Annotated in this window: 43 protein-coding genes, 1 pseudogene and 1 riboswitch (2 of these 45 cut by a window edge); of the genes and pseudogenes, 27 read left to right on the plus strand and 17 right to left on the minus strand. The window is 62.6% G+C overall.

From position 1 onward, the window contains the following. Both PY254_RS03845 and PY254_RS03850 read left to right on the plus strand, forming a co-directional pair. A pseudogene (locus PY254_RS03845) lies at positions 1 to 54 on the plus strand (type 1 glutamine amidotransferase domain-containing protein); its annotated part reaches 483 nt to the left of the window's first position; the annotation flags it as partial. Positions 55 to 151: 97 nt separating this feature from the next. Next, positions 152 to 1,210 carry a glycerophosphodiester phosphodiesterase gene (locus tag PY254_RS03850; RefSeq protein WP_281014155.1) on the plus strand — a complete coding sequence of 353 codons (1,059 nt, stop codon included), beginning with the start codon at positions 152 to 154 and terminating at the stop codon, positions 1,208 to 1,210. Positions 1,211 to 1,217: 7 nt separating this feature from the next. Here the strand turns inward: PY254_RS03850 and PY254_RS03855 are convergent, their stop codons facing one another. Both PY254_RS03855 and queF read right to left on the minus strand, forming a co-directional pair. Next, positions 1,218 to 1,784: a hypothetical protein gene (locus PY254_RS03855; protein ID WP_281014156.1), complete on the minus strand. Its 567-nt coding sequence runs from the start codon at positions 1,782 to 1,784 to the stop codon at positions 1,218 to 1,220. 90 nt (positions 1,785 to 1,874) lie between these two features. Beyond that, positions 1,875 to 2,699 carry an NADPH-dependent 7-cyano-7-deazaguanine reductase QueF gene (gene queF, locus PY254_RS03860; protein WP_281014157.1) on the minus strand — a complete coding sequence of 275 codons (825 nt, stop codon included), beginning with the start codon at positions 2,697 to 2,699 and terminating at the stop codon, positions 1,875 to 1,877. Between the two features lie 528 nt (positions 2,700 to 3,227). Between queF and galE the strand changes: the two genes are divergently transcribed. From galE to PY254_RS03940, 16 genes are all read left to right on the plus strand, one after another. Continuing rightward, a complete protein-coding gene (gene galE / locus PY254_RS03865) occupies positions 3,228 to 4,241 on the plus strand; it encodes a UDP-glucose 4-epimerase GalE (protein WP_281014158.1) in 1,014 nt (337 codons plus the stop codon). 227 nt (positions 4,242 to 4,468) lie between these two features. Then, a complete protein-coding gene (locus PY254_RS03870) occupies positions 4,469 to 7,426 on the plus strand; it encodes a bifunctional glycoside hydrolase/polysaccharide deacetylase family protein (protein WP_281014159.1) in 2,958 nt (985 codons plus the stop codon). 263 nt (positions 7,427 to 7,689) lie between these two features. Further along, positions 7,690 to 8,631, plus strand: a complete 942-nt coding sequence (locus PY254_RS03875; RefSeq protein WP_281014160.1) for a tetratricopeptide repeat protein — start codon at positions 7,690 to 7,692, stop codon at positions 8,629 to 8,631. Further along, positions 8,621 to 11,482 carry a tetratricopeptide repeat protein gene (locus PY254_RS03880; RefSeq protein WP_281014161.1) on the plus strand — a complete coding sequence of 954 codons (2,862 nt, stop codon included), beginning with the start codon at positions 8,621 to 8,623 and terminating at the stop codon, positions 11,480 to 11,482. The genes PY254_RS03875 and PY254_RS03880 overlap by 11 nt, the downstream gene beginning before the upstream one ends. Positions 11,483 to 11,525: 43 nt before the next feature. Further along, positions 11,526 to 12,077: a hypothetical protein gene (locus tag PY254_RS03885; RefSeq protein WP_281014162.1), complete on the plus strand. Its 552-nt coding sequence runs from the start codon at positions 11,526 to 11,528 to the stop codon at positions 12,075 to 12,077. Positions 12,078 to 12,186: 109 nt separating this feature from the next. After that, positions 12,187 to 13,476: a PelD GGDEF domain-containing protein gene (locus tag PY254_RS03890; RefSeq protein WP_281014163.1), complete on the plus strand. Its 1,290-nt coding sequence runs from the start codon at positions 12,187 to 12,189 to the stop codon at positions 13,474 to 13,476. Between the two features lies 1 nt (position 13,477). Continuing rightward, entirely contained in the window at positions 13,478 to 14,458 is a 981-nt protein-coding gene (locus tag PY254_RS03895; protein WP_281014164.1) for a hypothetical protein, read from the plus strand. Further along, entirely contained in the window at positions 14,455 to 15,954 is a 1,500-nt protein-coding gene (pelF, locus tag PY254_RS03900; protein ID WP_281014165.1) for a GT4 family glycosyltransferase PelF, read from the plus strand. Before PY254_RS03895 ends, pelF begins: the two co-directional genes overlap by 4 nt. Further along, on the plus strand, positions 15,954 to 17,327 hold the full coding sequence (gene pelG, locus PY254_RS03905; protein ID WP_281014166.1) for an exopolysaccharide Pel transporter PelG: 1,374 nt from the start codon (positions 15,954 to 15,956) through the stop codon (positions 17,325 to 17,327). The genes pelF and pelG overlap by 1 nt, the downstream gene beginning before the upstream one ends. A gap of 691 nt (positions 17,328 to 18,018) precedes the next feature. Next, positions 18,019 to 19,281, plus strand: coding sequence for a sugar phosphate isomerase/epimerase family protein (locus PY254_RS03910; protein WP_281014167.1), 1,263 nt, complete (start codon positions 18,019 to 18,021; stop codon positions 19,279 to 19,281). Next, entirely contained in the window at positions 19,278 to 19,787 is a 510-nt protein-coding gene (locus PY254_RS03915) for an S-ribosylhomocysteine lyase (RefSeq protein WP_281014168.1), read from the plus strand. The genes PY254_RS03910 and PY254_RS03915 overlap by 4 nt, the downstream gene beginning before the upstream one ends. Then, positions 19,784 to 20,929, plus strand: coding sequence for a sedoheptulose 7-phosphate cyclase (locus PY254_RS03920; RefSeq protein WP_281014169.1), 1,146 nt, complete (start codon positions 19,784 to 19,786; stop codon positions 20,927 to 20,929). Before PY254_RS03915 ends, PY254_RS03920 begins: the two co-directional genes overlap by 4 nt. Continuing rightward, complete coding sequence (ubiG, locus tag PY254_RS03925; RefSeq protein ID WP_281014170.1) at positions 20,907 to 21,623, plus strand: bifunctional 2-polyprenyl-6-hydroxyphenol methylase/3-demethylubiquinol 3-O-methyltransferase UbiG; 717 nt, start codon at positions 20,907 to 20,909, stop codon at positions 21,621 to 21,623. The genes PY254_RS03920 and ubiG overlap by 23 nt, the downstream gene beginning before the upstream one ends. Further along, positions 21,623 to 22,528: a UbiA prenyltransferase family protein gene (locus tag PY254_RS03930; RefSeq protein ID WP_281014171.1), complete on the plus strand. Its 906-nt coding sequence runs from the start codon at positions 21,623 to 21,625 to the stop codon at positions 22,526 to 22,528. The genes ubiG and PY254_RS03930 overlap by 1 nt, the downstream gene beginning before the upstream one ends. A gap of 105 nt (positions 22,529 to 22,633) precedes the next feature. Continuing rightward, entirely contained in the window at positions 22,634 to 24,058 is a 1,425-nt protein-coding gene (locus PY254_RS03935; protein WP_281014172.1) for an FAD-binding oxidoreductase, read from the plus strand. A gap of 210 nt (positions 24,059 to 24,268) precedes the next feature. Continuing rightward, a complete protein-coding gene (locus PY254_RS03940; protein WP_281014173.1) occupies positions 24,269 to 26,605 on the plus strand; it encodes a S9 family peptidase in 2,337 nt (778 codons plus the stop codon). Positions 26,606 to 26,669: 64 nt separating this feature from the next. Here the strand turns inward: PY254_RS03940 and PY254_RS03945 are convergent, their stop codons facing one another. From PY254_RS03945 to glnK, 6 genes are all read right to left on the minus strand, one after another. Next, a complete protein-coding gene (locus PY254_RS03945; protein ID WP_281014174.1) occupies positions 26,670 to 28,550 on the minus strand; it encodes a M56 family metallopeptidase in 1,881 nt (626 codons plus the stop codon). Between the two features lies 1 nt (position 28,551). Next, positions 28,552 to 28,938, minus strand: a complete 387-nt coding sequence (locus PY254_RS03950) for a BlaI/MecI/CopY family transcriptional regulator (protein ID WP_281014175.1) — start codon at positions 28,936 to 28,938, stop codon at positions 28,552 to 28,554. A 157-nt stretch (positions 28,939 to 29,095) separates the two neighbouring features. Continuing rightward, positions 29,096 to 32,338, minus strand: coding sequence for a TonB-dependent receptor (locus tag PY254_RS03955; RefSeq protein ID WP_281014176.1), 3,243 nt, complete (start codon positions 32,336 to 32,338; stop codon positions 29,096 to 29,098). Between the two features lie 260 nt (positions 32,339 to 32,598). Continuing rightward, a complete protein-coding gene (locus PY254_RS03960) occupies positions 32,599 to 33,642 on the minus strand; it encodes a ribonucleotide-diphosphate reductase subunit beta (protein ID WP_281014177.1) in 1,044 nt (347 codons plus the stop codon). 447 nt (positions 33,643 to 34,089) lie between these two features. Next, on the minus strand, positions 34,090 to 36,486 hold the full coding sequence (locus PY254_RS03965; protein ID WP_281015149.1) for a ribonucleoside-diphosphate reductase subunit alpha: 2,397 nt from the start codon (positions 36,484 to 36,486) through the stop codon (positions 34,090 to 34,092). 226 nt (positions 36,487 to 36,712) lie between these two features. After that, a riboswitch (cobalamin riboswitch) is annotated at positions 36,713 to 36,927 on the minus strand. A gap of 78 nt (positions 36,928 to 37,005) precedes the next feature. Further along, entirely contained in the window at positions 37,006 to 37,344 is a 339-nt protein-coding gene (gene glnK / locus PY254_RS03970; RefSeq protein ID WP_281014178.1) for a P-II family nitrogen regulator, read from the minus strand. A 181-nt stretch (positions 37,345 to 37,525) separates the two neighbouring features. Between glnK and PY254_RS03975 the strand changes: the two genes are divergently transcribed. From PY254_RS03975 to PY254_RS04000, 6 genes are all read left to right on the plus strand, one after another. Next, a complete protein-coding gene (locus PY254_RS03975) occupies positions 37,526 to 37,786 on the plus strand; it encodes an accessory factor UbiK family protein (RefSeq protein WP_281015150.1) in 261 nt (86 codons plus the stop codon). A gap of 162 nt (positions 37,787 to 37,948) precedes the next feature. After that, the gene (locus PY254_RS03980) at positions 37,949 to 39,442 is read left to right on the plus strand and encodes a YifB family Mg chelatase-like AAA ATPase (protein WP_281014179.1); all 1,494 of its coding nucleotides are present in this window, start codon (positions 37,949 to 37,951) and stop codon (positions 39,440 to 39,442) included. Positions 39,443 to 39,520: 78 nt separating this feature from the next. Beyond that, positions 39,521 to 41,308 (plus strand): cation:proton antiporter, encoded by a 1,788-nt coding sequence (locus PY254_RS03985; protein ID WP_281014180.1) that lies wholly within the window; start codon positions 39,521 to 39,523, stop codon positions 41,306 to 41,308. Positions 41,309 to 41,442: 134 nt separating this feature from the next. Next, entirely contained in the window at positions 41,443 to 42,279 is an 837-nt protein-coding gene (locus PY254_RS03990; RefSeq protein ID WP_281014181.1) for an SAM-dependent methyltransferase, read from the plus strand. A 170-nt stretch (positions 42,280 to 42,449) separates the two neighbouring features. Beyond that, the gene (locus tag PY254_RS03995; protein WP_281014182.1) at positions 42,450 to 42,749 is read left to right on the plus strand and encodes a hypothetical protein; all 300 of its coding nucleotides are present in this window, start codon (positions 42,450 to 42,452) and stop codon (positions 42,747 to 42,749) included. An 87-nt stretch (positions 42,750 to 42,836) separates the two neighbouring features. Next, positions 42,837 to 44,576 (plus strand): GGDEF domain-containing protein, encoded by a 1,740-nt coding sequence (locus tag PY254_RS04000; protein ID WP_281014183.1) that lies wholly within the window; start codon positions 42,837 to 42,839, stop codon positions 44,574 to 44,576. A gap of 198 nt (positions 44,577 to 44,774) precedes the next feature. Here PY254_RS04000 and aceA read toward each other — a convergent pair whose 3' ends face one another. Then, on the minus strand, positions 44,775 to 46,073 hold the full coding sequence (gene aceA / locus PY254_RS04005; protein WP_281014184.1) for an isocitrate lyase: 1,299 nt from the start codon (positions 46,071 to 46,073) through the stop codon (positions 44,775 to 44,777). Positions 46,074 to 46,124: 51 nt separating this feature from the next. Then, a complete protein-coding gene (aceB, locus tag PY254_RS04010; protein ID WP_281014185.1) occupies positions 46,125 to 47,720 on the minus strand; it encodes a malate synthase A in 1,596 nt (531 codons plus the stop codon). 122 nt (positions 47,721 to 47,842) lie between these two features. On the opposite strand from aceB, the gene PY254_RS04015 reads away from it, so the two are divergent. Next, positions 47,843 to 48,880 (plus strand): LysR family transcriptional regulator, encoded by a 1,038-nt coding sequence (locus PY254_RS04015; RefSeq protein WP_281014186.1) that lies wholly within the window; start codon positions 47,843 to 47,845, stop codon positions 48,878 to 48,880. A 21-nt stretch (positions 48,881 to 48,901) separates the two neighbouring features. On the opposite strand, the gene PY254_RS04020 is transcribed toward PY254_RS04015, so the two are convergent. From PY254_RS04020 to PY254_RS04050, 7 genes are all read right to left on the minus strand, one after another. After that, complete coding sequence (locus PY254_RS04020; RefSeq protein ID WP_281014187.1) at positions 48,902 to 49,498, minus strand: 1-acyl-sn-glycerol-3-phosphate acyltransferase; 597 nt, start codon at positions 49,496 to 49,498, stop codon at positions 48,902 to 48,904. Beyond that, positions 49,495 to 49,917 carry an alternative ribosome rescue aminoacyl-tRNA hydrolase ArfB gene (gene arfB, locus PY254_RS04025; RefSeq protein ID WP_281014188.1) on the minus strand — a complete coding sequence of 141 codons (423 nt, stop codon included), beginning with the start codon at positions 49,915 to 49,917 and terminating at the stop codon, positions 49,495 to 49,497. The genes PY254_RS04020 and arfB overlap by 4 nt, the downstream gene beginning before the upstream one ends. A 114-nt stretch (positions 49,918 to 50,031) precedes the next feature. Then, positions 50,032 to 50,736, minus strand: coding sequence for a pseudouridine synthase (locus PY254_RS04030; RefSeq protein WP_281014189.1), 705 nt, complete (start codon positions 50,734 to 50,736; stop codon positions 50,032 to 50,034). A 121-nt stretch (positions 50,737 to 50,857) separates the two neighbouring features. Further along, positions 50,858 to 52,498 (minus strand): ubiquinone biosynthesis regulatory protein kinase UbiB, encoded by a 1,641-nt coding sequence (gene ubiB / locus PY254_RS04035; protein ID WP_281015151.1) that lies wholly within the window; start codon positions 52,496 to 52,498, stop codon positions 50,858 to 50,860. A gap of 5 nt (positions 52,499 to 52,503) precedes the next feature. After that, positions 52,504 to 53,154 carry a ubiquinone biosynthesis accessory factor UbiJ gene (locus PY254_RS04040; protein WP_281014190.1) on the minus strand — a complete coding sequence of 217 codons (651 nt, stop codon included), beginning with the start codon at positions 53,152 to 53,154 and terminating at the stop codon, positions 52,504 to 52,506. A 95-nt stretch (positions 53,155 to 53,249) separates the two neighbouring features. After that, positions 53,250 to 53,723: a tRNA (uridine(34)/cytosine(34)/5-carboxymethylaminomethyluridine(34)-2'-O)-methyltransferase TrmL gene (trmL, locus tag PY254_RS04045; RefSeq protein WP_281014191.1), complete on the minus strand. Its 474-nt coding sequence runs from the start codon at positions 53,721 to 53,723 to the stop codon at positions 53,250 to 53,252. A 33-nt stretch (positions 53,724 to 53,756) separates the two neighbouring features. Further along, on the minus strand, positions 53,757 to 53,978 hold the full coding sequence (locus tag PY254_RS04050; RefSeq protein WP_281014192.1) for a hypothetical protein: 222 nt from the start codon (positions 53,976 to 53,978) through the stop codon (positions 53,757 to 53,759). A gap of 273 nt (positions 53,979 to 54,251) precedes the next feature. Here PY254_RS04050 and PY254_RS04055 point away from each other — a divergent pair, with 273 nt between their 5' ends. Both PY254_RS04055 and PY254_RS04060 read left to right on the plus strand, forming a co-directional pair. Further along, a complete protein-coding gene (locus tag PY254_RS04055; RefSeq protein WP_281014193.1) occupies positions 54,252 to 57,149 on the plus strand; it encodes a M16 family metallopeptidase in 2,898 nt (965 codons plus the stop codon). A gap of 156 nt (positions 57,150 to 57,305) precedes the next feature. Beyond that, positions 57,306 to 57,671 carry the 5' portion of a DUF4156 domain-containing protein gene (locus PY254_RS04060; protein ID WP_281014194.1) on the plus strand. 36 nt of this gene lie beyond the right edge of the window, so the window shows 366 of its 402 coding nt (coding positions 1–366); its start codon is at positions 57,306 to 57,308; its stop codon lies off the right edge, out of view.

Consider the following 57,671-nt stretch of genomic DNA (forward strand, 5'->3'; position numbering starts at 1 on the left):
AGTCGCAGGCCGGAAGACATTCCCGCATTCACGGCGGCGCTGATCGACGCGTTGGGGCGACCATCTAGCCCGTCGCACGGCGCGACGAATCGCGCCGTGACAGTTGGCGTCGATTGGTTCTACGCTGCCGACGTCGCCCAGCGGAATCGTCATGGCCAGAAGCGCACCCACTGCCGAGAAGCCGCTTGCGTCCACCGTGCAGGTAATTGCCCACCGTGGCGCCAGCGCACTGCGACCTGAGCACACGTTGGCGGCGTACGCGAAGGCCATTGCCGACGGTGCGGATTTCATCGAGCCGGATCTGGTGATGACCGCCGACGGCATCCTGCTTTCGCGCCATGAAAACGAAATCGGCGGCACCACCGATGTGGCCGAGCATGCCGAGTTCGCTGACAGACGCACCCGCAAAATCATTGACGGACACGCGCAAACCGGCTGGTTCACCGAAGACTTCACGCTGGCCGAACTGGACACGCTGCGCGCGCGCGAACGCTTGCCGCAGCTGCGCAGTACCCAATATGACGGACAGTTTCCGCTGGCCACGCTGGAGCAGATCATCGCGCTGGTGGCGGCCGAAGCGAAGACGCGAGGCCGCCAGATCGGCATCATTCCCGAAATCAAGCACGGCACTTATTTCCGTGGCATTGGCCTGCCGATGGAGGATGACTTGCTCACCTTGCTGGATGCCCACGAGTACACGCGAGCGGCGCCGGTGGAGATCCAGTCCTTCGAAACAGACAACCTGCAGTATCTACGTCAGCGTCTGATCGCGAAGAATTGCCACAACATCCGCCTGCTGCAATTGCTGGATGAGCCCGCTGAGCAGCCGTACGACGTGAGGGCGATGGGCGGGACGCTGACCTACGAAGCCATGATGACGGTGACGGGCCTGCGCGATATCGCCCTCTACGCCGATGCCATTGGTCCGAACATTCGCGCCATTATCCCGCTGACGGCGGAGCAGGAGCTTGGCGAACCGAGCTGGCTGGTGCATGACGCGCACCGGGCTGGGCTGGAAGTTCACCCTTACACGTTTCGCCCGGAAAACCAGTTCCTGCCGCTGAACCTGCGGCACGACAGCGACCCGCGCGAGATCAATCCGGCCGGTTCGATTGCCGAGATCCGCCGCTATCTGGCCACCGGCATCGATGCGTTCTTCACCGATGATCCGGCGATCGGGCGCAAGGCGCTGGACGAGCTGGAGCGATGAGCGCGGCTCAGCGCTTGTCGATCGTGAACTGCTGCCGGGTCACCGGTGCACCGTCGAGCGAGATCTCGACCTGATACTTGCCGACCGGCCACAAATCCGGGTTCTGCACCATGAACGTGGTGACCGCAGGACCCTCGGTGGCGATCGACTGACTGATGTTGCTCACCAGTTGTCCCGAGCCTTCCAGATAACTCCACGTCGCGTTGAGCGTCGCGCCGCCGGTCACACCAACGGTGGCAACGCTGGCATAAATCGTCTTGTCGGTGACGGCGAAGCTGTCGCTGACGTGGGTGATCTTGTGCCCGACATCCACGGCACTACCCAAGGTGAGGCTGGCCACACTGAACGGCGTCGGCAGCACCGACGCAGGCGCTGCGGTGGTGGCAGCGCGTGCCGGAGGGAGGGTGCTTGCGCTGGCTACCAGCGGCACGTTCGACGCAGCGGGCGCCGATATCCTGGACACGGACGCCTGTTTCGGTGCTGGAGCGGGTGCGTTCTTGCCGCATGCCGCCAGCAGCAGCGCGGCGACCAGGGCGACGCTGCAAGGAGCGCTACAACGCAGCAAAGCAGTCATGCGGGATTTCATCGGAACTCCAGCGCGCAGTATCGGGTAGCCAGGCATGGCCAGTTCGCTGAGCGTAGTGCAGTCGGTCTGAAGCGTCGGTTACTGCCGCACGGTGCGAAGATTGGCCGGTGTTGAGGGTGTGCTGCTGCGGAACGGATTGATATCCAGCCCGCCGCGCCGGGTATAGCGCGCATACACGCTGAGCTGCTGCGGCGCGCAGCGCTGGGTCAGGTCAACAAAGATACGCTCCACGCATTGCTCGTGGAATTCGTTATGGGTGCGGAACGAGATCAGGTAGCGCAGCAGCCCCGCGTGATCGATCGGCGCGCCTTGGTAAGCAATCTGCACACTGCCCCAGTCGGGCTGGCCGGTCACCGGGCAGTTCGAGCGCAGCAGGTGCGAGACCAGGGTTTCCGACACCGCCGTGGCGCTGCTGTCGGCCTGCAGAAAATCGGCATCCGGCGGGCCGTAACTATCGATCTCTATTTCCTGCTGATCCAGCAGATAGCCGTCCAGACTCACCACTGGCAGGCTGCTGCCGTCGGCGGCGTGCAGCTGAACGCTGACCACCGCTCCGGCCGCAGCGGACAGATCGTGCAGCAAGGTATCCGTCAGCGCAGCCGCATCGCTGATGCGTTCCTGCGCAAAGCCGTTCAAGTACAACTTGAACGACTTTGATTCGATGATGTTCGGCGAGGCGGCCGGCACATGAAACTCGGCCAGCGCCACCTGCGGCTTGCCGCGCAGGTCCAGCCAGGACAATTCGTAGGCGTTCCAGATATCCACGCCATGGAACGGCAGTACTTCGGCCACGCCAATCTCGCTACGCTTCTCGGCACGCGGGATCGGAAACAGCAGGCGGGGATCGTAACAGTCGGCGTAGACGGTGTCCTTGCCGAGCGGGGAGTGTTCGGGAGTGCTCATACGCTGATTCTAGTGCAGCGTTGCGTGCGAGTTGAATGCTGGGCGGATGACTTTTCACGTTACAGGCGAGGATCTGGCGAATACAAACCTGTTTTTGCTGGGCATGGTGTTGCTGCCAGGATGGCCGTACTTCTGCCATTGGTGACGTGTTTGGGCACCGGCGAATCTTGTCGGCGCTTGTTCTACCGGCAGTACGCTGTGCGCAAGTTGGCGACGGCATCGGCGCGCGGTGGGTTCGCTTCAACTCGCTGAATCGGTCGCCGCGCAGCAGTTGGGGCGTTTGCACTCGACGAGTCGTAGGCGCGGCCATGAGCTGTCTGATGGCGGTGCTGGACCGATCCGGCGCGTCCGTCAATCAACCGTGCGTGTCTTGCTGGTTCTGTCGGGGACCTATCGACGCCGGCCATAACGCCTGTCGTCGCGGGGGTACCGTGCTGGCTACTGGTACGAATGTTGCTTGTCTCACCCTGCAAGCCGTAAGTCTTGTGCGAACTCTGCGCATGAATGACGGGCTCTAGGAGTTCCCTGATGAAGATTCTGGTAACTGGTGGCGCTGGCTATATTGGTTCACACGTGGTGCGTCAGCTGGATGAGGCGGGCCACGCAGTAGTGGTCTACGACAACCTGTCCACTGGTTTTCGTCAGGCTGTGCTTGGTGGCGCTCAGCTGATCGTGGCGAATTTGAGCGATGGCGCTCGACTGGATGCCGTGTTCGCCGTGCATCAGTTCGACGCCGTGATGCATTTCGCCGCCAGTACCGTGGTGCCCGAATCGGTCGCCGATCCGCTCAAATACTACGCCAACAATACCCGCAACACGTTGACCTTGCTGGAGCGGATCAGTCGCTTTCAGGTGCCGCATGTGGTGTTCTCCTCAACCGCCGCGGTCTACGGCGTGTCGGGCGGAGATTCAGTGATTGGCGAGGATGTCGTGCTGGCGCCGATCAATGCCTATGGCGCTTCGAAGATGATGAGCGAGCGCATGCTGACGGACCTGGCGGAGACTGGTGGACCGAGCTATATCGTGCTGCGTTATTTCAACGTGGCCGGCGCCGATCTGCTCGGACGTATCGGTCAGTCCACGGCCAATGCCACCCACCTGATCAAGGTCGCTTGCCAGGCAGCGCTTGGGCAACGTGACTGCTTGCAGGTCTTCGGCACCGACTATCCGACTGCCGACGGAACTTGCGTGCGCGACTATATTCACGTCGAGGATCTGGCTCGTGCGCATCTCGATGCGCTGGATTACCTTGCCAACGGTGGTGCGTCCGACGTGCTCAACTGCGGTTATGGCTCTGGCTACAGTGTGCGCGAAGTCATCGAGGCGGTACGTCGGATCAGTGGAGTCGACTTTTCGGTGGAAGAATCGCCGCGTCGTCCAGGTGATCCGCCCGCCGTTATCGCCGATAATGCGCGCATCCAGCGTGTACTGCATTGGCAACCTCGTTTCAATGATCTTGATCGTATCGTCACCGATGCATGGGGCTGGGAATCACGCCATGTCCAGAACGCGTCGAAAGAAGTGGGTGTCACGTCTGCCTGAGGCGACGATGATGCCGCGTCCGTGGGCTGTGAGTTCACAACTTCGTGTGGCGATACCTGCTGCACTCCCGTCGTGTTGGCTAATTAAAGAAGTCATCGCCGGCGCCGACCTAGGCTTTACTGACCTGATCGGTCGTGGCGGGATCGCGAGATCAGACATCATCGAGATGGAACGGGCAGTCGTTCGGGATGATCAGGCGTGATTCGGATCGGTCCGGGTGACAATTCATGAGTGTTTCGTATCAGGATGTGGTGATCAGCTTAATGACAAGCGCGTTTCGTAAACCGACCCGCTCATCCGCGCAACAAGCGCACTGGCTGTTTCTGGTCGGCGTGGTCATGGCGTGTCTGATTCCGATAGCGGCGAGTGCGTCGGTTTCCGATGCGCCGACGCGTGAGCCGACTGTCGCCCTGTATTACGGTCCCAACCCGCCAATCAGTGCCTTGCAAGGTTTCGACTGGATTGTGGTTGACGGTAACGCGCAACTTCCCGAGGAAGTGTCAGGTGTGGGTCCGGGACAACACGGCGCAGACTATTTCGCTTATCTCTCCGTCGGTGAGGTGGCCGAGTCGGCCGTCGACGCGCCGCCACCGGACTGTGTGCTGGGCCAGAACAAGGCGTGGAAGGCGCGCATCGTTGACCTCCGTCAGGACAATTGCCGGGATTGGGTCTGGCAGCAGCGGATCGCGCCGCTGATCGATCGCGGTTTCCGGCATTTCTTTCTGGACACGCTGGACAGCTACCAGCTCGCCCTGAGCGCGCCAGATGACCAGCGCGCTTACCGCGCGGGAATGGTGGCCTTGGTGAGCCGGCTCCGTGCGCGTTTGCCGCAGGCCCAGTTCATCCTCAATCGCGGCTTTGAACTGCTCGATGACCTGCATGACCAAGGCGTGGTCGGCGTGGCGGCGGAGTCGCTGTACCGCGGCTGGGATCAGGCAAAACAGCTCTACGTCAGTGTGAAGCCCGCTGATACCGAGTGGCTGAAACAGCAACTGGATGCGGTGAAGTCGCGCGGACTGGTACCCATCGCGATCGACTATGTGCCCGATGGCAGCGTCGCCGAAGCCCGCTCAACCGCCGAGCGGATCATGGCGGACGGCTTCGTGCCGTATGTCAGCAATGCCCAACTCAATAGGGTTGGCGTGGGCCGAATCCAGCCCGACCCGCGGGAAATCCTGATGCTTTACGACGGCGACGATTCGCCGATGAGTACCAACGTCAATTGGTATGGGGCGATGGTGCTCAACCATCTCGGTTACGCCACGCGTACGCTGAACGTGGATGCGGAAGCGCTGCCGCAGCTGTCGATGCGTGGCCGCGTGGCCGGCATAGTGACCTGGTTTTCCGGGAGCGAACTCAAGCAGAGTGAAGCGATTCATCGCTGGCTGCGTCGACAAGTGGCCGCGGGTGTGCCGATCGCGATGCTGGGCGAGTTCGGCTTTGCGGTCGATGCTGCGCACCTCGCGCCGTTCGGCATCGAGCCGGGACCGGCGCCCTCGGCGGATCTGGAAAAAATCAGCATCGTCAGCCACGATCCTGGCCTGACGGGGTTCGAGTCCCCGCCTCGGCCATCGCCGGATGACTTCCAGTCACTGCGTCTGCTGCAGGGGCGAAGCGCGCTGACGCTGCAGCGCGGCGAACAACAGGAAGTCGCGGTTGCGATCATGCCGTGGGGCGGCTACGCGCTGGCACCGCACGTGATTTCGTATTTGCCACAGGGCGGGCTTGAGCAGGCGCGCTCGCGCTCGCGCTGGGTTCTCAATCCGTTTGCTTTCTTCCGGCAGGCATTGAAGTTGGGCGACCTGCCAGCCTTCGACACCACCACGGCGAGCGGCAACCGCCTGCTGTTCGCGCAATTCGACGGCGACGGCTTCGCTTCCGGATCGTACGTCGAAAAGTATCTGGGCCAGCCGGCGGCCAAGGTGATCGTCGACGAGATTCTCACGCGCTACCCAATTCCCACCGCCGCCTCGGTGATCGCTGCGGAATTCGTCGATCATGGCCTGTATGACGCGCAGAAATTGGCCATTTATCGGCCGATTGCGCGTGCCATGTTCGCGCTGCCATGGGTGGAGATCGGTTCTCACACCTACTCCCATCCATTCGACTGGACAGCACTGGAACGCGATCCGAGCCTGTCGGCCGGACTGCACATCGAGTCCCGCGATGGTGGCAAAAACACCGGTGAATACCAGGCCACCGCAAAGCTGCAGTACGGCTACAACCTGCCGGTGCCCGGTTATCGATTCAGCCTGCAGCAGGAAGTGCAGGGTTCGGTGCAGATCATCAACGAACTGCTGGCGCCAGCCGGCAAACATGTGCGCCTTTACCAGTGGTCCGGTGATACTGATCCCGGCGCCAATGTTTTGGCCAAGGTCTACGAGGCGGGGCTGCTCAACATCAATGGCAACAACAGCACGATCACCGATCAGTATTCCTCGCTGACCAGCGTGGTGCCGCTGGGCGTATGGAAGGGGGCACATTTTCAGGTCTTCGCGCCGGATGCCAACGAGGATCAGTTCACCAATGGCTGGACTGCGCCCTATTGCGGCTATCGAAAGGTTCTGCAGACTTTCCGGCTGACCGAATCGCCGCGCCGGCTGGCACCGATCAACGTTTACTATCACCTCTACTCCGGTGCCCGTCCCTGCGCACTCGATGCATTGCATGAGGTTTACGACTGGGCCACCGCGCAAGCCACCACACCGGTGTTTCCCTCGGACTACGCGCGTATCGCGCTGGGCTTCGAATACGCGGGCGTCGCGCGCGATGGCGATGCGTTCGTGCTGGGTGGCTATGGTTCCGACGAGACCGTGCGCATCGCACAGACTCAAGGCTATCCGGATCTTGCACACTCGGACAATATTGCCGGCTTCAACGATGCCAATGACGCGCGCTACATCAGTCTGGGGCCACGCCGTGCGCGCCTGGTACTTACCAGCACCAAGCCCGACGAACCCTACCTGGTGAGTGCCAACGCCGTGGTCACGGACCTGCAACGCCGGCCTGGCTCGCTCGGAATCACCTTGCATGGTGAGGTGTCGCTGAAACTGGTGCTGGCCAACACCCGGGGCTGTCAGGTGCGTTTTGACGACCAACCGGTACAGCTGACGGGGCGCGCCGGGCAACAGCTATACAGCTCGGTGGCGCATGCGGGCCGACTCGATATCGCGTGTCGCCGGTGATGGCGACGCGTACTCCAATCGCTTTTGCCGGGCCGCCGCGGGCATCGCGTTATCGTCGGCGAGCTTCACCGCAAATTTCCCTTCAGTTCCTCGGGGCGCGGCAGGTCGTTGCGCTATGTATCGCGATGGTGGTGCTGGGAGTGCTGCTGTTTCCGAGGGCGTACATTGACCGTCAGTTGCACTCCACCGCGCCCCCAGACGCCACCACGATTGCTTATCTGCAATTGTTGCTGAGGGCTCAGCCCAAGGAGCCGACAACCCGAATGCAACTGGTGCGCCAACGGTTGCGGGCGGGGCAGCTGCGGCTAGCGGAGTCGGATCTGGTGCCGTTGATCAAGCGGCCTGGACCGCCGCCGGAACAGGTCGGCATGATGTGGCTGACTCTGCGCCGCGCCCAGTTCCTTGCCACCCCCGCCGACTCCCCGCAACGCATCCTGGCGCGAGCGCAATACGGTCAGGCTCTGAGCAGTTTCGGCAGTCAACTGTCACCCGCGGAGCAACTCGGCGAAATCGAGCAGGCGATCAAGGCGGGTCTGTACGACGTGGCCGCAGGCTTGGCTAGCCACCTGCTGACCGTCACCGCGCCAGCAGTGCAGGCAGATCCGGCTGGTCGCAAACCGGCAGCTGTCGGCCGCGCCCGCGTTGGTGCGTCGAGCGGGCACATGCGCCGCGAAGTTGAGCCGGGATTGCTGCAGATGGTCGGCTTGGTCTGGTCATCCCGGTTTGAACGGACTGCCGACGCGCCGCAGCGGGCATCGGCCGATCGTGCGTTATTGCACCAACAGGCGTTCACAGCCCTGCTGCAAAGCCATCTGGCCGCCGGTCATCCAGCAGCTGCGCTGGCCGCGGCCGAGGCTGCGCTGCCGACGTTGGATGAAACTCAGATCGATTGGGCGCAACTGGTCCAGGTCGCGATCTGGGCGAATCAGCCGGCTGTGGCGGCCAGATTTGCCGACCACTGGCTGGCCAGTGCCGGCGACGACAGTACGCGTTGGGCCGCTTTTCATGCCCTGACTGGCGCTTACCTGGCGACCGGTAATCCGGCGCAAGCATTGGCAGCGGCGACACACCAGCTTAAGCAGATGCCTCAGACAACCGAGTTATGGCGTCTGATGACGCAGTTGGCGATGCAGGCGGGGGATGGCGAGCAGGCGGCCCGCTATGCACGCCGGCTGGTGGGTTTGGAGGTAGTCAGTGGGCACTGATCACGCTGCCAAGGCCGCGCAGCGATCCGCTCTTTTCGTTGGTGTTCGCAGGCTGTTGCTGGTGGGTCTGGGACTATGGGTACTGCCGGCCACTGCCAGCGTCCGCAGCGCGCCGGAACGCCCGCCTGCTGGCGAACAACCACTCTTCAATCAGGCCGACTATGACCTCGCCTGGCAGGCGTTTCTTGGCGCCGGCAAGCTGACTGATGCGATCGTACTGGCACAAAAAGCGTTGCTGATCGAGCCTGATAGCGTGCTCTGGCATCGGCGCTTGGCCAGCGCCGCCGAACAGGATGGACAGGCCGCGCTGGCCGCCGTCAACTATGCCTGGCTGGCTACTCAGGGACACCAAGACGACCTGCTTGCACATGCGATCGACCTAGCCAGCGCTACCCAGCAGGGCGACTTGGCGATCCAGCTGATGCAGGCGCGTGCTCTGGGTGAGCCATTCAACCTGACGCACTGGGATCAACTGATCGCCAGCATGCTCAATATCGGTCGATTCGATCAGGCGCTGGCCGACCTGAGCCAGGCCGATGGCCGCCAGCCAAGGCGTTACTTCCTGCAGCAGCAGGCCGACATTCTAGCCGTGGCCGGCAGGACCGGCCCACTCCAGGCGGTGTTGCGCCAGCTCGTCACGCGCTACGGCGCCGATCCACAGACCAATCTGCAGCTGGCCTCGTCCGAATACCTGCAAGGTCATTTGCAGCAAGCACTTGCCACCCTTCGCCAAGCGCAGGATCGGGCTACTCCGGCGGACACTGTCTATTGGCAGACGCTGGGCTCCCTGGCGTGGATGCTGCAGGACTTCCCCGTCGCCGGCGCGGCCAGTCGCGTCCTGATGCGTGCGGGAATGGCCGCGACCGTCGACTACATGCGTTTATATCGCATCCACGCCGTCACCGAGCCGGCAGTCGCCTATGCCTACGCGCTCTCCGGCTGGCGCCAGACCCGGGCTGATCCGTTATTTTTTGCCGCTGCTGCGGCAGCCACCCGACTGGACCAGCCGGCTTTGCTGCAGGCGTTGTTTGATAGCGTCCGCCCGGTGGATCGCCTTGCGCTGGAGGCGCAATCGTCCTTCTGGGTGCAGTGGGCACAATTGGCCCGGTCGCACGGCAATGACCGGCTCGCGCGCGCGCGCTATCTGCAGGCGCTGAAGCGCGATCCGGTCGATACGGCGGTGTTTGCCGGCTTCATCTGGCTGCTGATCGACACCCAAGATCAGCAAATGCTCCGCTCTGCCGTCACGCGCGCCGGCCCGGCGACCGCGGCCGACCCGGATCTGCGCGACGCCCTGACGGCGGCGCTGGCCGTGCTGGACCAACCCACGCATGCGCTGGCCTCGATTCGCCCCGACCTGGCGTCTCATGGCAAGGATCCGGACCGGATCATGCAATATGCCGATCTGCTTGATCAGGACGATCAGAACGAACTGGCCCAGGCAATGCGGCGTTCGGCGCTGGCGCCGCTGCGGCGGCTGCAGGCCGCGCGCGCACTCACTCGGCAACAGCAATTGCAGCGATTGGCCCTGCTCACCCGGTTGGCCCCGGGCGATCCGGCTGCGCGGGGAATTGCCGAGTTGTTGCGCCACCCGATCGACCGGGCAGCACGTGAACTGGTGCTGGCATGGACTCTTGAGTTGAACAACGCGGAGGCCACCGCGCTGTGGCTGGCCCACCAATTTGCCAGCACGCCGGCCCCCTTGTGGGCGCGGCTGAGCCAGAGCTTGGGTACCGATGACGACAGCACCACCCGGCAGTTGCTGCTGACCGAAGCGGATCGCATGCCGCGGCGGGACCGAGTGACCGCCGCGGAAAAATTGGGCTGGACCGGAGCCGCCCTGAGTTTTGGCTACCACGGTTTGCAAGATCAGTCGGATGATCGCCGCCTTGCCATGCAATGGCAGGATCTGGCCCTGACACGTTCGGACATGCTCGGGACCTCGCTGGGCGGACTGCACGGCGGCGGGGTGCGCACCTTAGAAAGTGGTGTGAACTGGCGTCACTGGCTGACCCCGCGATGGTCGCTGGAAGGCGAGCTGCACCGCGTGCGCCAGCTCGGTGACGGCACGCAGCAGCTCGATCAGATTCCCGCCCACGGGCAATCCGCATCGGCGATGTTGGTCGCACACTTTCCGCGTGGTGAGGCCGGCATATTGCTCGGTGGTGGTCGCAATCTGGGCAGTTACACCCGCTGGGGGGCCTTCTCGCGCTACCGGCTGACGCGCAACCTTCAGCTTGGTGCTTACGCCGATGTCGGTGCGCGTACCGACGACACCGTGCCGCTTGCGATGGTCGGCCTGACCGACCGGCTCAAGAGCACCGCCGAATACCAGTGGACGGCGCGGGACAGCGTCTCCGCTACCGCTACGCTGGCGCGTCTGCGTGCCCAGGGCGGCGGCCGGCTGGGCGGACGGCAAAGTCTGGATCTCGAGTACAGGCACAAACTGTGGCTGGCGCCGCCGGATTTCACCCTGATCGCCAGCGCGACTCGTGCCGAGTATCAGCGCGCCTCCAGCGTGCCCGCAGCGGTGCGGCGATTGCTGCCGGCAGCTCAGGTTGGCGGCCCCAACGTGTTGGTGCCACTGAGTTATTCCCAGCTGTGTGCGGGGGTGGCGTTCAACGAAAACTATCGCGATGACTGGAGCGGTCACTGGCGCCCGTTCGGCAGCGTCAGCGCTTGTCAGAATTCGGTCAGCGGCGTCGGTGTCGCGCTCAACGCGGGATTTGGAGCGCCGTTGTCCGGGCCGGATCATCTCAGCATCCAGTTCGGCTACTCAACCAATACGGGAGCCACTGGCGGTCGCAATCTGAACATGCTGCTCAACTACCGTTACTATTTCACACCATGAACAATCGTCGCACTGCGGCGTGGTCTTGCCCAAGGGAAATTCGATGAAACACATCAGCGCACTGTTCCGACTCGCGCCGCCGGTGATCGTCAGCCTGCTGCTGAGCTTGCTGACGGCCTGCGCCGGCGCCAGCTTTCATGCCGGCCCTGCTCCGACGATCGAGCGTTCGGCCAACTGGGTAGTGGCACCGCTGCTCAACAACACCGCAACGCCGTACGCCGGCCAGCGCGCGGCGCAACTGGTCAGCGCCTTGCTGGCCCAGCGTGGCGTCGGCGCGGTGCAGGTGGCAACGGCACCGGCGGATGCTGGTGGTTTGCCGATCGACAACGGTGCCGGTGCGGAGGAGGCCGCGAAGGCCTTTGCTCTGCAGCAGCACGCGCGCTATCTGGTACGCGGCAGCGTCGACGAGTGGACTTACAAGATCGGTCTGGACGGCCAGCCAGCGGTCAGCTTCACCGTCAGCGTGGTCGATCTGGAATCCGACAAGGTCATCTGGACCGGCGCCGCCTCGGCCAGTGGCGGCAGCCGCCAGGGTGTCGCGGTACTGGCGCAGGAAACGCTCGATCGCCTGACCGCACGCCTGATGGGCAAGTGATGCTGACACGTCATTCCGCTGCGAGTCAGTCCAGCGGTGGCGGTATACCGCTCACCGTACCCAGCCCGCCATCAGGTCGGGTCATCCCGAACGTTCGCTGAGGTCGGTAATGGACCCGCAGCGCTCGGTCATCCTCAAGAAGTCGATCGAATCGGTGGCTTTGCCGCTGCTGATGTTGGCCTTGCTGTACCTGTGGGGCGACGTGCGCTTCAACTATCCCTGGTGGTGGCTGGCGCCGTTGGCGATCGCGCTGCGCTACGGCCTGGCCTATGGCATCGGCGCCGGCCTGGTCGTCGTGTTCGGCAACTTCGCCGAAATCTGGTTGCTTGGACTGACCCGCGAACAGCCCGGTGGCGAGATCATTGGCGGCTTGATAGCCACCTATCTGGCCGGCCTGTACACCACCCATGCGCAAAGCCGTCTGGTCGAAGCCAATTCGAGTCTGGAATACCTTGAGCAACGACTGGAGTCGCTGACGCGCGTGTTCTACGTGACGCGCCTTTCGCACAGCCGGCTGGAAGAGAATCTGTTGACCAAATCGTACGACCTGCGCAGCGCGCTGGACGCGATTGCGCGCGAGCTGGCGACGTTCGGGCCGATCAAGGAGCGGCTGCCCCAGGCACCGCTGCAACATGTGCTGCAATTGCTGGCGTACTACGGCCGGCTGGGGACCTGCGGCGTGTATCAGGTGATAGACAATCGGGTCAGCCCTGAGCCGTTGGCCTTCCACGGCCTGCGCTTCAGCCTGGAGCTCGCCGACCCGCTGATCACTTGCGTGGTCGAAAACCAGCGCCTTGCCTACTATTCGGTCGATCAGATCCTTGCCGGCGAAACATCGGCCTACCGCGTGGTGCTGCCGATGACAGCGGCCGACGACACCATGCTCGCCGTGGTGGTAGTGCAAGACCTGCCGCTGCTGGCAGTGGAGGAAGAGAATCTGCTGACGCTGGCGGCGATGACTGCCTTCATGGCCGACGCGATGCGTGCTGGCCAACTCAGCCACGCCGTGCGACAGGTGGTACCAACCTGTCCGGTCGAGTTTGCGCTGGAGTGGTTCCGCCTAGGACATTTGCGCCACGTGGCGGGCGTGCACTCGTCGTGGGTGCTTTTGCTGCCCGGCGCGCAAGCAGCGGCCGACGTGGTCGACACCGTGCTCGCTACCCGGCGCGGTCTGGACCAGTACTGGCGCTCGCCACTGGCCTCGGCGCAATCGGGGTTGTTGATTTTGCTGGCGCTCTCTGGTGAAGGCCCGACCCAAGGCTTTCTGCAACGGATCAACACGATGTGTCGGGAGCAACTGGGCGGCGACCTGCAGCAGTTGGGCTGGGTCGTCCAGCTCGGCCAGGTCGAGCGCGGCAGCGGGGCCGAATTGTTGCAGTTGATCGAGCCGGAGGGCTGAGTTGAACCAGACCCACTCCTGGCTCGGCCCCTGGTTGCTCGCCGGCAGCGAACAAAGCGTATCGACGCTGCTGCTGCAGATGTTGCTGGCCAACGCGTTGCTCAGTGTCGTGCTGGCTGCGCTGGCGTTGGTGATGCGCCCAGCGAACCGGCGTGACCGCTGGCAGCGGGACTACCTGACGCTGCTTGGCATCGGTCTGCTGATGCCGGTGCTGGGGCCCGTGCTGGTGGTGCTGGCAATGATTCTGTTCAACCGACTCAGCGGGCGCCACGACCCGACCGAGGCGCAACAACTGACGACCTCGCCGTTCGTGCCCGAGCGCGCCCGAGCGCTGGGCGACTTCGGCGTCGGCGGTGCCATATACGGGCTGAAATCCGGTCTGCTCAGTACCGACAAGTCGATCCGCGCGCTGATGCTGCTGGAACAGCAGCGCAGCGCACACACCTCGCAAGTGCTGTTCGAAACGTTAGGTCACCCCGACGAAAGCGTGCGCCTGACTGCCGCCGGCCTGCTCGACCGGCGCGAGTCCCGTTTGCTGCAGATGATCCGCCGGGTCGAGAAAGCGCTGGAGGCGAGGCATCCCTCGGAGTCCGCGCGCGCCGGCGAGCTGCACCTGGAGGCAGCACAGCTCAACGCAGAAATGCTTTATTTGCGACTGGCACGCGAAGGCATGGCAAAAATATATATGGATCGCTGGGGCCACCACCTTGACGCTGCCAAGGACAGCTGCGGCACCCGACCCGAGTGGCTGATCTCCAAGGCGCGCTGGCTTGAGAAGAGTCATCTCTCCGGCAGCACTGAACTGTATCAGCGGGCGTTTGATGCCGGAGCCGCACCAGCCAGTGTGCTGCCCTACCTGGCCGAGCGCTACTGGGCTATCTATGACTACGAGCGGCTCCGCCGGCTGGCGGATGCGGGCGACCTGTTTTCGGGCCTGCCAATCGCCGGCATCATCCGTCGTCGTTGGGGTGCGTCGACATGACCGATGCCTTCGCGGTCGACATTCTGCTGCTGCTTGAGGGCACCTATCCTTACGTCAAGGGCGGCGTGTCGTCGTGGGTACACGAAATCATCCGCGGCATGCCGCAGTTCCGCTTTGGCATCGTGTTTCTGGGCTCGCGCGAGTCGGACTACGCGGGTTGGCGCTACGAATTGCCGACTAATGTCGCCTTCGTGCAAAGCCATTTCCTGTTCGATGCAGTGAGCACGCCGCCAAAGCTTCCGTGCCGGCGCGATCGAGGCCCAAGCCCGACGATCGAAGCGGCACTACGCGAGTTTCATGAGAAGCTGCAGACCGCTTGCCCAGATATCCCCAGCAGCCGGCAACTGGCCGATCCGGCCAGTCCGGTCGGCCATGGCATGTTTCTGGACAGCGACAGCGCGTGGCAGTACCTGACTGAGCGCTACGAGACCTCCGCGCTGGCCGAATCCTTCGTTGACTATTTCTGGACCGTGCGTAACCTGCACGCGCCGTTGTGGATACTCGGGCAGATCGCCGCCAAGGTGCCGCCGGCACGACTTTTTTTCTCGCCATCGACCGGCTACGCCGGTTTGCTCGGCGCGATGTGTTCCCAACAGGGCAACGCACCCTATGTGTTGATGGAACACGGCATCTACACGCGCGAGCGACGCATTGACATGATGAAGGCGGAATGGATCCGCGATCACCGCAATTTTCTGCAGACCGATCAGGGGGAGATCAGCCACCTGCGCTCGCTGTGGGTGCAGTTTTTCGAGACCGCCAGCCGCCAGTCCTACAGCAAGGCCAATCCGGTGATCAGCCTGTTCGACCGCGCTCGACGCCAACAAATCGCCGATGGTGCGGACGAAGCGCGCACCCGAATCATCCCCAATGGAGTCGAGATCGAGCGTTTCCGCGGACTTCGGCGAGCGTTGGACGCACCGGTGCCGCAAGTGATGGCACTGATTGGCAGGGTCGTGCCGATCAAGGACATCAAGAACTTCATCCGCGCCGCGGCCATTGCCGGGCAGAAGCTGCCGCATTTGCAGGCGTGGATTATCGGTCCGACTGAAGAGGATCCGCCGTATGCCGATGAATGTCGCGAGCTGGTGCAGTCGCTCGGCCTCGAAAACATCGTGCAGTTTCTCGGCTTCCGTCGGGTCGAGGATGTGCTGCCCGGGATTGGCGTGAACGTGCTCAGTTCAGTGAGCGAAGGGCTGCCGCTGTCGGTACTGGAAGGCTTTGCCGCGGGCATCCCCGCGGTCACCACCGATGTCGGTGCGTGTCGCGAGATGCTCGAGGGCAGCGGTCGCGACGACGATGTTTCCGGTGTCGCTGGCGGGGTCGCCGGTCTCGCCGACCCTGATGGGCTGGCCAGCCACATCGTCAGTCTGCTGAGCGATCCGCAACGCTATCGCGAGGCGGTGGAAACCGCGATCGCGCGGGTCGAGAAACGCTATGACCGGCTCACCATGCTGGCGACCTTCGAGCGAATCTTCCGCGAGGCCATGGACTGATGGCCGGCATCGGCTTCGAATTGCGCCGGCTCAGCCAAAGCCAGACTTATTTCGGCCTGCTGCGCGCCTATGCATATGCCGGCATCGTCAGCAGCGGCCCGTGGGTGTTGTCGATCGCGGCGATCCTGATGCTGGGCATGCTCAGTATCGGCCTGGTGATTCCATCGGTTCAGATCACCCGTTTTCAGGTCAGCGTGACCTGGCTGATCGCGCTGAGCCTGATCTATACCGGCGGCTTTCAGCTGATCTATACACGTTACGTGGCCGACCGTCTGTTCGAACGTCGACCCGATTGCGTAGTGCCCAATCTCACCGGAGCGCTGCTGGTTCTGTTGCTGCCGGCCAGCGTGATGGTCAGCATCGCCATGCTGGTGTGGTTTCCCGGCACCTCGGCGGCCTACCGGCTGCTGATGATCACGGGCTTTGTTCTATTGTGCATGGTCTGGGTGCTGACCGTGCTGCTGTCCGGACTCAAGCAGTTCCGCGCGGTGTTGCTGATCTACTTACTGGGCTACGGCAGCGTGCTGTTGGTGGCGCTATGGTGGCGGCCCTACGGAATGGAAGGGCTGCTTGGCGGCTTCGTGGTGGGGCAACTGGTACTGGTGCTGGGCATGGCGCGGCTGGTCTGGCAGGAGTATCCACCAACCCGTCTGGTAGGCATGGACTTTTTCCGCCACCAGCAGAACCGACTTTGGCTGATCCCCGCTGGCATCCTGTTCAATGCCGGCGTGTGGGTCGACAAGTTCATCTTCTGGCTTTCGCCGGGAACCGGCGATCGGATCATCGGCGTGCTGTACAGCTCGGTGATCTACGACACGCCGACCTTCCTGGCCTACCTCACCATCGTGCCCGGCATGGCAGTGTTTCTGTTCCGCATGGAGGTGGACTTCGTGCACGCCTATGACCGCTACTTCAACCTCGTTCGCAGTGGCGGTACGTTGCCAGCCATTGAAGAGCAACGGCGGGAGATGGTGATCGCTGCGCGTCATGGTATCCGCGACATTTTGGGTACTCAGGGGCTGACGTTGCTGGTGCTGATCGCGTTTGCGCGGGTCATCCTGCCAGCGCTGGGTATCTCGGTGCTCTACAGCGGCCAGCTGGCGATCATCTCGCTGGGCGTGATGCTGCAATTGTTGGTGATGGCCGCGCTGAACATCCTGTTCTATCTCGACGACCTGCGCGAAACGGTAGTGATCACGGCGGTGATGCTGGTCGCCAATGCGGTGTGCTCGTGGATCAGCATCGCGCTGGGTCCGTACTTCTATGGCTACGGTTTCGCTTGCGGCATGTTGATAGCCACCGTCGTGGCGCTCCCGCTGGTCAATCGTCGACTCAGTCGGCTGAACTACGAAACCTTCATGCATACGCGATAGGGCGACCGTCTCGCCGTGTCGTTACCATCCCCGTGACGCCAAGCGACTGCGCAAATAAGCCTGTCTGCTTTGGTGATGGCGATGGCGAGCGACCTTCTGCGATGTGCCGGCAGCCGCCGGCGAATTACCAAGGCATGGCGACGCCATCACCCGACCCAACCGCCGCGATGTCGAGCGTATCTGTGGAGGCGCAGGCCACCAGGCTACGTTTGGCAGACTCCTGTTTGAAGGAACTGAGCCGCTTGTCGTTGACGGACGGCGATCGGGAGTGCAGCAGCTAGCTGATGAAACGCAAGCAACGTTGCCCTCGGGCGGTCTCGTGCCGTAGGACAGCTTGCGGCAGAACGTCACAGGCATGACGTGGTTGGGTTCGCGAGATTCAGCACATTGACGTGCTGAAAAGGGCGCTCATGCTGCCTGCCAGCATTTGGAAAAGCTCGAACGGCCGGCCTGATGCATGGCGTTGCACGTCGGAAAACTTCGGCGCCAGCCCATGTTGTGCTGGCGCGATATCTCATCACCAGCACAGGTTTCTGGCGCCGATCCCACGCGCAAATCTGGCGCGTCTTGACCAACGTCATGTACGACCCTGCGTGCTGTTCCTAAGCTTGCCGCAGTGCTGATTCCCTCGCTGCATTGCCTTTCACGGCAATGCAACCGAAAGACACGCAGATGACCGAGTCGGAGCATCATGGGCAACGTTCAACTCAGCTACAGCACGTTTGGTCTGACCCAGCTGGATTTTCTCGCGGCCATCGACGCCGTTGGCGCCGCGGGTTACGAAGGTGTCGAAATCTCGTTCCATCGTGATCAGTTCAATCCGTTCAATATCGATGACGCTTATCTGGCACAAGTGAAGCAGCGCCTGGCGTTGGCGGGCGTGCAGCCGGCCTGCGTGGCCACCGCGTCGCACTTCTTCGATCCGCTGCGACCGCACGAGCCGTCGTTGATGGATATCGATTTGGCGGGACGCAAACGGCGCATCGATCTGGTCAAGCGCGGCATCCATGTGGCGCGTCAGCTGGATGCGCCGCTGGTCACGTTCGGCAGCGGCTTTATTCGTGCGGAACACGTCGCGCATCCGTCAATCGATGCGCATGCGTTGCTGGTGGAGAGCATTCGCGAGTGTCTGGCCGAAATTCGCCCGGGCGAAGACATTACGCTGTTGATCGAACCCGAACCGGGCATGTTGGTCGAGACGATCGAGGATGGCCTGGCCCTGATTGAAGCCGTCGGCTCAAAGCACTTTCGCCTGCATGTCGACCTGTGCCACGCCTATTGTTCCGAGCCTGACTACATCGCCGAACTGGCGCGCGCGGCGCCGATGACGCGTTATCTGCACATCTCCGACACGCGGCAGGGTTACAACCTGAAGATCGTCGCTGATGCCGCGCAGCTGGCATTCGACATGAAGCACGCCAGCACGTTGGTCTACTTTCCTGACAACGCTGATTTTTTGCTGCTGGACCCAGCGCATCCGTCGTACTTCAGCGACATGCCGCCCACGGCGGAACGCGCGCGTCGCATTGACCTGCTGCTGGCCCGTGCCGGCGTGACTGGCCCGGCTAAACGCGTGGACTACGGCAGCCTGTATGCCGGCAGCTCGGCGCTGGATGATGAGATCTTCACCTATCTGATTTCCGTTCCCGGCCTGAGCTTCGATGTGCTGGAGCGTGCCCGCCCGATCATTGGCTATCTGCGCGGCGCGCAGCAACCGCCACTGGTCCACGGGATGGTCGCCAACACGCTGACCGGCGTGGTGCACTTTCACGAAATTCCCGGTGAGGGAACGCTGGACTTCGCGGCCAGCTTCAAGGCGCTCACCACGCATGGCTTCTCCGGTTATGGCTCGGTCGAGCTGTATCACCATGTGGCGGAGTGGAAGCAGGCGTTGGCCGGCAGCTATCTCCATCTGGCCGGCTTGGTGGCGGATAGCGCAAGGGACGCGGCATGAAAAGTGCGACCACGGTGCTGGCGATGGCCGAGATTCAGGCGTTGGGCTGGCAAGCACGTTGGGTCGGTGAGCTTGATCATGGCTTGCTGCGCGCACCCAGCGTCAAACTAAGGTCGGCTCGCTGCGGCCGGAAGGGCGACGTGGTCTATGGCGTGGATCTGCGCGTGTGTCGCCCGAACGCAGATCAGTACCTGAGCACGACGGCACTGCATTCACTGGAACATGTGCTGCTGGAGGGCTTGCAGCGGCATCTTCCCGAGCACTTCATCTCGGTGGGTGTGATGGGCTGCCAGACCGGTTTCTATCTGGTCTTCCTCAATGAGGGCCGCGCCGAGGTGTTGTGCGACGTGCTGGCGGAAATTTTCGCCGAACTGCTCGACGCCACCGAGGTGCCCTACCAGCACAGCGAGCAGTGCGGCAATTATCGCAATCACGATCTGCGCCAGGCGCAAGACGTGGCGCGGCGCATTTTGCAGGCCAGGGCGCGATGGCTGGAGGCGACATGAGCACGCTGGCCCGTTGGCAGGTCAGTCACCAGCGTTCGATCAGCTACGACATCATCGCGACCAGCGCACTGCTGGATCCGGCCAACAGCAGTCTGCTGGCCGCCGGTCGGGTCGATGGCGGGCGTCGTTTCGTGGTCGTTGATGAGCAGGTCGCCGGCTACCACGGTGCCGCACTGGAATCCTACTTCGCGCAGCACGGAATCGACGCGCGGATCGTCCATTTTTCCGGCGGCGAGGCGGCCAAGACCGTCGATGCCTATCTGCAGCTGGTGCGTGAGCTGGACGACTTTCCGATTCACCGCCGTGATGAACCGATCATCGCCATCGGCGGCGGCGTGTTGACCGATGTGGTGGGCTTCGTGGCGGGCAGCTACCGTCGTGGCGTGCCGCATATCAAGGTGCCGACCACGTTGATGGGTTACGTCGATGCGGCGGTGGGGATCAAGACCGGGATCAACTTCAACGGCCGCAAGAATCGTCTGGGCAGCTTCGAGCCGCCGCTGCAGGTACTGCTGGATCGCAGCTTCCTGACCACGCTGCCACTGCGGCACATGCTCAATGGCATGTGCGAGATCCTCAAGCTGGCGGTGATCAAGGACGCCGCGTTGTTCGCGCAACTCGAACACCATGGTGCCGCCAGCATCGCCAACGCGTTTCAGGATGGCGACGGTGGCGTGATGCTGGATCGCTCGATCAGCGGCATGCTGGAAGAGCTGCAGCCCAACCTGTTCGAGGATGTATTGGCGCGCAGCGTCGACTTCGGCCATACCTTCAGCTACGGCCTCGAAGCGCATTACACGGAACATCTGTTGCACGGCGAAGCGGTGCTGCTGGATATCGCCGTTTCCGTACTGATTGCTCGCCAGCGCGGCTTGCTCGACGCGGCTGCCTGCGAGCGCGTGTTCACGCTGATCGGGACGTTGGGCATCGTGCCGCTGGTGGAATTGCTGGATATCGACTTGATGTGGAACGCGCTGCTGGATCGCGTCGAACATCGCAATGGTTCACAGCACGTGCCGCTGCCCGATGGCATCGGTCGCTGCGTTTTCGTCAACGACATTACCGCGGCCGAGCTCAGCTCGGCCATTACCCTGCTGCGCGATCGGACAACCAGGAAAAATGAACCAGTTCTCGAATGCTGACGCCCAGGAAATTGCCAAGTTTGACCGCGTCTCGAAGCTTTGGTGGGACGCACAAGGCAAGATGGGCATGTTGCACACGATCAATCCGTTGCGCCGCAACTTCATCACCGATCAGATCACCACCACGCAACCGCGGATCGTCGACGTCGGCTGCGGCGGCGGCATTCTGGCCGAAGCGTTGTCACTTGCCGGCGCCCAAGTCACGGGTATCGACCTGTCCGATCTTTCGCTGCAGGTGGCGCGCCAACACGCCCACGAGCAGGGCTTGAATATCGACTACCGCTATCAGAACGCCGAGCAACTGGCAAAGGAGCAGCCCGGCAGCTTTGACGTGGTCACCTGCATGGAGATGCTCGAACACGTGCCCGATCCGTCGCAGGTGATTGCGGCGTGTGCGCGACTGCTCAAGCCCGGCGGTCGGGCGGTGTTCTCGACCATCAATCGCACGCCCAAGGCGTTCCTGTTTGCCATTGTCGGTGGTGAATACGTGTTGCGCCTGCTGCCGCGAGGCACGCACAGCTATCGCAAGTTGATTCGCCCGCTCGAACTGCGCGCGTGGGCAGCTGCGGCGGGGTTGGATTTTCTGGAAATTGCCAGCCTGATGTACAACCCGCTGAGCCGTCGCTTCCATGTCGATGCCGGCCGTGAGGATGTCAACTACATGGCTGCCTTCATCAAGCGCGGCGAGCACTGATGCGTCGTTTCCTGGCGCTGTCCCGTTCCGCCCACGGCATGCTCGATGTGGCTTTGCCCGGCTTCGCGGCGCTGCTGTGGCTGGGCAGCTTTCCGGCGTGGCCGGTGCTGTTGCTGTCGCTGGCTACGGCGGCGGCCGGCTATACCGCCATCTACGCGTTGAATGATCTGCTCGGGGTCAAGACCGATCAGGAAAAATTCGCCGGCGCCGGCATCAACTCGGGCTACTCGGTGGAGGCTAGCCAGCTGCGTTATCCGCTGGCGCAGAAACTGCTGAGCATGCGCAGTGCGCTGGCGTGGTTCGGCTGCTGGTATGTGCTGGCATTAGTGGGTGCGTATCTGCTCAATCCGCCACTGGTGATCATCGTGCTGGCCGCGGCCGTGCTGGAAGTGGCTTACTGTCAGCTGCTGAAGGTGACCTATTGGCGCACCCTGGTCAGCGGACTGGTGAAGTCCTGCGGCCCGCTCGCTGCGGTGTTCGTGGTTCAGCACGATCCCTCACTGCCGCTGCTGGGCGTGATGCTGGCGTGGATCGTGTTGTGGGAAATCGGCGGCCAGAATATTCCGGCGGACTGGAACGACATTGAAGAGGATCGTCGGGTCGGCGCACGCACGATTCCGCTGGCCATCGGTACGCGTGCGTCGGGTTACCTGGTGCTCATCACGCTGGGCTTGTCCGTGCTGGCCAGCCTGTGGCTGCCACTGATGTCGCCGCGTCCGTTGGGCCTGGCGTATTTGTTGCCGAGCGCGCTGGCCGGTGGGTTCCTGCTGCTGTGGCCTGCATGGCGTTTGCATTGTTCCAGTGACAGCCGTGACGCCGCCGCATTGTTCGATCGCGCAAGCTACTACCCGCTGGTGCAACTGGCCTTGATCACCGTGTTCGTGATCGTGCAGCGCCCCGGCTAAGCAAGCATCGATGCCGAAGGGCGCGTTGTGTCGGCGTCTTCGCTGCAGCAGTTGCAGTCGATCCGTTATCGTGGGCGCTAAATCGAGACAGGACACAAGCACATCATGATTGACCTGGCCGTCTTGCATGGCATCGTTGGTGAGCAACACGTATTGACCGGTGATGCGGCGGCGCCTTATCTGTCGGACTGGCGCGGCCGCTATATCGGCGCTGCCCTGGCGGTGGTGCGCCCCGGCTCGACCGCCGAGTTCGCCGCGCTGGTGCGTCTGTGTGCCGACGCCGGCGTGCCGGTGGTACCACAAGGCGGCAATACCGGATTGTGTGGCGGCGCCACGCCGGATGCGTCAGGTCGCGCCGTGCTGCTTTCCACGCAACGGCTGAATCGCATTCGCGCTATCGATCGAGACAACGACACCATGGATGTCGAGGCCGGCTGTGTGCTGCAAGAAGTGCAGCAAGCCGCGCATGAGGTTGGCCGGCTGTTTCCGCTGAGCCTGGGCTCGGAAGGCAGCTGCACGGTGGGTGGGAATCTGGCGACCAATGCCGGCGGCACCCAGGTGCTGCGCTACGGCACCATGCGCGAACTCACCCTCGGCCTTGAAGTGGTGACGGCGCAAGGCGACATCTGGCATGGCCTGCGCGGACTGCGCAAGGACAACACCGGCTACGACTTGCGCGATCTGTACATCGGCAGCGAAGGCACGCTGGGCATCATCACTGCCGCCACGCTGAAGCTGTATCCGCTGCCGGTGGCACGCTGCACGGCGCTGCTGGCGCTGTCCTCGATCGAGGATGCGATTCGTACCTTGACGCTAGCCCGCCAGGGTTTCGGTGCGTCGCTGACCGGCTTCGAGTTGATGGCCGGTAACTGCCTGCAAGCGGTGCAGCGCTGCTTTCCCGCACAGCAACTGCCGTTCGACGCGGTGAGTGCCGCGTTGCCCTGGTTTGCGTTGCTGGAGTTGTCCGATAGCGAAAGTGAGGCGCGTGCGCGCGAACGTTTCGAGACCGTGTTGGGCGAGGCGATCGAGGCTGGCTGTGTCCGCGATGCGGTGATTGCCGGCTCGCTCGCACAAAGTCGCGCGTTGTGGCATCTGCGCGAAAGCATTCCGTTGGCCGAGCGCGAACTGGGCAAGTGCATCAAGCACGACATCTCGATTCCGGTGTCGCGCATGGCTGCGTTCGTGCGCGATACCAACCAGGCCTTGCAGCAGGCGTTTCCCGGCGTGCAGCACGTGATCTTCGGTCACCTGGGGGATGGCAACCTGCATTACAACGTGGCCCATGGCGAGCATGGCAGCGAGAGTGATTTGCTGGCCCGGCAGGATGCCGTGTTCGAAGTGGTGCACGACCGCGTCCATGCAGTGGGTGGTTCGATCAGTGCCGAACACGGCGTGGGCCAGCTCAAGCGCGATGCACTGTCGCGCTACAAGGACCCGGTGGAACTTGCGTTGATGCATCGCGTCAAGCGTGCGCTGGACCCGTTGGGCATCATGAATCCGGATCGGGTGTTGCCGCCAGCGGCAATCTGAATAGCGTCGCGGTGGCGGTGTGGGCGGCGTTTGCTGGAGCTTCCGTATGCAGCAACTGGACCGCAAGATCTTGTCGGCGAGCGTGACAAGATGGGGCGACATAGACCTTTGGCAGGGGCAGCCACATCGGCGCTCGCGCTAGGATCAAGTGTTCAAGCCGGAGCGGCCAGCCGGCCGGCGCCATGACGTTCGCATCCACGGGAGAAATGCATGCATTCGAAGATCGGCAAGTCGCGTCTGTTCGGGGCGCTGATGCTGGGGTTGCTGTCTGGCGGGGTTGCGGCGCAGGGGCGCACGTTGAGCGCGAACGATTACGCGCAGGCCGAGCGCTTGATGATGTACAACACCATGCCGCTGGTGGATCACGCGGTGCAGAAGGTCAACTGGCTTGATGACGGCCACTTCTGGTTCGTCGACCACGACGCCAGCGGTGACCATTTCCTCAAGATGGACGCTGCCAGCGGCAAGACCATGCCGTTGTTCGATCAGGCGCGGCTGGCTGCAGCACTGGGCAAGGTCAGCGCCAAAAGCGTCGACGCCAGCAAGCTGCCGGTGCGCAGCTACGAAGTGATGCCTGATGGCCGCGTCGATGTGGGCTTGCGCAGCAAGCACTACGTGTGTGACCTCGCTACGGCGGAGGCAAGCTGCGTTGATCGCACCAAGCTGGTGAAAACCGGTGACGAGCCGGGCGCGCTGTCGCCCGACAAAAAGTCCGAAGCCTTCATCCGCAACTGGAACCTGTGGCTGCGCGACGTGGCCAGCGGCAAGGAAACCCAGCTAACCACCGACGGCGTGGAGAACTTCGGCTACGCCACCGACAATGCTGGCTGGAAGCACACCAACAACGCCATCGTCGAGTGGTCACCCGATTCCAAACAGATCGCCACGTTCCAGCAGGATCAGCGCAAGACCGGCGAGATGTACATGATCACCACCAATGTCGGTCATCCGAAGCTGGAAAAGTGGAAGTACCCGCTAGTCGGCGATAAAGACGTGACGATGATCGAGCGCGTCATCATCGATGTCGCCGCGAAGAAAATGGTGCGCTTGCAGATGCCGCCAGACCAGCATCGCTCCAGCCTGTGCGACGACGTCAGCTGCGGCCCCGACGGTGGTTGGGACGATGTGAAGTGGGCCGCCGACGGCAAGACCTTGGCCTTCGTGTCCACCTCGCGCGATCACAAGCACGAATGGTTCCGCATTGCCGACACCAGCACCGGCAAAGTGCGCACCGTGTTCGAGGAAAAGGTGCCGACGTATTACGAGAGCGGCAACGACGCGGTCAACTGGCGCTACCTGCCAGAAACGCATGAGGCGATCTGGTTCTCCGAGCGCAACAATTGGGGCAACCTGTACCTGTATGACTTGAACACCGGCAAGCTCAAGCACGCGATCACCAAGGGCGATGGCAACGTCACCGAAGTGCTCAAGCTCGATCCGAAAACGCGCACCGTGTGGTTCCGTGGTGTGGGTCGCACGAACGGCGTGAATCCGTATTATCAGCAGTTCTTCAAGGTCAGCCTGGATGGTGGCAAACCGCTGCTGCTGACGCCGGAAGCGGCCGACCACACAGTGACGCTGTCACCGGATGGCGATGCGTTTGTCGATGCGTATTCCACGCCGGTGACACCGCCGGTCACCGTGCTGCGCAGTTCGAAGGATGGCCGCAAGCTGGCAGACGTTGCCACCGCCGATATCACGCGTCTGAAGGCTTCGGGCTGGGTACCGCCGATTCCGTTCACGGTGAAGGGGCGCGACGGCAAGACCGATCTGTACGGCATGATGTTCAAGCCGACGAACTTCGATGCCTCGAAGAAGTATCCGATCATCGACTACGTCTATCCCGGTCCGCAGACCGGCTCGGTGCGCGGGCGCAGCTTCTCGGTGGCACGTGGTGACAACCAGTCGTTGGCCGAGCTGGGCTTCATCGTGGTGGCGATTGACGGCATGGGTACGCCGTGGCGCTCCAAGGCGTTCCACGATGCGTACTTCGAACATATCGAGGACAACACGCTGCCGGATCAGGTGATCGGTCTGAAGGAACTCGGCAAGCAATATCCGTGGATCGATCTGGATCGCGTTGGCATCTGGGGCCACTCCGGCGGCGGCAATGCTACCGCGGGTGCGATGTTCCATTACCCCGACTTCTTCAAGGTCGGCTGGGCCGAAAGCGGCAACCACGACAACCGCAATTACGAAGACGACTGGGCCGAGAAGTGGCAGGGCCTGCTGGTCACCGCGAAGGACGGCAAGACCAACTACGACGCTCAGGCCAACCAGAGTTTCGCGAAGGACCTCAAGGGTCATTTGATGCTGGTTCACGGCACCATGGATGACAACGTACCTACCGGTGAAACCCTGCTGGTGGTCGACGCGCTGATCAAGGCGAACCGCAATTTCGACCTGCTGATGATCCCGAACGCCCATCACGGTTACGGTTCGGCGACGCCGTATGCCACGCGTCGTCGCTGGGATTACTTCGTGCAACATCTCGCGGGCAATACGCCGCCGGTCGAGTACAAATTGAAGGCGTGGCCCTGGTTCTGAGGTGAGGCTCGCCGCCGTGGCCGCACGGCGTCGAGCCTGCAGGGCGGGTTGAGCTTGTGTGGTATCAGCGCGAGCTGGTCTTCTGCGCCAGCCCCTTGGCCAGGGCTTCGTCGAGCAGCTGGCTCATCGACTGACTCGCTGTTTTCTGTGCCTTCTGCTGTTCGTCATCCATCGCCTGCTGCTGCTTTTCGAAGCCGGCTTGCTGTGCTTCCAGCTCTTTTTGTTGAGCACCCAGGCGTGCGTCCATTTCGGCCTGGTGCTTGTCGAGTTGTGCTTGGGCGGCATCCATCCGGGCCCGCTGCGCATCCAGTTCGCTCTGCTGATTCGAGCCGTTCGCCTCATCTGTAGCGACGCGTGCGGCCAGTTTCGCCTGCTGCCCTGCGAGCATGGCTTGTTGCTGCGCAAAGGCGGCGTCCTGTGCCGCAAGGCCGGCTTGCCTGCCGGCGATGGCGCCCTGCTGTCCGGCGAGTTCACCTTGTTGCCGCGCCAGTGCGGTGACCGGTGCGTAGATGCGGCTGGCACGTTCCAGCATGGCCTTGTCGCGGATCAGGTAGGCCTCGTTGCCGCGACGAAACCACAGCATCGACTTGTTGGCTGCTTGCAGTTTCTTCACCGTATCGAGATCGGCGTTGGAACCATTGATGGTGATGGTCGAATTGCCGTCGAACAGCGCGAAGCCGTTTTCCGCATGATTTGCAGTGTCGATATCCACGTGCTGCGCTGAGAAGCCATTGTCACGAGGCGGCGGGGGCGGCGGAGGTGGTGGTGGGCTCATCAGTGCCGGCGGCGGTGGCGGCGGCATGACCGGCGCGTTCATGGATGGCGGTGGTGGCATGGGCGGCACGGGCGGTATCGGCGCCCATGTCGATGCACTGGCCACTGGCGTGGCGTTGTCGTGTTTATTGCTGGCAGCGGTGACGCGATAGGGCAGCACGCCAGCCACGGCAACCAGCGCTACCAACAGCCATCCACGCAGGTGCCGGCGGGATACGGGATCAACATGCTGGAGCATGGTCAGTCGCCTCTTCAGGTTCTGGAACGTGGGGGAAGCGCCGGCGAGACCGGCGTGCATCGGGTGGGATATGCCGAGCCGCAACAGTAGTTGGGCATAGGCGTGGGGTGGCGTGCCGGTCTGTCGCAGCACTTCGGCATCACAAGCGGCTTCACGCTCGAACGCGTATTCGCGCATGGCCCACCTGACCAGCGGATGGAAGAAGAACAGCCGTCCGGCGATGGCCGGCAGCCAGCCCAGCCACAGGTCGCCGCGGCGCAAATGGGCCAGTTCGTGCGCAATCGCCATCGCCGATTCGGCGGGTGTCATGGCGTGTACAGCGGGCAGTAGTACCACCGGCTGCCGCAGACCGTTGACCTGTGGCGACTCGATGTCAGCACAGACATACAACGGCGGACAGCGTTGCAGACCGAGCGCACGTGCACGCTGCGCACACAGTGCCTGCATCGAGACATCAAGCAGGGGCTCGGCGTTACGGAGCAGTCGCTGCGTGCGCAACCATTGCCGCGCCAGCAGGGGCAGCTGGGCCAGCATCGCCACCAGCCACAGCTCGGGTAACCATGTGCGCCAATGGGCGAGGCCGCTGGCCACGCTTTCGCCCAGCGAACTTTCGTGATGAACCGCAGTGCCATCACTTGTCGCCAGCGGTGTGGCCGTGTCGTAGGCCAGCCTGACGGCAGCAGGTTCGACTGCCGTGCTGTCTGCCATGGCCGCCACCGGGCTGAGCAGCGGCAGTGCCAGCGGCGCGTGCCAGCAAAGGCCAAGCAGCAATTGCAGGCTGATCAGCCACCACAAGGTGCAGCGCAAGGCTGCCGGCAACCGGGGTAGCAGGCGCACGACCAAGGCGACGACCACGATCAACACGGTTGCCTGAATGGACGTCCATAGCAAACGGGTCAGCAGGACGTCGGTGAAATGACTGAGTGCATTCACCTCAGCTCTCCTTGCGTCGCGACTGCAATTGGGCAACCAGTGCCTCAAGCTCGGCCAACTCGTCGTCAGACACTTCGGCGTGCTCGGACATCCACGCCACGAACGGTGATACCGAACCGCTGAGTGTCTTCTCGACGAAGCTGCCAACGGCACTGCGAACGGCTTCGGCCGCGCCGGTGGCCGTGCTGTAGCGATACATGCCTTTCCGTTGACGGCGTTTGAGGTAACCCTTGGTACGCAACCGTTCCATCATCGTGAGCACGGTTGAACGGGCCAGTCCGCGCGGCTCGCCGAACGTGCTGGCTACTTCACCTACCGAGGCCTGGCCGCCTTCGTCCAGATGCTGCAGTAGCGCCAGTTCCTGATCGCCGATGGAAGGTTTGCGCATGATCGTGACGCCTTTTGACTACAGTTGTAGTCAAACTACGCCATGACTACAGATGTAGTCAATAGGTCGATGATCATGGATGTACGTCGGGCTGGTTAAAAAAAACGGCGCCACGTGGGCGCCGTTTTTCATGCTTCTAACCGAAAGGTCGCGCCGATCAGAACGTATAGCGCAACGTCAGCATGGCCGACCAACGCGAAACCACCCGGCTGGGATCGTAGAAACCGCCGTCATAGACCTGCAGTTGCTGCGGCTGGTAGTTGCCGCTCTTGTCGGTGGGCAGGGAGTAGACGTACTGCCCCTGCGCATTGACCCCGGCATAGCTGGCCAGCGTGCGGGTCGGGTAGATGCCGGTGTTGCTGGCCTGTCCCCAGTTCTTGTTCATCAGGTTGAGGAAGTTGTAGACGTCCAGACGGATTTCGCCCTTGTTGCCCTTGAAGATGCCGGGCACTTCCTGCGAGAAGCTCATGTCCAGCGAGTTGACCCACGCGGTACGGTCGCCGTTGCGGGCAGCGATCTGGCCCCGGTGATCACGCAGGTATGAGTCGCTGGCCAGGAAGCTTTCGAACTGCTGGATCACCTGCGCGCTGGTGCCTGCCGCAAAGGCCACCTTGGGATCGGTAGCCGACGGGATATACGCCGGGTCCCAACCGCCGATACTGTCGCCGTTGGCATCGTTGCTGAACACCCAGGTGTACGGGTTGCCGGTACGACCGTTGTAGAACATCGACACCTGGCTGCGGTAGTCGCCGAAGAAGTTGTGCTGCCAGTTCAGCGAGGCCTTGAAGCTCTTGGCGATGCTGTAGTTGGAGATCGCGGCCACGTCGGCGTTCGGGTTCAGCCGTGCCACGCGCTGATAGCCGTTGTAGGCAATCGTGTCGGTACCCGGGTCGACGTCGGTGGCGTGGTTGAACGTCATGCTGACCGTCCCGGAGAAGCCGTACGCAAACGGCTTGCTCAACGCCATGGTGAAGCTGTCGGACTTGCCCTTGTGGGTATTGGTCAGCAGCGTCGAGGCTGTGGAGAAGGCGCGATTTTGATTCGCCAATGCATCCTTCGAGACCGGTGCTTCGCCCGGCGTCTTCCAGAACTGCAGGCGGCCGTCCGGCAATACGCCGGTGGGCGCGCCGAAGTTTGCTGCCTGATACAGAATGCCGTCGCGCACCTGGATGTGCTCGTACTCGGCGGATGCCGTCAGCCCCCACCAAGGCAGTTCGCGGTCCAGTGCCAGACTGGCCTTCCATACGGTGGGCAGGTGGAAATTCTTGGCGATCGTGTCGATCGAGCCGGCACCGCCGCCAGCGGGAATGTTCTGGTTGAACGGGTCCGCGCTGAAGGGTGCCAGCGTTGGGTCGAAGGTGGTGTAGGAGCGCAGGGTGATGCCGTTGTTCTGGTAGGGGTTGGTCATCCATACCGTCGGCGGCGCTGTCTGGAACAGGCCCACGCCACCACGCAACTGGGTCTTGTAGGTGCTGTCAAAGGCGTAGTTGAACGACAGTCGCGGTTCCACCACGCGGTTGCTCGAACCGACCGTGTAATTGTTGCTGTAGCCAAAGGCTTGCGAGAACGCGGCGTTGTACACCGGCGGTGCGCTGGAGTGCGGGATGTCGATGCGCACGCCGTACTGTACCGACAGCTGCTCGTTGACCTGCCAGGTGTCCTGCAGGAACGGGCTGTACTGGCTGTAGGTCCACTTGCCGGCGATCTCGCCCAGCGTGTAACCCGGTGCCGGGTGATACAGCACGTACTTGTTGTAGTTGCCGGCGATGAAGTTGTCGAGACCCCAGAAGTTGTACTGGCCGAACTCGGTCTGGCCGAACAGGTTGTTGATCTTGTTGCGCTGGTAGTCGACGCCACCCTTGATGGCGTGGTCACCGAGATAATAAGTGCCTGCCAGGAAGACGCTGAACTTCTTGGTATCGATATGGTTGTAGTGGCGGTACTGCTCTTCGCCGAGGTTGACCGACGGACCTTTGCCATCGGGCGAAAGGTTCACGTTGACTGCTGGCTGCTGGTAAGGCGCGGTGGTGTCCTGCACGAATTTCTGGAAACCGACCTTGGCCTCGGTGGAGAAGTTTTCCGACCAGTCGTCGAAGATGTGGGCCACATAGTTCTTGGTACTGATCGCCTTGGTATAGGTGTAGCTGGTCAGGCCGACACTGTTCGGGCTGTTGCCGCCAACGGCCGGCAGCTGCTCTTCGGTGTTCTGATAGGTAAAGCTGGCGCGGTGATCGTTGCTGATGTTCCAGTCGATCTTGCCGAGATAGCGTTTGTCGTCATAAGCCAGGCCGGTCGGGCCGCCGAACGCACCGGGCGTGAGGCCCAGCGCCTTGGCGGCGTCGATCACTTTCTGCAGATCACCGGGGGATACCTTGTTGCTGGTCGACGGGCCGTTACCCAGCGAATTGTCCAGGCCATTGGCGGAGTCCGCGCCGATGCCGGTAGTCTTCTCGTGCTCGGCCGAAACGAAGAAGAACAGCTTGTCCTTGATGATCGGGCCACCGACATTGAAGCCGCCGGTGGAATCCTTCTGGTAGCCCTTGTAGTGGTAGCCGGGGTTGCTGCTGTCCAGCCAGCCGGCGTCGCCGACCAGATGGTTGGCGTTGCGGTAGGCGTAATAGACCGAGCCGTGGAACTGGTTGGTACCGCTCTTGGTCACCGCGTTGACGTCGGCGCCGACGGTATCGGAGGTCGTGTCAAAGGTGGCAGTGGAGATGTTGTATTCGGCGATCGTTTCCGGCGAGATCGGCGACTTCTGGTACGGCAGGCCATTGGCGTTGAGGCCGAACGGGTCGCCCTGGGTAACGCCATCGACGCTGACGTTGTTGTAGCGATTGTTCATGCCGTTGGCAGAGATGGCGCCCGTGCCCTGGTCGGTCACGTTGATGCGTGGGTCCAGCCGGGCCACGTCATCGACGGAGCGATTGCCCTGGGGCGTCGCCTGCAACTGCTGCTGCGAAATATTGGTCGACAAGCCCTTGTTGTCCGAAGAGAAAGTCTGCGCCAGCGTGGATGCGCTCACCGTCACCGCCGACAGGTTGCGCGCTGCTGATGCCGCGGGCGCCATGCTCAGGTTGATCGAGGACGGACGGCCAAGCTGCAGATAGATATCGTCACGCTCAACCGACTGGCCAGCCTTGTCTGCGCTGATCTCGAACGGACCGCCGACGCGCAAGCCTTGCGCGGTATAGCGACCATCGTTGTCGGTGACAACTGATTTGGTCGTGCCAGAGGGCTGGTGCACGATGGTGACCGTTGCCCCAGTTACCGGTTGCCCATTGGCGTCCAGCACGCGGCCGCTGACACCGGACGTGGTGACGTTCTGGGCAGCCAGCGGTGACATGGCAAGCAGGGACGCGATGGCGAACGGCAGCAATCTGACGCGATGGGAAGTAGTCATGGGAAATCCTTGGGATCGTGGGCACGGCGGGATGCCCAGGACTCGCAGGCTCGCGGAACACTACTCCGTGAATCCCCTACGTCGACGGCCACCCGCTGGTTGATCGGCGCTGCGGCCATTGCGGCCGCAGCGGCGGATCTGTGCGCATTCTAGAGATTTTTCATGACACTTTGTTAACGCAAAAGCTTTGATTCAAAAGAAAAAAAAGCGTAATAAATTACGAATAGCACGAGTCAAGGCCTTGAGCTCGAGCCATTCGCTCAGAACGCCATGTCAAACGCCACTTCACCCTGCACACCGACCTGATAGGCCGACACGCGTCGCTCGAAGAAGTTGGCCACTTCCTGCACGTCCTGCAGGTCCATGAAGTCGAACGGGTTCCTGGCGCCGTACTTCTTCGGCATGTCGAGTTGGGTGAGCCGCTGGTCGGCGCAGTACTCGAGGTATTGGCGCATATCCTTCACCGACATGCCGACCACGCCACCGGAGAGCACGTCTTCGGCGAACTGGGTTTCGCAGGTGATGGCGTCCTCCATCATCTCTTCGACCTGCGCGCGCATGGCATCGTCGAACAAGTCAGGCTCCTGTTCACGCACCGTGCGCACCACTTCGAACGCGAACGCCATGTGGCAACTCTCGTCGCGGAACACCCAGTTGGTGCCGGCCGCCAAGCCATGCAGCAGGCCGCGCGAGCGCAGGTAATAGACGTAGGCAAACGCGGCGTAGAAGAACAGACCTTCGATGCAGGCGGCGAAGCAGATCAGGTTGAGCAGGAACTGCCGCCGATGTTCGCGCGTTTCCAGTCGGTGCAAGCCCTGGATCGAATCGATCCACTTGAAACAGAACGCACCTTTCTGCTGGATCGACGGAATCGTCTCGATCGCCGCGAACGCGCCATTGCGCTCCTCCGGATCGGGGATATAGGTATCCAGCAAGGTGAGGTAGAACTGCACGTGCAACGCCTCCTCGTACAACTGGCGCGACAAATACATGCGTGCTTCCGGCGCATTGATGTGCTGATACAGATTCAACACTAGGTTGTTCGACACGATGGTGTCGCCGGTGGCGAAAAATGCCACCAAGCGCCGGATCAGATGACGATCAGCAGCAGACATCTTGTTGTCCAGATCGCTGGTGTCCATCGAGAAATCCACTTCCTCGACGGTCCAGGTGTTCTTGATCGCATTGCGATACATCTCGTAGAAGCCGGGGTAGCGCATCGGGCGCAGTGTTAGCTCGAAACCCGGATCAATGAGCGAAGAAGTGAGTGAAGAGGAGTGAGAAACGAGAGATGATGCAGTCATGACAAGGAGGTCCTGTGCACTATAGAGAGACGAAGGTGTGGCAGCGCGCGATGGACATGGCGCGCGAGGTATACCGACTGACGGCGTTTCTTCCGAGGGAAGAGATCTATGGAATGCGAAGTCAGCTCACGCGAGCCGCTGTTTCGGTGCCAAGCAACATTGCCGAGGGGTGGACGCGAGAGTCGAAGAGGGAGAAGGCCCAGTTTCTAGCCATTGCACATGGCTCGGTCGCCGAGCTGGATACCCAAATCACGTTATGCGAGCAGCTTGGCTGGTTTCCCGGTAACGAAACCGAACGTGTTCGTGTCGCGCTGGATGAAGTCAGTCGTATGTGTACAACGATGCGCCGGAAAGCGAGAAGTGAGTGAAGAGAAGTGAGTGGAGAGAGGCTTGGGTCTCCAGGTCTGCCATCTCCCATTTCTCGCTCCTCCACACTCATTTCTCACCCTATTGGCAGGCTTCGCAGTACTCGGGATTTTCCAGCGAGCAGAACACCGCCGCATTCGCCTGGGCCTGATCGGGCATCGCTGACACCGTGGTTTTGGCGATCTTGGTGGCTGGCCTGGAACGCAGGTAATAGGTGGTCTTGATGCCGGCCTTCCACGCGTACATGTACATCGAGCTCAACTGGCCGATGTTCGGGTTTTCGGTGAACAGGTTCAGCGACTGGCTTTGGTCGATGTACGCACTGCGCGCGGCAGCCAGGTCGATCAATGCTTTTTGCGGCAGTTCCCATACGGTGCGATAGATGGTGCGCAGGCGCTCGGGAATGGCGGCAATATTCTGGATCGACCCTTCGGCCAGCTTGATTGCGTCGCGCACTTCAGGCGTCCATAGGCCGAGCGCCTTCAGCTCGTCCGCCAGGTAGCGGTTCACCTGCAGAAAATCACCCGACAGCGTCTCGCGCTTGAACAGGTTGCTCACTTGCGGCTCGATGCATTCGTAGCAGCCGGCGATCGATGCAATGGTGGCGGTAGGCGCAATCGCGATGAGCAGCGAGTTGCGCAGGCCATGGCTTTTGATCTTGTCGCGTAGTCCATCCCAGCGTTCGACATCATGTGGCGCGACATTCGGCCAGTAGTCGAACTGCAGTTCGCCGTGGGCTGCGCGGCTGTCGGCGAAGCCGGGATGCGCACCTTCGTTTTGGGCCAGTTCGCATGACTGCGACAGCGCGTGGAAATAGATTTCCTCCGCGATGCGCGTGGACAGGGCCAGTGCTTCGGTCGAATCGAACGGCAGGCGAAGTTTGAAGAACACGTCTTGCAGGCCCATCACGCCCAGGCCTACCGGTCGCCATTTCATGTTCGCCGTGCGCGCTGTTTCGATCGGGTAGAAGTTGAGGTCGATCACGCGGTTGAGCTGGCGCACCGCGGTGCGTACGGTGGAGGCGAGTTGGTCGTAATCGAACGCGTAGCTGCCATCGGCAGCACGAACGACGTGGCGCGACAGGTTCACCGAACCGAGGTTGCATACCGCCGTCTCGTTTACCGAACTCACTTCGAGGATTTCGGTACACAGGTTGGACAAGTGGATTACGTTCTCGGCTTTGGCCGTCTGATTGCTGGTGGCGTTGCAACGGTCCTTGAAGGTCATCCAGCCATTGCCGGTCTGCGCCAGCGTGCGCATCATCCGCGCGTAGAGCTCGCGCGCCTTGACCTTCTTCACCGCCAGACCGTTCGCCTCGGCTTCGCGATACAGCAGGTCGAATGTCTCGCCCCAGCTATCGATCAACTGCGGCATCACCTTGGGGTCGAACAGCGACCAGTCGCCATCGCTCTCGACCCGGCGCATGAACTCGTCGGGAATCCAGTTGGCGATGTTGAGATTGTGCGCACGGCGCGCATCGTCGCCGGTGTTGTCGCGCAGTTCGAGGAAATCCTCGATGTCGGCATGCCACGACTCCAGATACACGCAGGCAGCACCTTTGCGCTTGCCACCCTGGTTCACCGCGGCGACCGAGGCGTCCAGCGTCTTCAACCACGGCAGCAGGCCGTTGGAATGGCCGTTGGTGCCCTTGATCAGCGATCCGCGTGAACGCACTCGGGAATAGGCCAGTCCGATGCCGCCGGCGAACTTGGACAGCTTTGCCACGTCGGCATACTTGTCGTAAATCGACTCCAGCGAATCGAGTGGCGAGTCGAGCAGGTAACACGAGCTCAACTGCTCATGCGCAGTGCCCGCGTTGAACAGCGTGGGCGAACTGGCGATGTATTCCAGTGAGGACAGCAGGCGGTAAAGCTCGAGCGTTTCGGCGATTTCGTTGCCGCCGAGCGCGCAGGCGATGCGCATGAAGAAATGCTGCGGCGTCTCGATCACCAGTCGCTGCTGCGGATGACGCAGCAAGTAGCGGTCGCACACCGTGCGCAGGCCGAAGTACTCGAAGCGGCGGGTTGCCAGCGGGTCGATCGCGTCATTGAGCTTGCGGGCATTCGCTGCCACGAAGTCGCGCAGGCGGTCGTTGAGAATGCCCAGCTCGGCGCCGCGCACGATCGACTGCGAGAAACTCTGGATTTCCTGGCCGCTGACCTCCTTGTCGATATAAGCACCCAACAGGCGCGCGGCGAGCTGGCCATATTCCGGCTCCTCCGCGGTCAGCGCGGCGGCGGTGCGGATCGACAGCTGATCCAGCTCCTGCGTGGTGGCGCCGTCGTAGAGCCCGCCAATGGTCTTCAGCGCCACCCGCAACGGGTCGACACCGTGCAGGCCTTCGGCGCTGCGGGTCACGGCCCGTACGATCTTGTTGACGTCGACGGTTTCCTGACCGCCGTTGCGTTTGGTCACGTGCATCTGTGCCGGGTTATGCGGTGGCGTCAGCGCAAAGGGCGTGTTGGACGAAGAGGGCATTTCGCCCAAAGTGGATGTTTCGGCACGCGCGACGGTGCGCTCGTGCTCTACGGTATCGAGGGGTTGCATGGCAGGTGGCTCCGAAGCATGGACATCAAACGCCTGCTTCCCTCGAGCAGGGCCTGATAGCGATGGATTCCGGAGGCGACGCGCAAGACATGTGCCGAAACGGCACCTGCCTTCACCACGCACTTCCCCGCGGAAGCCGTCACTACGCACCGGAACACGTTCGTCCCGGTGTGTCGGCAGGTCTTCGGACTTGCGGACGTGGATCTTTCGACCCGCCTACTGGCTCCCGCTTCCCAGCCTCCGAGGGCCAGTGCATGTGGGGGCGTTCGTTTCCACTTTACCGCTGCGGGGCAGTTCCGGAGTTACACCGGATTCCCTTTTAAGCCCGACCGATGTCGCATCTGGTCGGGCACCGACGGGCACAACATATCGGGTGACCACGACAGGGTCAACCCAACAAGTTGTGCATAAGTCGGCAGACAGCAGGTGCTGGCCAAGCCGGGCGGGGAATTACAGCGCGTCGTGATCCAGTTCGCCGGTGCGGATGCGGATTACCTGCTCCAGGGAGGTGACGAAAATCTTGCCGTCACCGATCTTGCCAGTGCGGGCGGAATTCTGGATCGCTTCCAGCACCCGGTCGAGCTGGTCATCAGCCACGGCCACCTCCAGCTTGATCTTGGGCAGGAAGTCGACCACGTATTCGGCACCGCGATACAGCTCGGTATGGCCTTTCTGGCGGCCAAAGCCCTTGACCTCGGTCACCGTGATGCCTTGCAGGCCTACTTCGGCCAGCGCCTCGCGGACATCGTCCAGCTTGAACGGCTTGATGATCGCCACGACCAGCTTCATGGGTTTTCCTTTGCCAACGGGGTTGGATACTACGGTAGGTCATTCTGCCTGTCTGAACAGGTGTTGTCGCCTGATCGTGGCGTCTGTAGGACAATCCCTACAACTATTGAGGGGCCGTACCGATGGCGACGCTGAATTGCATTCACCTAATATTTACCTCGACGAGCTCGAGGCGCTGTCCATGATGGATAGGCAGGATATCGACCAGATTGCCCTGCGACTTGTGTCGTTGGTACCGCCAGGGTTGGCACAGGCGCATCAGGATTTGCGAACCAACTTCCAGGATGTTCTGGCGCAAGGATTGCGCCGCCTCGACCTGGTCACCCGCGAAGAATTCGAAGTCCAGTCCCAGGTGCTGGCGCGTACCCGCGCCAAGGTCGACGAATTGGAGCAACGCGTGGCCCAGTTAGAGGCCACGGTAGCTGCCCGCGCGGGGTCGTAACACCGCCTCCCGGGAGCCGCCTCCGATCTGTCACCCTCACCCCGAGAACGATCGGAGGCGGTTATTTGTTCAGCGCTGCTGATGGAGCCGTTCGATGCCCATGTATGCCAGCGCAACGCCCTGCATGTCTCATGCCGCGCTGTTCCATCGACCGCTGGCCGCATGAGCCTTGCCGTCACCCTGAGCCGCGCGCAGGAAGGAATCGCCGCGCCGCAAGTCATGGTCGAGGTGCATCTTTCCGGCGGCCTGCCCTCTACCAATATCGTGGGCCTGCCGGAGGCGGCGGTGCGCGAGGCACGTGATCGGGTTCGCGTGGCGATCCAGAACACGGCCTTCGAATATCCCGGGCGGCGCGTCACGGTGAACCTGGCGCCGGCAGAGTTGCCCAAGGACGGCGGTCGTTTCGACCTGGCCATTGCGCTGGGCATTCTCGCCGCCAGCGGTCAGGTGCCGCGCGACAAACTGGACGATTGCGAGTTTCTTGGCGAACTGGCGCTGAGTGGCGCGCTGCGCAGCGTATCTGGTGTATTGCCGGCCTTGCTGCGTGCCCGGGCGCGCGGTCGTCGCGTGGTGGTGCCGCGTGAAAATTCTGCCGAAGCGGCCTTGGTGGCCGATGTCGACGTGCGCGTGGCCGACAGCCTTGCCGAAGTGTGTGGTTGGCTGCGTGGTGCGCAAGAGCTGTCGATGCCGGTTGGCATCCCCAGCACTGGTGGCGCCGAGGACGGCCCTGATCTCGCCGACGTGCGCGGGCAACTGCAGGCGCGCCGCGCGCTGGAAATTACTGCAGTTGGTGGTCATCACTTGTTGCTGATCGGGCCGCCAGGTACGGGCAAGACCATGCTGGCCGAACGTCTGCCGGGTATCCTGCCGCCGCTGAGCGAGTCAGAGGCGCTGGAAACCTGCGCGGTGCTGTCCGTGGCCGGACAAGCTACGGACTTCGCACGCTGGCGCCGACGCCCGTTTCGCTCGCCCCATCACACCGCTTCGGCAGTGGCACTGGTCGGTGGTGGCTCGTATCCACGGCCGGGTGAAGTATCGCTGGCACACAACGGCGTGCTGTTTCTGGACGAGTTGCCGGAGTTCAGCCGGCACGTGCTCGAGGTGCTGCGTGAGCCGATGGAGTCCGGTCACATCATGATTTCGCGGGCGGCACGGCAATCGACGTTTCCCGCCCAGTTTCAGCTTGTCGCGGCGATGAATCCGTGTCCCTGTGGTTATGCCGGCAGCCCGCGTTGCCAGTGCACGCCGGATCAGATCCAGCGCTATCGCTCGCGCATTTCCGGTCCGCTGCTGGATCGCATCGATCTGTGCGTGGAAGTGCCGCCGGTGCCGCTGGCGGATCTGGGCGCGCCACGTGGCGAACGCGATGAGGACTCGGCTACGGTGCGCACGCGCGTGCTGAAGGCGCGTCGCCAATCGCTGATGCGGGCGGGCCGGCCGAACGCGGAAATCAGTACCCGCGAGCTCGAACGCGATTGTGCGCTGGGCGCGCCCGAACGCCGCTGGTTCGAAGGTGCGTTGGAGCGGCTCGGTCTGTCTGCGCGTGCCTACCATCGCGTACTGCGGGTGGCGCGCACGATCGCCGATCTGGACGGTGGCGCGGCCTTGCTGGAGCGCGAGCACCTGGCCGAAGCATTGCAATACCGGCGCTTCTGAGCAGCTTGCGCATCCGCGCCGCTGGACGTGTCCTGCCGCGCATGTTCCGATAGCGCCCGGATCTTCCCAAGGACTGCGATGACTATCGAGCTCAGCCTGATGCTTGCCGGCATGCTGGTGATCGGCTTTCTGGCGCAATGGCTGGCGTGGCGGGTGCGGCTGCCGGCGATCGTGTTCCTGTTGCTGGCCGGCATTCTGCTGGGTCCGGTCAGCGGCGTGCTGGACCCGGACAAGCTGCTCGGCAACCTGCTGTTCCCTGCGGTTTCGCTGGCAGTGGCCTTGATTCTGTTCGAAGGCAGCCTGACCTTGCGCTTTCATGAGCTGCCGGGCATCGGCAAGGCGGTGCGCGGGCTGATCACCTATGGCGCGGTAGCTACGGTGTTGCTGCTGGCGCTGGCAGCGCATCTGGTGGCCGGCCTGAGCTGGTCGATCGCACTATTGTTCGGTGCGCTGGCGTGCGTGACCGGCCCGACGGTGATTGCGCCGATGCTGCGCACATTGCGTCCGAACGCCCGCATCGCCAACACCTTGCGATGGGAAGGCATCGTGATCGATCCGCTGGGCGCACTGTTCGCCGTGCTGATTTATGAGGCGATCATCTCGCGGCAGGAAGGTCATACCATCGGTATTTTCGTGGCCACCATCGGCAGCGGCGTGGTGATCGGCGCGCTGTCGGCCTGGATGATGGCGGCGTTCCTTCGGCGTCAGATGATTCCCGAATATCTGCAGAATTACGCGGTGCTCGCCTCGGTGCTGCTGGCCTTCAGTGTTTCCAATGCATTCACCCACGAGTCGGGCCTGCTGGCGGTGACCATCATGGGTATTGCACTGGGCAACCTGCGTGGTGTGCATATCGACGACATTCTCGACTTCAAGGAAAGCCTGACCACGCTGCTGGTGTCGATGCTGTTCATCCTGCTGGCCGCCCGACTGCATTGGCCGTTGCCGAACGGCATGCTTGGTGCCGGCATTGCCTTGTTCGTGATCGCGCAACTACTGGTACGGCCGGTGACCGTGGCGTTCGCCACGTTCGGTAGCGGGTTGAACTGGCGCGAGCGCGCGTTGATCGGCTGGGTGGCGCCGCGTGGCATCGTGGCGGCATCGGTGTCGGCACTGTTTGCGCTGCGGCTGGACGTGATGGGTGTGCCCGGCGCCGATGCACTGGTGCCACTGGTATTCACCCTGATCATCGGCACCGTGGTGTTCCAGAGTGCGACCGCGCGCCCGTTGGCGTTGTGGCTGAAGGTGGCTGAGCCGGAGCCGCGCGGCGTGCTGATCTTCGGTTCCGATGTGGTGGCTCGCGCGATCGGCAAGGCACTGGACGAGGCCGAGTTTCACGTGGTGCTGGCTGACGATGACTGGGACGGCATCCGGCTCGCCCGGATGGAAGGGCGCAATACATTCTTCGGCAATCCGGCCTCGCCGCATGCCGAGCTTCACCTGGATCTCACCGGCATTGGCCGCCTGTTGGCGGTATCCACCCACCGCGAACGCAATTCGTTGGCATGCGTGCATTACCGGCAGGAGTTCGGGCGTGAGAAGGTCTATCGCCTGCGCAATCTGACCCCGCAGGAAAACACCGACCGTGCCGCCCTCGCCGGCAACCTGCTGGCGCCGCCGCTGTTCGACGAAACGATGACCCATGGTCGTTTTGCCGAAATGCTCGGGCAGGGCTGGCGAATCAAGTCGACCAAGCTCAGCGCTACCTTCGACTGGCCGCACTTCATCGATCAGTACGGCTCCAATACGGTATTGATGTTCGGGGTGGAGGAGAAGGGCACGTTACGGGTCGCCTCGGCCAAGCGCGAACTGGAACCCAAGGCGGGCTGGACGGTGATTGCATTGGTGCCGCCGGCCAGTAGCTAGCCACCATTCCACATGCCAACGGTCATCGTGGGTTTGAGGGCTGTTCCCGGTATATTCGCTGGCTATTTCTCGGCATGGCTGCAAGTTGTCGTCGAGCCGTTTCCACTCATGAAGTCCCCCGGATATCTTCACCCATGAACACCACCACCGCGTCATTGCCGGAAGCCCCTGTACAGCACGGCAGTATCGCCTGCGTCGGTCTGGGCATGACCCTGGGATCGCATCTTTCGCCGCTCGCCCGCAGCTACATCGAACAGGCTGACGTGGTCTTTGCGGCGCTTTCGGATGCCATCGTGGAGATGTGGCTGGAACGCATGCATCCGGACGTGCGTAGCCTGCAGCCTTACTACGGCAAGGGTGATAAATCCCGCGCGGTTACCTATCGCGAATGGGTTGATGTGATGATGGTCGAAGTGCGTGCGGGCAAGAAAGTTTGCGCGGCGTTCTATGGCCATCCGGGCATTTTCGCGTGGTCGCCGCATGAGGTGATCAAGGTGGCCCGCGAGGAAGGTTTTCAGGCGCATATGGAGCCTGGAATTTCCGCCGAGGATTGCCTGTATGCGGACCTCGGCATCGATCCCGGCCGACGCGGCTGCCAGCACTACGAGGCCAGCCAGTTGCTGTTTTGCGAGACCCGCCTCAATCCCGGTGCCTACCTGGTGTTGTGGCAAGTGGGCCTGGTCGGCGATCGTTCGATGAAGCGCTTCGCCACCGGCCCGGAATACCGTCAGGTGCTGGTGGATGTGCTGGCTGACGACTACCCGCTGGATCACGAGTTGATCATCTATCGTGGCGCGACGTTGCCGATCGAACAGCCACGCATTCGTCGGGTGCTGCTGCGTGACCTTCCGGAAACACCCGTGACGGCCGAAGAGACTGTGGTACTGCCGCCCGCCGCGCCGCTGCTGGTCAACCATGCCGTACGGAAGCGCCTGGCCGCTCTGGACCGGGCCGCCGCAACCCCGACATAGTAGCTTGGAACAGCGCTGCGTCATGGTGATCGGTGTTAGCCTGTGGAGCGGGGTCGGGGGACGTTGTCGCACAGTGAAAAGCCAGGCAGTGCCTGGCGCAACCGCGACGGTGTGCTGAGCGCTTTCCGTGATGGGTTGTCATTCATTCACACGAAAAATCAGGGTAAATCATGTCCAATACGATCGAATTGCTGGAGACCATCGGGCGGGACGCATCCTTGCGTCGGGCTTCCCGGGAGAACCTCATGCATGCCTTGGGTTCGATGGACGCCAGCGTCAGCATGAAGCTGGCCGCCGCCTCGGGTGACAGGAGCCATCTCGCGCAGGAGCTTGGTGCCCGGATCAATCTCGCCGCGCAGGTCAACCACAATCCTGGTCAGGGTGGTTGCGATCCCGCTGACGACGAGATGGAAAATGAGCCCGGTGGCGAGGATGGCGAAGCGGACGGCCCGGATACTGGGGAGCATTAGCCCGGAGATGATGTGATGGCATGCGGCAAGTTGGTCTGCATGACAGCGGTTGTCGTTTTGGCAGCCGTGCTGTCTTGCGCGAACTTGATGGCGTCCAGCCTGCCTGAGAGCCAGCCTTCGGCTGCCGTGATGCTGGGCCAGGCTGAAGCGGCATGGCCGGGCAAGCCGGCACAATTCCAGGTTCTTGTCGCGAAGCTGCATTTGCACGAGAAGCAGCTGACGGCGCAGCAGCGTTGGCACCTGCAGCTGCTGGACACATGGCCGCCCACGTTCGATGGCAAGTACGCCAGCGTGGAGGCTGCTCTGGTCGACATCATCGACCACTCCGGCGACAAGGCGCTTGCCGTGCGGGCACAGGCCGCCTTGTTGCGCGGCAAATTCTTCAGTCGACACTATGTCGAAGCCTATGCGCTGGCCAATGCCTTGATGGTCGAACTTCCGACAGTCACTGACCCGACCGCGCGCATGGAGGCGATGTATCAAATCATCCTCATGTTGAACCGGACGGCCGTGGGGCAATACGACCTGGCGCTGCAGTATGCGCGTCAGATGAAGTCCGAGCTGCCCTCGCCGAAGGCTCAGTGCTTCGGCAGTGCGCTTGAGGTGCAGTCTTTACTGTATGGCGACAAGGTGACCTCAGGCAGCCCCGAATTTCAACATGCGATTGATGTGTGCCTTGCTGCCGGCGTACCCGAGCAAGTGGTTCCGTTGCGCCTGGATCTGGCCAGCGAGTTGATTTTTGAAGGCCATGCCAGTCGCGCGATTACCTTGCTGCAACGGATTGCTCCCGATGTCCGTAAGACACGCTACACCGCGTATCTTGCGTCCTTGCCCGTCACCCTGGCGCAGGCCTATTTGAGTCGCGGTGATGCCGCCAAGGCACGAGAATACGCACTGGCCAGCATTGCCGTAACAGGCGCGGATAGCCCGCTATGGACCCTGCCGGCCGCTTACAAAGTGTTGTACGAGGCTGAGAAGATGAGCGGTAATGACACCGCCGCACTGACTTATTACGAGAAGTATGTAGCCCAGGAGACGGCGGCGTTGGATGATGCCAAGGCCAGTGCACTGGCCTATCAGATGGTCAGGCAGCAGGTTGAAGCGAAGAAGGTGAAGCTGGATGCGTTGAGCAAGCAGAACAGCATTCTTCAGTTGCGTCAGGCGCTGACCAGTCAGGCGCAGAGAACCAGCCAGCTGTTCATCGTGCTGCTGCTGGTCGTGCTGGCTTTCATCACTTTGGCGATGGTGTGGCTGAGGCGCTCCCAACTGCGCTTCCGGAACATGGCGCGTCATGATGGATTGACCGGGGCGTTCAACCGCGAGCACTTCTTCGAGGAGGCCCGTGGCACGTTGCGACGGCTCAGCAAGACAAAAACCAGTGTCTGCCTGGTCGTGCTGGATCTGGATCACTTCAAGCTGGTCAACGACACCTACGGCCACGCCGCTGGCGACGTGGTCTTGCGACATGCCGTGGCTGCTTGTCAGGGAGAACTGCGCGGCTCGGACGTGTTTGGCCGTCTGGGTGGTGAGGAGTTCGGCCTGCTGATGCCGGGATGCTCACGTGAGCAAGGCGTTGAGATTGCCACGCGCATTCGGCTTGCGTTGGCAGCGATGCCGATGGTGCTGGATTCGGATAGCACTATCCACGTATCGGCGAGCTTCGGGCTGGTCTGCAGTCCCTGTTCCGAACTCACGTTGCATCAATTGTTGAGGCAAGCCGATCTGGCGCTCTATCGCGCCAAGGAATCGGGTCGCAATCGCGTGGATGTGAGTGCCGATGCGTCCACGCGGGCTCAGGCCGACGAGGGTCTTGCTACCCACGCATGATGCAGCAGGGTTTTCGCCCAAGCTGAAGGTTGCGGGACGGCGCATCAGCGAGCTACAGAAGTCCATCGCAGTGGCGTTGCCGTTCGTGCAGTCTTTCGAGGTAAACGCAACGAAGCGACGCGCTGATCTTCGCTGAAATGAAGATCGGTGCGCCGCTCCGCAGCAGTTCTTTTCAGTCCGGGGTGAACACTTGCGTGCTTACGCCGCCGCCGTCTGCTTGAACTGCTCTTCCTCGGTCGAACCCGTCAATGCGGTGGTCGAAGACTGGCCCTGCTGGATCGCCTGGGTCACCGCATCGAAGTAACCGGTGCCCACTTCGCGCTGATGCTTCACCGCGGTGAAGCCACGGTCCGCGGCGGCGAATTCCTTTTCCTGCAGCTCGACGAACGCGCTCATCTGGCGGCGTGCATAACCATGTGCCAGGTCGAACATGCCGTAGTTGAGGCTGTGGAAGCCGGCCAGCGTGATGAACTGGAACTTGTAACCCATCGCGCCCAGTTCCTTCTGGAAACTGGCGATGGTGGCGTCGTCCAGGTTCTTCTTCCAGTTGAAGCTGGGTGAACAGTTGTACGCGAGCATCTTGCCGGGGAATTTCGCGTGGATCGCTTCGGCGAAACGGCGCGCGTCGTCGAGGTTCGGTTTGCTGGTTTCGCACCAGATCAGGTCGGCGTACGGCGCGTAGGCCAGGCCGCGGCTGATCGCCTGATCCAGGCCGGGCTTGACCCGGTAGAAGCCTTCGACGGTGCGCTCGCCGGTGATGAACGCCTTGTCGTTGTCGTCGATGTCCGAGGTGAGCAAGTCAGCGGCGTCCGCATCGGTGCGCGCCACCAGCAGGGTCGGCACGCCGGCAACGTCGGCGGCGAGGCGCGCGGCGTTCAACTTGTCGACTGCTTCGCGGGTCGGCACCAGCACCTTGCCGCCCATGTGGCCGCACTTCTTCACCGAGGCCAGCTGATCTTCAAAATGCACGCCGGCAGCGCCGGCTTCGATCATCGCCTTCATCAACTCGAATGCATTCAGCACGCCGCCGAAACCGGCCTCGGCGTCGGCCACGATTGGCACCAGCCAGTCGATGTCGTTGTTGCCTTCGGCGTGATGCAACTGGTCGGCGCGCAGCAAGGTGTTGTTGATCCGCTTGACCACCAGCGGCACCGAGTTGGCCGGGTACAACGACTGGTCCGGATACATCTCGCCGGCCACGTTCGCATCGGCGGCGACCTGCCAGCCGCTGAGGTAGATCGCCTGCAAACCGGCCTTGACCTGCTGCATCGCCTGGTTGCCGGTGAGTGCGCCCAACGCGTTGACGAAGTCTTCCTTGTGCAGCGACTTCCACAGCCGCTCGGCGCCGCGGCGGGCCAGCGAATGCTCCACCTGCACGGTGCCGCGCAAGCGCACCACGTCCTCGGCGGAGTAGTTGCGCTGCACGCCGGTCCAGCGCGGGTTGTTGTTCCAGTCCAGCTTGATCTGTTCAGCAGTTTGCAGGGCGGTGGTCTTCATGGCGTGGCTCCGTAGGACGATGATTCGTGGCGATCGGATCTGAGGGATGGATCAGGCGAGCTGGTCGTAGGCAGGCAGGGTGAGGAAGTCGCCGAGGACATCGGCGTGGGTCATCGCCGAAAGCAACTTGGCGGCGGCGTCGGCACGGGCGGCACCGGGATGCTGGCTGTCACGCAGGCGATGCGTATGCGTGGCCAGCGCGTGGTCAAACAATGCGAAGTCGATCGGGGCATGGTCGGGAAATTCGAGTTCACCGTGATGCAGCCACTGCCACAGTTGGGCGCGGGCAATCTCGGCGGTAGCGGCGTCCTCCATCAGGTGATGGATCGGCACGCAGCCCAGGCCGTCGAGCCACGCGGCGGTGTAACGCAGGCACACCTCGACGTTGTTGTCGAAACCGGCACGCGTGATGGTGCCGTTCGGTGCTGCCAGCAACTGTTCCCGACTCACTTGCACATCGTTGCGCAGCAGGGACAGTTGATTGGCGGACGGCATGTATTCGTCGAAGATCTGCTGTGCCACCGCCACCAGAGCCGGATGTGCCACCCAGGTGCCGTCGTGGCCGGCTTGTACCTCGCGCAGCTTGTCGGTGCGCACCTTGGCCAGTGCCGCTTCGTTGGCCGCGTCGTCACCCTTGATCGGAATCTGCGCGGCCATGCCGCCCATCGCGAACGCGCCGCGGCGATGACAGGTCTGGATCAGCAGCTCCGAATACGCCTTCAGGAACGGTGCGGTCATCTGCACCTGACCACGTTCCGGCAGCAAGCGGTCGCGATGGCCGCGCAAGGTCTTCAGGTACGAGAAGATGTAATCCCAGCGGCCGCAGTTCAGGCCAACCGCGCGGCGACGCAGCGCATGCAGGATCTCGTGCATCTGGAACGCCGCTGGCAGCGTCTCGATCAGCACGGTGGCCTTCATCGTGCCGACCGGCAACTGCAGTTCCTCTTCGGCGGCTGCCATCACGGCGTCCCACAGCGCCGCTTCTTCCATCGCCTCGAGTTTCGGCAGATAGAAGTACGGGCCGCGATCCGCGCTGTGCAGCGCACGGGCGTTGTGGCTCACGAACAAGGCAAAGTCGACCAGCGCGCCGGACACCGGCTCGCCATCCACGCTGAAGAACTTGTCATGCAGGTGCCAGCCGCGCGGGCGCACCACCAGTACTGCCGGGTTCGCGCCGACGCGGTACGACTTGCCCTCGGCCGAGGTGAAGTCGATCGAGCCATTCACCGCGTCGCGCAGATTGATCTGGCCGTCGAGTTGGTTGGCGAAGGTGGGCGCCGAGGAATCTTCGAAATCGGCCATGAACACTTTCGAGCCGGAATTGAGCGCGTTGATGATCATCTTGCGTTCGACCGGGCCGGTGATCTCGACCCGTCGATCGCGCAGCGCTGCCGGGATGGTGGCGACGCTCCAGTCCGATTCGCGGATCGCCGTGGTGTCGGCACGGAAGTCGGGCAGGCCGCCAGCGTCATAACCCGCCTGGCGCTCACGTCGGGCCTGCAACAGGCGTTGACGGATCGGTTCAAAGCGGTCGTGCAGACGCGCCAGCAAGGCCAATGCGGCCGGGGTCAGGATGCTCTCGTATCCGGTGCGGTCGGAGTGGATCTCGACGTTGCCGAGTTCGAGTTTTTCCTGCGGTACTGCCATGGCGTTGCTCCGGGTCGGGAATGACTCGAAGCTAGGCAGAAATTATGTATTTGACAAAGTGAATGTTTCAATCACTACTATGAGCATTACCAATACATATTTTAAGCTATTGAAGTTACGCAATGAAAAACCTCGATCCAGCGCTGAGCAAGCCGAAAAAATCGCGCCGCAGCGCAGCAAAAAAGCGCGGTGATGGTGCGCGCGCCGAAAGCAGCGGCCGGTTCTATTACAAAGGCAACCGGCACAAGCAGTTACGCGCGTTTGTGAGCGTAGTGAAGCTGGGTACGTTGACCCGTGCGGCGGAGGCTTTGTATCTCTCGCAACCCACTATAAGCCTGCAATTACAGGCACTTGAGCGCGAGCTTGGGGTGAGCCTGATGGAGCGGCGGCGTCGCCGCATCAACCTCACCGATGCAGGCGAAGCGCTGTACGAGCTGGCGCGGCCACTGGTTGAAGGTTGGGACACGCTGGATCGCGACTTCCAGGCGAAAGTGAAGGGTCTGCAGGCCGGCCGCCTGACCATCGCCGCCGGTACCTCCACTATCCAGTACCTGCTACCCGACCTGGTGCGCCGCTATCGCGAGCGCTTCCCCGCGGTGCAACTGCAGTTGGCCAATGTCACCGGCAAGGACGGCATGGCCATGCTGCGCGCGGACGATGCCGACTTCGCCGTGGGTTCGATGCTGGATGTGCCCAACGACATCGCCTGGGCGCCGATACAGCATTACGACCCGATGCTGATCATGCCGCCAGACCATCCGCTGGCAGAAAAGGAACAGATCACGCTGGAGGATTTGTCGCCGTATGGCTTGATCCTGCCGCCGCAACGGCTGTCGACGTACCGGCTGGTTGATCTGGTCTTCCAGCAGCGGCAGGTGCCGTATCACGTGGCGATTGAAGTCGGCGGCTGGGACGTGATCAAGGAATACGTGGCGATGGGCATGGGCATCTCCATCGTCACCGGCATCTGCATCACCGAAGCCGACCACGCGCGACTGGCGGTGCGCAACATGAAGCAGTTCTTTCCGCAGCGCAGCTACGGCGTGGTGATGCGCAAGGGCAAGTTCCTCACCGCCGAAGCGCGCGCCTTCATCGATCTGATTCGCCCAGGCCTGCTGACCCATCGCGAGCATGATGATCCGGGTCATTCACAGCGCTGAAGTCGTGAGGCGTGTTGCGTGCTATACGCCGCGGTGCTTGCCTTTGAAAGGCGCATAGATTTCGCGCAGCCGCGCCAGATCCGCTTCCACGTCATCACTGGTGTGGAATAGCGGGCCGACGCCGATGGTCTTGTCGGGATAGTTGAACCAGGCGGTGACGATCGGTACGTCGGATTCATGCGCGATGCGCCAGAAACCACTTTTCCAGCGTGTCACCGGTTTGCGCGTGCCTTCCGGCGCAAGGCCCAGCCATAGCGATTCGTGCTGTTGCAACTGCTCGGTCATCTGCTCAACCACGCCCTTCGCTGCGCGGCGATCAATCGGCATGCCGCCGAGTCGGCGCAACAGCCCGCCGAGTGGGCCGCGGAACAGCTCCTGTTTGCCCATGAAGTGGATGTCGGCACCGATACCGACCTTCAGCAGCAAGCCCCACACGCCGTCCCACCACGATGAGTGTGGCGCGGCAATCAGCACAGCCTTGGGCACGTCGGGAAACTCGCCGACCAGGCTCCAGCCACACAACCGCATGACGCCGCGACACAGCTTGCGGCGCCAGTTGTCGGTCAAGTGCGGCATCTGCGGCGGCAACTGTTCGGGGCTGGGCAAATATCCCTTCATTCGAGATCCGGCTTGCGTGAGCGGGCTTGTTTGATTTGACCGCGTTGCTGCTTGCCGACCAGGCGACGTTCCTTCGATGCACGGGTGGGCCGAGTGGCAACACGTTTCTTCGGCGGAATCAGCACGCCGCGAATGAGTTCGACCAGTCGTTCGCGCACGTCGTCACGGTTGCGTACCTGTTCGCGGAAGCGGCGCCCCTGAATCACCAGCACGCCATCGGCCGTCAGACGGCGATCACGGCGTTCCAGCAGACGCGCGCGGATCTCGTCCGGCAACGATGGCGAATTGGTAACGTCAAAACGCAGTTCCACCGCGCTCTCGGTGCGGTTCACATGTTGTCCGCCCGGACCGTCGGCGCGCAGGAAGCGCTCGACCAGTTCGGACTCGGGCAGGGAGATGTTGCGACTGATGATCAGCATGCGGCCAGTCTAGTGGAGCGAGCAGGTAGTAATGGAACGAGAAGTGAGAATCGCGCGGAACAGCGGAGCGCGATGCGCTGCCTTTCTCTCGCTTCTCACTTCTCGCCCTGCCACTCATTTCTCATAAGGCAGCTTCCAATCGAAGCGTTCCAGCAAACTCGTATAAGCCTCGTCCAGCGGCGCTTCGATGCGCATGGGCGCACCACTGATCGGATGCGCGAAATCCACACGCCATGCGTGCAGCAGCATCCGGTGGCAGCCGAAGTATTGCTTGTAGAGACGGTTGTGATCGCCGCGACCGTGCTGGCAGTCGCCAATCACCGGATGATGAATATGCGCCAGATGTTTGCGGATCTGCCGGAAGCGACCACTTTGCGGCTCGGCCAGAACGAAGGCGTAGCGCTGCTGGGGGTAACGGCCCAGCTCGATCGGCACCTCGATCGTGGCGAGGCGGCGATAGCGGGTGCTGGCCTCGCGACGCGGGCCGGTTTCACGCGAGCCGGGCAGCGGATAGTCGATCACGTTGTCGCCCGGTTCGGGCCAGCCGCGAACCACCACCAGATACTGCTTGTGGATGGTGCGTTCCATGAATTGCTGACCCAGGGCGGCGGCAACGTCTTTGTTGCGTGCGACCAGCAATACGCCGCTGGTGGCACGGTCCAGTCGATGCGCGAGGTAGACGTTGTCGCCGACTTGTTCGCGCAAGAGATCGATCAGAAATTCCTCGGCATTGCCGACCATTTTCGAACGATGCACGGCGAGATTCGCGGGCTTGTTCACCGCGATCATCGCGTCGTCCTGGTAAAGGATCTCGATCATGGGCCTGGTATGGATTTCTTCGTAGGAGCCCGCTTGCGGGCGATGCAGTTGCTTCTGAGAGCCCAGCGGAAGATAACGACGGAAGCATCGCCCGCGAGCGGGCTCCTACGGGGTCGGTTAGTCAGCGTGCGCGTGGCCAGCCGAGGACGAAGGCGAGCAGAGCGGCGATGCCGGCGCCGATTGCTGGCCACGGGCCGTGTTGCGGTGCCAGCGTCCACAACAGTGCCGAGCCGATCAGCAAGCTGCTACCAAGCAGCCCGCATGCGAGCACCTTGTGTTGGCCACGCGCACTTTGCAGAGCGATCTGCAGTGCGAGCGGGTCAGCCAGCTCACGCCGTTCTCCACGGCCGAGTTGGCGCAGCGCGTCCCGTACGCGCTCGGGAAACTCGGGCGCGTCGTGCAGCCATTCCGGCAGGCGCTTGCGTACTTCGCGCAGCGTGCGTAACGGGCTGTAACGTTCGCGCAGGATGCGCTTGAGCACCGGATGCGCCACTGCCCAGATATCGATCTCCGGATCAAGCATGCGGCCGACACCTTCGATGTTCAGCAAGGTCTTCTGCAGCAGGATCAGTTGCGGCTGCACGGTCAGCTCGAAACGGCGCGCGGTCTGGAACAGTTTGACCACCAACTCGGCCAGCGAAATCTGCGACAACGGGCGGGTGAAGTACGGCTCGCACACCGTGCGCACGGCGGCTTCCAGTTCATCCAGGCGCACATTGGACGGCATCCAGCCGGCGTCGACATGCAGTTTGGCAATGCGCGCGTAGTCACGTTCGAACAGCGCGATGAAATTCTGCGCCAGCCAGTATTGGTCGGCCTCGGGCAACTGGCCCATGATGCCGAAATCCAGCGCGATGAAACGTGGTTCGGCCGTGCGTGTGGGGTCGACCCAGATGTTGCCGGGGTGGGCGTCGGCGTGGAAAAAATTGTCGCGGAACACCTGCTCGTAGAACACCCGCACGCCCTTGATTGCCAGCGCCTTGCGATCGAGCCCGGCCGCGTCGATCGCCGCGATGTCGTCGCTGCTGATGCCGTAAACGCGCTCCAGCGTCAGCACGCGGGTGGCGGTCAGGTCCCAGTGCACCTCGGGCACATAAAGATCCACGCCACTGGCGAAGTTGCGCTTGAGCAGACTGGCGCTGGCGCCTTCGCGCTGCAGGTCCAGCTCGTTCTCCAGCATCTTCTCGACTTCGGCAACCACATCGAGCGGGCGGATCTTGTCGGCGTTCGGATGCCAGCGCTGGGCCAGTTCGCCGAGGGAGCGCAGCAGCTTCACGTCACGCGCGATGCGTGCGTCAATACCCGGGCGCAGCACCTTGACTACCACCTCCCGACCGTCATGCAGGGTGGCTGCATGGACCTGCGCGATCGACGCGGAGGCCAGCGGCGTCTCGTCGAAGCTGGCGTACAGGCGCTCAATCGGCTGCTTGAGTTCCTGCTCGACGATCACACGCGCTTCGGCGCCGGGAAACGGCGCGACTTGATCCTGCAGCAACGCCAGTTCGTCGGCGATATCGACCGGCACCAGATCGCGGCGGGTGGACAGTACCTGACCAGCCTTGACGAAGATCGGCCCCAGCTCGGTCAGCGCATGCCGCAGGCGGGCGCCACGCGGCAAGCCCGTGATGTCGACACGCGGCTTGCTCACGAACGGTCGCAGCAACTTCAGCGGGCGATACAGGTGTGCCGCGTCGACCAGTTCGTCGAGTCGATAAGCCAGCAGCACGGAGGCCACTCGCAGCAGGCGGGGAACCACCTTCAGCGGCGTCACGCGGCGTTGCTCGACAGGCGCTGCAACAGCCGTTGCACGCGTGATTCCAGTCGTTCGCTGCGTTCGCGCAGTGCGTCCACGCCATCGAGGAAACCTTCGACCTCACCCGGTGCCATCGCCACCCGCGCTTCGTCGCGCAGCCAGTCGGCGGTGTCTTCAGTGAGATGGCTGGCGCTTTCGCGGGCGTGAGTCAGGCCGCTGCGTAGAGCCTTGGCCAGCGGCACACCGAGCACGTCGCCGAACGTGCGCGCGAATGCTTCCTCAAAATCGGGGGCGAACTTGCTGGCCAGTTTTTCCAGCCGGCGTGCGAGTTCGGCATCGCCGGCAATCTCCACCTTGCCGGGCGCGATCCCGTCATCATCGCGCCGAAACATCATCGCCAGCAGGCTGCCCGGTGAGGCGGCGACCTTCAACTGGTTGTCATCCTGCGGTGGGCCGACCTGCAGACGGCCGTCTTCGACCGTGACAGCGAGGGCGATTTCTGGGCCACGCAGATGCAACTGCACGCTGCGTCCGTTCAATGCCGCCAGCTTCTGCTGGGTGTCCGGATCGAGCGACAAGGTGTGGTTCAGCGCGGTTTCGAGTGCGCGGCCGGCGAGTTTGCGCAGCGGCTGCGGCAACCAGGAATTGGGAGAGGCAGTGGTCATCGGCCAATTGTAGCCGTGCCGACCTTAATTCGTAGGAGCCCGCTGGCGGGCGATGCCGTTCGCGTCACTCAGACGCATCGCCCGCCAGCGGGCTCCTACCGGTTGGCTGCCGCGCCGGCAAAGCCGAGTTGCCGCCATGCCTCGTAGACCGCAACGGCGACGGTGTTCGACAAATTGAGGCTGCGGCTGTCCGGGCACATTGGCAGACGCAGGCGCTGCTCGGCGGGAATCGTTTCGAGCACCGCCGCCGGCAGGCCGGCAGTCTCGCAGCCGAACAGCAGGGCGTCACCGTCGGCAAAGCGTGCGTCGACATGAGCGACGCGTCCGCGCGTGGTGAACGCGAACACGCGCGGATTACCCATCACCTCAAGGCAACCAGACAGGTCATCGTGTACCGCCATGCGGGCGTACTCGTGATAGTCCAGTCCGGCGCGGCGCAGTCGCGCATCGTCGAGTTCGAAGCCCAGCGGGCGGATCAGGTGCAAGGCTGCGCCGGTGTTCGCGCACAGGCGAATCACGTTGCCGGTGTTCGGCGGAATTTCGGGATTGAACAGGATGACGTGGATCATCTGTCCATTATCGCCGCTTCATGCGCTTTGCGATCAACCGTTCAACGAAGGTACGCCAGCAATCAGCGGACACATCACGCCGTCAGCGGGCAGGGCGCAACTGCTCGGCGCGGCCAGCAACATGGCGCCGATGCTGTTGCTGTGTGCCAGCGGCACCGAGGCGGGGGTGATGGTCAACATCGCGCCGAAGATCAGGGCGCATACCGCCAGGCAGGCGAGGAACAGGCCGCGCAACATCAGGGTTTCGAATTTCATGAGCTTGTCTCCGACGAGATGGGAAGAGTCCTTGCAGGTATACAGAGGCAACCCGCGTGCCAACGGTTGCAGGCAGTTCAAGTCATTGATTTTACGACACCCCGACCAAGACTTGGCCCGGCCCTGGCTGTCCGCGGACAGTGGCCGTGGCCGCTTCCGGACAGCCGCACGCGCGGACAGCGTGCCGGCCGCGCGTATGCCGCAAGTCATTTGCGGTGCGTGTCCCGCACCCGCTAGCCTTGGGGGACTTATCCGTGAAACAGGAGGTTCACCGTGACGAAGAAGCCACTCGCATTGCTGATTGCTGGCGCACTTACCCTGGCTGGCGGCGTACCGTTGGCGTGGGCAGCGCCGGATGTTGCACCCGTTGTCGCGCCGGCTGCATCGGCGGCCACGCAGCAAATCCCCGAGCTCGCCTACAGCCGCTTCACTCTGCCCAACGGCTTGACCGTGGTGGTGCATGAGGACCACAAGGCGCCGGTAGTGGCGGTGAGCGTCTGGTACCACGTCGGTTCTTCCTACGAGCCGAAAGGCAAGACCGGCTTCGCGCACTTGTTCGAACATCTGATGTTCCAGGGTTCGGAGAATCACAAGGACGAATACTTCAAGCCGTTCGAGCTGGCCGGTGCCACTGACCAGAACGGCACCACCTGGCTGGACCGCACCAACTATTTCGAGACCGTGCCGACCACCGCGCTGGACATGGCGTTGTGGATGGAGTCCGACCGCATGGGCCACTTGCTCGGCGCGATCGGCATGCCGCAGCTCAACGAACAGCGCGGCGTGGTGCAGAACGAGAAGCGCCAGGGCGAGAACCAGCCGTATGGGCGTGCCGGTGAGCTGATCCAGGCCGAGGCGTTCCCGGCCAACCATCCCTATCACCACGACACCATCGGCTCGATGGACGACTTGAATGCCGCCTCGCTCGGCGACGTCAAGCAGTGGTTCCGTGACTACTACGGCGCGGCGAACACGGTGGTGGTGCTGTCCGGCGACATCACGCCGGCGGTGGCGAAAGAGAAGATGCAGAAGTATTTCGGCGACATCGCCGCCGGCCCGCAGGTACCGCGTCCGCAGCCGTGGGTTGCCGCGCGCGACAAGTCCACCCGCGGCACGATGACCGACAACGTGGCACAGACCCGCATCTATCGCGAATGGAATGTGCCCGGCCGTGGCAGCAGCGACGAGAGCCAGCTGGAGCTGGCCGCCGCCGTTCTCGGCGGCAGCAAGACGTCGCGGCTGTATCAGCGACTGGTCTACCAGGACAAGTTGGCCGACGACGTCTCGGTTGATGTCGACCAGCACGTGCTGGCCAGCATGTTCGAGTTGCAGGTCGACGTGAAGAAAGGCGTCGAGCCGGCCAAGGTCGAAGCTGCCATAGCCGACGAGTGGCAGAAATTCCTCAAAGACGGCCCCACCGCCGATGAACTGGCGCGGGTCAAGACCGAAACACGCGCCTCGTTCGTGCGCGGTCTGGAAAAGGTCAACACGCAAGCGTCGATTCTCGCCCAGGGCCAGCTTTATCACGGCGATCCGGGCCAGTATCTGAAGGCCTTCAACGAGCTGATGGCGGCAACCCCGGCCAGCGTCAAAACCGTTGCCAACCAGTGGATCGCCAAGGGTGATTTCACCTTGACGGTGGTGCCGGGCAAGGTCGATGCGACCGATATGGCGAAGCTGTCCGGTCGCGCTGCGGCGCCCGGCGCACCGAAGCCGGTGCTTTCCGCCAAGGGTGATTACAAGGCCGTAGCGAGTGACCTTGACCGCAGCAAGGGTGTGCCTGAAGTCAGCAGTTTTCCCGACCTCAGCTTCCCGAAGCTGGAGCGTGGCAAGCTCGACAACGGTATCGAAGTGATTCTGGCCGAGCGCCACACCGTTCCGGCTGTGCAATTGCAGTTGCTGTTTGATGCCGGCTATGCCGCCGATCAGGGTCGCAAGCTGGGCACCTCCAGCTTCACCATGAGCATGCTCGACGAAGGCAGCAAGAATCTCGATTCGGTGGAGATCGCCAAGCGCAAGCAGCGTCTTGGCGCGATCATCGCCAGCGGTTGCGGGCTGGATTATTGCAACGCCTCGCTCAACGCGCTGGATGATCAGTTGAAGCCGTCGCTGGATCTGTTCGCCGACATCGTGCGCAACCCGGCCTTCCGCGATACCGACGTCAGCCGCTTGCGTGGCCAGTGGCTGGCCGGCATCGCCCAGGAAAAGAGCCAGCCCATCGGCATTGCCCTGCGTACCCTGCCGCCGCTGCTGTACGGCAACGGCCATGCGTATGCGATCCCGTTCACCGGTTCGGGTACCGAGGCGTCGATCAAGTCGTTGACAGCCGATGACATGCGCGGCTTCATCAACGATTACGTCCGACCGGACAACGTGAAGATCCTGGTCGCCGGTGACACCACGCTGGACAAGATCATCCCGCAGTTGAACGCGGCGTTCGGCGACTGGAAGGCGCCGGCGAGCAAGGTGCCGGTGAAGAATATCGGCAAGGTGGACCCGCCCCAGGATGTGCGCGTGTTCCTGGTTGATCGTCCGGGAGCCCAGCAGACGCTGATCCTGGCCGGTAGCCTGGCACCGTCCACCGAGGCGCCGGACAACCTGCAGATCCAGACCATGAACGGTGCCTTCGGTGGCACGTTCACCTCGCGCCTCAATATGAACCTGCGCGAGGACAAGCACTGGGCCTACGGCGCCTTCAGTTTCCTGCAGAACGCGGTGGGGCAGCGTCCATTCATGCTTTACGCGCCGGTGCAGACCGACAAGACCGGGCCTTCCATTTCGGAAATGTTGAAGGAAGCCAAGGGCGTCATCGGTGACAAGCCGTTGACCGCTGCTGAGATCAGCAAGGTCAAGGTCGGCGACGTACGCAGCATGCCCGGTCAGTACCAGACCACCTCGGCGGTGATGGGTGCGATGCAAGGTATCGTCCAGTACAACCGTCCGGATGATTATGTGCAGACCATGAAGGCACGCATCGAAGGCCAGAGCGATGCGTCGGTGGAAGCGGCGGCGAAGCAGGTCATTCATCCCGACCAGTTGACCTGGGTGATCGTCGGTGACCTGGCGAAAATCGAGTCGCCGATTCGCGCATTGAAGCTGGGCAAGGTGCAAGTGATGGATGCCGATGGCAAGCCGGTGGCCGACAAGCCAGCCAGCAAGCCGGGCAAGTAAGCCGGTGAAGCAAGCTCGCCGTGCGGCGTCGGCATGAACCGACGCCGCACGGCAGCTTGCCTTGGCGGGACGTGCAGGCGTTGCCGCGTTACGATGGAGGCCGGGCCGCAAGGTTCGGCCTCTTTCCTTTTCCCAGTGACTGTTGCGGAGCCATCCATGCGCAAGACCCTGTTGTTGCTCGTCCCCGTGTTGCTGCTGAGCGCCTGCAACTGGGGTATCACCATGGACCCGGCGGCAAAGAACGTGCGCACGGCGTGGAGCGGTGATCTGTCGTCCTGTCGCGAGATGGGCAAGGTCACCGTCTCGGTGATGGACCACGTCGGCCCGGTTGATCGCAATGACATCAAGGTGCGCGACGAACTGGAAGTGATGGCCCGCAACGAGGCCGTCAAGATGAATGCCGACACGATCAAGCCGTTGGCCGAGCCCAATGCCGGTTCGCAGCCGTGGGGTGCGTATCAGTGCGGCACTCACATGCCGGCCTCGACGCCGGGTTCGAGCAAATCCGCGGCAGAGTCGGCA

The sequence above is a fragment of the Rhodanobacter sp. AS-Z3 genome (assembly GCF_029224025.1).
In the GTDB taxonomy this organism is placed as follows: domain Bacteria; phylum Pseudomonadota; class Gammaproteobacteria; order Xanthomonadales; family Rhodanobacteraceae; genus Rhodanobacter.

What these genes read in the sequence shown, in the direction of transcription:
- trmL (WP_281014191.1), bottom strand. Translation starts at nt 53,723, where the DNA reads ATGATCCACGTCATCCTGTTCAATCCCGAAATTCCGCCGAACACCGGC.
- PY254_RS03920 (WP_281014169.1), top strand. Translation starts at nt 19,784, where the DNA reads ATGAGCACGCTGGCCCGTTGGCAGGTCAGTCACCAGCGTTCGATCAGC.
- PY254_RS04050 (WP_281014192.1), bottom strand. Translation starts at nt 53,978, where the DNA reads ATGAAATTCGAAACCCTGATGTTGCGCGGCCTGTTCCTCGCCTGCCTG.
- PY254_RS03910 (WP_281014167.1), top strand. Translation starts at nt 18,019, where the DNA reads ATGGGCAACGTTCAACTCAGCTACAGCACGTTTGGTCTGACCCAGCTG.
- PY254_RS04000 (WP_281014183.1), top strand. Translation starts at nt 42,837, where the DNA reads ATGGCGTCCAGCCTGCCTGAGAGCCAGCCTTCGGCTGCCGTGATGCTG.
- PY254_RS03885 (WP_281014162.1), top strand. Translation starts at nt 11,526, where the DNA reads ATGAAACACATCAGCGCACTGTTCCGACTCGCGCCGCCGGTGATCGTC.
- pelG (WP_281014166.1), top strand. Translation starts at nt 15,954, where the DNA reads ATGGCCGGCATCGGCTTCGAATTGCGCCGGCTCAGCCAAAGCCAGACT.
- PY254_RS03985 (WP_281014180.1), top strand. Translation starts at nt 39,521, where the DNA reads ATGACTATCGAGCTCAGCCTGATGCTTGCCGGCATGCTGGTGATCGGC.
- PY254_RS03960 (WP_281014177.1), bottom strand. Translation starts at nt 33,642, where the DNA reads ATGACTGCATCATCTCTCGTTTCTCACTCCTCTTCACTCACTTCTTCG.
- PY254_RS03930 (WP_281014171.1), top strand. Translation starts at nt 21,623, where the DNA reads ATGCGTCGTTTCCTGGCGCTGTCCCGTTCCGCCCACGGCATGCTCGAT.
- PY254_RS03975 (WP_281015150.1), top strand. Translation starts at nt 37,526, where the DNA reads ATGATGGATAGGCAGGATATCGACCAGATTGCCCTGCGACTTGTGTCG.
- PY254_RS03935 (WP_281014172.1), top strand. Translation starts at nt 22,634, where the DNA reads ATGATTGACCTGGCCGTCTTGCATGGCATCGTTGGTGAGCAACACGTA.
- pelF (WP_281014165.1), top strand. Translation starts at nt 14,455, where the DNA reads ATGACCGATGCCTTCGCGGTCGACATTCTGCTGCTGCTTGAGGGCACC.
- PY254_RS03855 (WP_281014156.1), bottom strand. Translation starts at nt 1,784, where the DNA reads ATGACTGCTTTGCTGCGTTGTAGCGCTCCTTGCAGCGTCGCCCTGGTC.
- PY254_RS04020 (WP_281014187.1), bottom strand. Translation starts at nt 49,498, where the DNA reads ATGAAGGGATATTTGCCCAGCCCCGAACAGTTGCCGCCGCAGATGCCG.
- PY254_RS03950 (WP_281014175.1), bottom strand. Translation starts at nt 28,938, where the DNA reads ATGCGCAAACCTTCCATCGGCGATCAGGAACTGGCGCTACTGCAGCAT.
- aceA (WP_281014184.1), bottom strand. Translation starts at nt 46,073, where the DNA reads ATGAAGACCACCGCCCTGCAAACTGCTGAACAGATCAAGCTGGACTGG.
- glnK (WP_281014178.1), bottom strand. Translation starts at nt 37,344, where the DNA reads ATGAAGCTGGTCGTGGCGATCATCAAGCCGTTCAAGCTGGACGATGTC.
- queF (WP_281014157.1), bottom strand. Translation starts at nt 2,699, where the DNA reads ATGAGCACTCCCGAACACTCCCCGCTCGGCAAGGACACCGTCTACGCC.
- arfB (WP_281014188.1), bottom strand. Translation starts at nt 49,917, where the DNA reads ATGCTGATCATCAGTCGCAACATCTCCCTGCCCGAGTCCGAACTGGTC.
- ubiG (WP_281014170.1), top strand. Translation starts at nt 20,907, where the DNA reads ATGAACCAGTTCTCGAATGCTGACGCCCAGGAAATTGCCAAGTTTGAC.
- PY254_RS03870 (WP_281014159.1), top strand. Translation starts at nt 4,469, where the DNA reads ATGAGTGTTTCGTATCAGGATGTGGTGATCAGCTTAATGACAAGCGCG.
- PY254_RS03875 (WP_281014160.1), top strand. Translation starts at nt 7,690, where the DNA reads ATGCAACTGGTGCGCCAACGGTTGCGGGCGGGGCAGCTGCGGCTAGCG.
- PY254_RS03980 (WP_281014179.1), top strand. Translation starts at nt 37,949, where the DNA reads ATGAGCCTTGCCGTCACCCTGAGCCGCGCGCAGGAAGGAATCGCCGCG.
- PY254_RS03995 (WP_281014182.1), top strand. Translation starts at nt 42,450, where the DNA reads ATGTCCAATACGATCGAATTGCTGGAGACCATCGGGCGGGACGCATCC.
- PY254_RS03990 (WP_281014181.1), top strand. Translation starts at nt 41,443, where the DNA reads ATGAACACCACCACCGCGTCATTGCCGGAAGCCCCTGTACAGCACGGC.
- galE (WP_281014158.1), top strand. Translation starts at nt 3,228, where the DNA reads ATGAAGATTCTGGTAACTGGTGGCGCTGGCTATATTGGTTCACACGTG.
- PY254_RS03955 (WP_281014176.1), bottom strand. Translation starts at nt 32,338, where the DNA reads ATGACTACTTCCCATCGCGTCAGATTGCTGCCGTTCGCCATCGCGTCC.
- PY254_RS04030 (WP_281014189.1), bottom strand. Translation starts at nt 50,736, where the DNA reads ATGATCGAGATCCTTTACCAGGACGACGCGATGATCGCGGTGAACAAG.
- PY254_RS03915 (WP_281014168.1), top strand. Translation starts at nt 19,278, where the DNA reads ATGAAAAGTGCGACCACGGTGCTGGCGATGGCCGAGATTCAGGCGTTG.
- PY254_RS03940 (WP_281014173.1), top strand. Translation starts at nt 24,269, where the DNA reads ATGCATTCGAAGATCGGCAAGTCGCGTCTGTTCGGGGCGCTGATGCTG.
- PY254_RS03850 (WP_281014155.1), top strand. Translation starts at nt 152, where the DNA reads ATGGCCAGAAGCGCACCCACTGCCGAGAAGCCGCTTGCGTCCACCGTG.
- aceB (WP_281014185.1), bottom strand. Translation starts at nt 47,720, where the DNA reads ATGGCAGTACCGCAGGAAAAACTCGAACTCGGCAACGTCGAGATCCAC.
- PY254_RS03890 (WP_281014163.1), top strand. Translation starts at nt 12,187, where the DNA reads ATGGACCCGCAGCGCTCGGTCATCCTCAAGAAGTCGATCGAATCGGTG.
- PY254_RS04040 (WP_281014190.1), bottom strand. Translation starts at nt 53,154, where the DNA reads ATGACCACTGCCTCTCCCAATTCCTGGTTGCCGCAGCCGCTGCGCAAA.
- PY254_RS04015 (WP_281014186.1), top strand. Translation starts at nt 47,843, where the DNA reads ATGAAAAACCTCGATCCAGCGCTGAGCAAGCCGAAAAAATCGCGCCGC.
- PY254_RS03965 (WP_281015149.1), bottom strand. Translation starts at nt 36,486, where the DNA reads ATGCCCTCTTCGTCCAACACGCCCTTTGCGCTGACGCCACCGCATAAC.